Source organism: Arthrobacter tecti (genome assembly GCF_054511355.1).
On record NZ_JBTNCT010000021.1, the window covers coordinates 1 to 56,228 of the forward strand.

At 63.9% G+C, this 56,228-nt stretch carries 57 protein-coding genes and 1 tRNA gene (1 of these 58 running past the window's edge); 24 read left to right on the top strand and 34 right to left on the bottom strand.

Annotated features, from left to right (window positions below):
- Positions 1–189 precede the first annotated feature (189 nt).
- The 6 genes from ACX80C_RS16905 to ACX80C_RS16930 form a co-directional block, all read right to left on the bottom strand.
- Positions 190–1,035, bottom strand: coding sequence for a spermidine synthase (locus ACX80C_RS16905; RefSeq protein WP_459327630.1), 846 nt, complete (start codon positions 1,033–1,035; stop codon positions 190–192).
- Between the two features lie 11 nt (positions 1,036–1,046).
- Positions 1,047–1,559: a GNAT family N-acetyltransferase gene (locus ACX80C_RS16910; RefSeq protein ID WP_459327631.1), complete on the bottom strand. Its 513-nt coding sequence runs from the start codon at positions 1,557–1,559 to the stop codon at positions 1,047–1,049.
- Positions 1,560–1,650: 91 nt separating this feature from the next.
- Positions 1,651–2,139 (bottom strand): GNAT family N-acetyltransferase, encoded by a 489-nt coding sequence (locus ACX80C_RS16915; RefSeq protein WP_459327632.1) that lies wholly within the window; start codon positions 2,137–2,139, stop codon positions 1,651–1,653.
- A 10-nt stretch (positions 2,140–2,149) separates the two neighbouring features.
- Positions 2,150–2,797: an O-methyltransferase gene (locus tag ACX80C_RS16920; protein WP_459327633.1), complete on the bottom strand. Its 648-nt coding sequence runs from the start codon at positions 2,795–2,797 to the stop codon at positions 2,150–2,152.
- Positions 2,794–3,135 carry a thiamine-binding protein gene (locus ACX80C_RS16925; protein ID WP_459327634.1) on the bottom strand — a complete coding sequence of 114 codons (342 nt, stop codon included), beginning with the start codon at positions 3,133–3,135 and terminating at the stop codon, positions 2,794–2,796. The genes ACX80C_RS16920 and ACX80C_RS16925 overlap by 4 nt, the downstream gene beginning before the upstream one ends.
- Before the next feature lie 12 nt (positions 3,136–3,147).
- Complete coding sequence (locus ACX80C_RS16930) at positions 3,148–3,600, bottom strand: GNAT family N-acetyltransferase (protein ID WP_459327635.1); 453 nt, start codon at positions 3,598–3,600, stop codon at positions 3,148–3,150.
- Positions 3,601–3,975: 375 nt separating this feature from the next.
- On the opposite strand from ACX80C_RS16930, the gene ACX80C_RS16935 reads away from it, so the two are divergent.
- Positions 3,976–4,707: an adenylate/guanylate cyclase domain-containing protein gene (locus tag ACX80C_RS16935; protein WP_459327636.1), complete on the top strand. Its 732-nt coding sequence runs from the start codon at positions 3,976–3,978 to the stop codon at positions 4,705–4,707.
- Between the two features lie 21 nt (positions 4,708–4,728).
- Here ACX80C_RS16935 and ACX80C_RS16940 read toward each other — a convergent pair whose 3' ends face one another.
- Positions 4,729–5,340, bottom strand: coding sequence for a Pycsar system effector family protein (locus tag ACX80C_RS16940; protein WP_459327637.1), 612 nt, complete (start codon positions 5,338–5,340; stop codon positions 4,729–4,731).
- A gap of 565 nt (positions 5,341–5,905) precedes the next feature.
- On the opposite strand from ACX80C_RS16940, the gene ACX80C_RS16945 reads away from it, so the two are divergent.
- Positions 5,906–7,651, top strand: a complete 1,746-nt coding sequence (locus tag ACX80C_RS16945; protein WP_459327638.1) for a ThiF family adenylyltransferase — start codon at positions 5,906–5,908, stop codon at positions 7,649–7,651.
- Positions 7,636–8,139, top strand: coding sequence for a Mov34/MPN/PAD-1 family protein (locus ACX80C_RS16950; RefSeq protein ID WP_459327639.1), 504 nt, complete (start codon positions 7,636–7,638; stop codon positions 8,137–8,139). The genes ACX80C_RS16945 and ACX80C_RS16950 overlap by 16 nt, the downstream gene beginning before the upstream one ends.
- A gap of 925 nt (positions 8,140–9,064) precedes the next feature.
- Here ACX80C_RS16950 and ACX80C_RS16955 read toward each other — a convergent pair.
- A complete protein-coding gene (locus ACX80C_RS16955) occupies positions 9,065–9,643 on the bottom strand; it encodes a PIN domain-containing protein (RefSeq protein ID WP_459327640.1) in 579 nt (192 codons plus the stop codon).
- A gap of 13 nt (positions 9,644–9,656) precedes the next feature.
- Positions 9,657–10,181, bottom strand: coding sequence for a helix-turn-helix domain-containing protein (locus tag ACX80C_RS16960; RefSeq protein WP_459327641.1), 525 nt, complete (start codon positions 10,179–10,181; stop codon positions 9,657–9,659).
- Positions 10,182–10,662: 481 nt separating this feature from the next.
- Between ACX80C_RS16960 and pta the strand changes: the two genes are divergently transcribed.
- Both pta and ACX80C_RS16970 read left to right on the top strand, forming a co-directional pair.
- Positions 10,663–12,756, top strand: a complete 2,094-nt coding sequence (pta, locus tag ACX80C_RS16965) for a phosphate acetyltransferase (protein WP_459327642.1) — start codon at positions 10,663–10,665, stop codon at positions 12,754–12,756.
- Positions 12,753–13,877: an acetate/propionate family kinase gene (locus ACX80C_RS16970; protein WP_459327643.1), complete on the top strand. Its 1,125-nt coding sequence runs from the start codon at positions 12,753–12,755 to the stop codon at positions 13,875–13,877. The genes pta and ACX80C_RS16970 overlap by 4 nt, the downstream gene beginning before the upstream one ends.
- Positions 13,878–13,956: 79 nt before the next feature.
- Here the strand turns inward: ACX80C_RS16970 and aztD are convergent, their stop codons facing one another.
- From aztD to ACX80C_RS16985, 3 genes are read right to left on the bottom strand one after another with little or no spacing between them, the layout of a single operon-like run.
- On the bottom strand, positions 13,957–15,204 hold the full coding sequence (gene aztD / locus ACX80C_RS16975; RefSeq protein ID WP_459327644.1) for a zinc metallochaperone AztD: 1,248 nt from the start codon (positions 15,202–15,204) through the stop codon (positions 13,957–13,959).
- Positions 15,205–15,245: 41 nt separating this feature from the next.
- Positions 15,246–15,557: an AzlD domain-containing protein gene (locus ACX80C_RS16980; protein WP_459327645.1), complete on the bottom strand. Its 312-nt coding sequence runs from the start codon at positions 15,555–15,557 to the stop codon at positions 15,246–15,248.
- On the bottom strand, positions 15,558–16,274 hold the full coding sequence (locus ACX80C_RS16985; protein ID WP_459327646.1) for an AzlC family ABC transporter permease: 717 nt from the start codon (positions 16,272–16,274) through the stop codon (positions 15,558–15,560).
- A gap of 110 nt (positions 16,275–16,384) precedes the next feature.
- Between ACX80C_RS16985 and ACX80C_RS16990 the strand changes: the two genes are divergently transcribed.
- Positions 16,385–17,560 carry a zinc-dependent alcohol dehydrogenase gene (locus ACX80C_RS16990; protein WP_459327647.1) on the top strand — a complete coding sequence of 392 codons (1,176 nt, stop codon included), beginning with the start codon at positions 16,385–16,387 and terminating at the stop codon, positions 17,558–17,560.
- Between the two features lie 77 nt (positions 17,561–17,637).
- Here ACX80C_RS16990 and ACX80C_RS16995 read toward each other — a convergent pair whose 3' ends face one another.
- Positions 17,638–19,425, bottom strand: coding sequence for a glycoside hydrolase family 15 protein (locus ACX80C_RS16995; RefSeq protein ID WP_459327648.1), 1,788 nt, complete (start codon positions 19,423–19,425; stop codon positions 17,638–17,640).
- A 12-nt stretch (positions 19,426–19,437) separates the two neighbouring features.
- Positions 19,438–20,310, bottom strand: coding sequence for a glycerophosphodiester phosphodiesterase family protein (locus tag ACX80C_RS17000; protein ID WP_459327649.1), 873 nt, complete (start codon positions 20,308–20,310; stop codon positions 19,438–19,440).
- Between the two features lie 143 nt (positions 20,311–20,453).
- On the opposite strand from ACX80C_RS17000, the gene ACX80C_RS17005 reads away from it, so the two are divergent.
- Positions 20,454–21,659, top strand: coding sequence for a DUF445 domain-containing protein (locus ACX80C_RS17005; RefSeq protein WP_459327690.1), 1,206 nt, complete (start codon positions 20,454–20,456; stop codon positions 21,657–21,659).
- 76 nt (positions 21,660–21,735) lie between these two features.
- Here the strand turns inward: ACX80C_RS17005 and ACX80C_RS17010 are convergent, their stop codons facing one another.
- The 4 genes from ACX80C_RS17010 to ACX80C_RS17025 are packed head-to-tail and all read right to left on the bottom strand — an operon-like array spanning position 21,736 to position 24,740.
- Entirely contained in the window at positions 21,736–22,581 is an 846-nt protein-coding gene (locus ACX80C_RS17010; RefSeq protein WP_459327650.1) for a 5-oxoprolinase subunit C family protein, read from the bottom strand.
- Entirely contained in the window at positions 22,578–23,192 is a 615-nt protein-coding gene (locus tag ACX80C_RS17015) for a 5-oxoprolinase subunit B family protein (RefSeq protein WP_459327651.1), read from the bottom strand. Before ACX80C_RS17015 ends, ACX80C_RS17010 begins: the two co-directional genes overlap by 4 nt.
- Positions 23,189–23,938 (bottom strand): LamB/YcsF family protein, encoded by a 750-nt coding sequence (locus ACX80C_RS17020; RefSeq protein WP_459327691.1) that lies wholly within the window; start codon positions 23,936–23,938, stop codon positions 23,189–23,191. The genes ACX80C_RS17015 and ACX80C_RS17020 overlap by 4 nt, the downstream gene beginning before the upstream one ends.
- Positions 23,928–24,740: a hypothetical protein gene (locus ACX80C_RS17025; RefSeq protein ID WP_459327652.1), complete on the bottom strand. Its 813-nt coding sequence runs from the start codon at positions 24,738–24,740 to the stop codon at positions 23,928–23,930. Before ACX80C_RS17025 ends, ACX80C_RS17020 begins: the two co-directional genes overlap by 11 nt.
- 52 nt (positions 24,741–24,792) lie before the next feature.
- On the opposite strand from ACX80C_RS17025, the gene ACX80C_RS17030 reads away from it, so the two are divergent.
- Positions 24,793–25,164 carry a hypothetical protein gene (locus ACX80C_RS17030; RefSeq protein WP_459327653.1) on the top strand — a complete coding sequence of 124 codons (372 nt, stop codon included), beginning with the start codon at positions 24,793–24,795 and terminating at the stop codon, positions 25,162–25,164.
- Here ACX80C_RS17030 and ACX80C_RS17035 read toward each other — a convergent pair.
- Entirely contained in the window at positions 25,161–25,427 is a 267-nt protein-coding gene (locus tag ACX80C_RS17035; RefSeq protein WP_459327654.1) for a GlsB/YeaQ/YmgE family stress response membrane protein, read from the bottom strand. The genes ACX80C_RS17030 and ACX80C_RS17035 overlap by 4 nt on opposite strands.
- Positions 25,428–25,776: 349 nt before the next feature.
- On the opposite strand from ACX80C_RS17035, the gene ACX80C_RS17040 reads away from it, so the two are divergent.
- The 8 genes from ACX80C_RS17040 (at position 25,777) to ACX80C_RS17075 (ending at position 33,676) form a co-directional block, all read left to right on the top strand.
- The gene (locus ACX80C_RS17040; RefSeq protein ID WP_459327655.1) at positions 25,777–26,034 is read left to right on the top strand and encodes a DUF6458 family protein; all 258 of its coding nucleotides are present in this window, start codon (positions 25,777–25,779) and stop codon (positions 26,032–26,034) included.
- A 243-nt stretch (positions 26,035–26,277) separates the two neighbouring features.
- A complete protein-coding gene (locus ACX80C_RS17045; protein WP_459327656.1) occupies positions 26,278–26,997 on the top strand; it encodes a helix-turn-helix domain-containing protein in 720 nt (239 codons plus the stop codon).
- Positions 26,987–27,712, top strand: coding sequence for a hypothetical protein (locus ACX80C_RS17050; protein WP_459327657.1), 726 nt, complete (start codon positions 26,987–26,989; stop codon positions 27,710–27,712). Before ACX80C_RS17045 ends, ACX80C_RS17050 begins: the two co-directional genes overlap by 11 nt.
- A gap of 199 nt (positions 27,713–27,911) precedes the next feature.
- Positions 27,912–28,679 (top strand): DeoR/GlpR family DNA-binding transcription regulator, encoded by a 768-nt coding sequence (locus tag ACX80C_RS17055; RefSeq protein WP_459327658.1) that lies wholly within the window; start codon positions 27,912–27,914, stop codon positions 28,677–28,679.
- Complete coding sequence (locus tag ACX80C_RS17060) at positions 28,676–29,707, top strand: 1-phosphofructokinase family hexose kinase (protein WP_459327659.1); 1,032 nt, start codon at positions 28,676–28,678, stop codon at positions 29,705–29,707. Before ACX80C_RS17055 ends, ACX80C_RS17060 begins: the two co-directional genes overlap by 4 nt.
- Positions 29,695–31,788, top strand: coding sequence for a PTS fructose transporter subunit IIABC (locus ACX80C_RS17065; protein ID WP_459327660.1), 2,094 nt, complete (start codon positions 29,695–29,697; stop codon positions 31,786–31,788). Before ACX80C_RS17060 ends, ACX80C_RS17065 begins: the two co-directional genes overlap by 13 nt.
- Positions 31,694–33,379 (top strand): phosphoenolpyruvate--protein phosphotransferase, encoded by a 1,686-nt coding sequence (ptsP, locus tag ACX80C_RS17070; protein ID WP_459327661.1) that lies wholly within the window; start codon positions 31,694–31,696, stop codon positions 33,377–33,379. Before ACX80C_RS17065 ends, ptsP begins: the two co-directional genes overlap by 95 nt.
- Before the next feature lie 21 nt (positions 33,380–33,400).
- Complete coding sequence (locus ACX80C_RS17075) at positions 33,401–33,676, top strand: HPr family phosphocarrier protein (protein ID WP_459327662.1); 276 nt, start codon at positions 33,401–33,403, stop codon at positions 33,674–33,676.
- Positions 33,677–33,845: 169 nt separating this feature from the next.
- Here the strand turns inward: ACX80C_RS17075 and ACX80C_RS17080 are convergent, their stop codons facing one another.
- The 8 genes from ACX80C_RS17080 to ACX80C_RS17115 all read right to left on the bottom strand — a co-directional run bounded on the left by ACX80C_RS17080 (position 33,846) and on the right by ACX80C_RS17115 (position 42,451).
- Positions 33,846–34,586: a hypothetical protein gene (locus ACX80C_RS17080; RefSeq protein WP_459327663.1), complete on the bottom strand. Its 741-nt coding sequence runs from the start codon at positions 34,584–34,586 to the stop codon at positions 33,846–33,848.
- Positions 34,583–35,317, bottom strand: coding sequence for a helix-turn-helix domain-containing protein (locus ACX80C_RS17085; protein ID WP_459327664.1), 735 nt, complete (start codon positions 35,315–35,317; stop codon positions 34,583–34,585). Before ACX80C_RS17085 ends, ACX80C_RS17080 begins: the two co-directional genes overlap by 4 nt.
- A 136-nt stretch (positions 35,318–35,453) precedes the next feature.
- Entirely contained in the window at positions 35,454–35,663 is a 210-nt protein-coding gene (locus ACX80C_RS17090; protein ID WP_459327665.1) for a hypothetical protein, read from the bottom strand.
- A 314-nt stretch (positions 35,664–35,977) separates the two neighbouring features.
- A complete protein-coding gene (locus ACX80C_RS17095) occupies positions 35,978–37,795 on the bottom strand; it encodes an IucA/IucC family protein (protein WP_459327666.1) in 1,818 nt (605 codons plus the stop codon).
- Positions 37,792–38,343, bottom strand: coding sequence for a GNAT family N-acetyltransferase (locus tag ACX80C_RS17100; protein ID WP_459327667.1), 552 nt, complete (start codon positions 38,341–38,343; stop codon positions 37,792–37,794). The genes ACX80C_RS17095 and ACX80C_RS17100 overlap by 4 nt, the downstream gene beginning before the upstream one ends.
- Positions 38,340–39,668, bottom strand: a complete 1,329-nt coding sequence (locus tag ACX80C_RS17105) for a lysine N(6)-hydroxylase/L-ornithine N(5)-oxygenase family protein (protein ID WP_459327668.1) — start codon at positions 39,666–39,668, stop codon at positions 38,340–38,342. Before ACX80C_RS17105 ends, ACX80C_RS17100 begins: the two co-directional genes overlap by 4 nt.
- Entirely contained in the window at positions 39,665–41,173 is a 1,509-nt protein-coding gene (locus tag ACX80C_RS17110) for a pyridoxal phosphate-dependent decarboxylase family protein (protein ID WP_459327669.1), read from the bottom strand. Before ACX80C_RS17110 ends, ACX80C_RS17105 begins: the two co-directional genes overlap by 4 nt.
- A 249-nt stretch (positions 41,174–41,422) precedes the next feature.
- On the bottom strand, positions 41,423–42,451 hold the full coding sequence (locus ACX80C_RS17115) for an acyl-CoA desaturase (protein WP_459327670.1): 1,029 nt from the start codon (positions 42,449–42,451) through the stop codon (positions 41,423–41,425).
- Positions 42,452–42,681: 230 nt separating this feature from the next.
- On the opposite strand from ACX80C_RS17115, the gene ACX80C_RS17120 reads away from it, so the two are divergent.
- On the top strand, positions 42,682–43,278 hold the full coding sequence (locus ACX80C_RS17120) for a hypothetical protein (protein ID WP_459327671.1): 597 nt from the start codon (positions 42,682–42,684) through the stop codon (positions 43,276–43,278).
- Between the two features lie 2 nt (positions 43,279–43,280).
- On the opposite strand, the gene ACX80C_RS17125 is transcribed toward ACX80C_RS17120, so the two are convergent.
- The gene (locus ACX80C_RS17125) at positions 43,281–43,871 is read right to left on the bottom strand and encodes a hypothetical protein (protein WP_459327672.1); all 591 of its coding nucleotides are present in this window, start codon (positions 43,869–43,871) and stop codon (positions 43,281–43,283) included.
- Between the two features lie 221 nt (positions 43,872–44,092).
- On the opposite strand from ACX80C_RS17125, the gene ACX80C_RS17130 reads away from it, so the two are divergent.
- Complete coding sequence (locus ACX80C_RS17130) at positions 44,093–44,848, top strand: ZIP family metal transporter (RefSeq protein WP_459327673.1); 756 nt, start codon at positions 44,093–44,095, stop codon at positions 44,846–44,848.
- A gap of 44 nt (positions 44,849–44,892) precedes the next feature.
- Here the strand turns inward: ACX80C_RS17130 and ACX80C_RS17135 are convergent.
- Both ACX80C_RS17135 and ACX80C_RS17140 read right to left on the bottom strand, forming a co-directional pair.
- A tRNA-Lys gene (locus ACX80C_RS17135) sits at positions 44,893–44,965 on the bottom strand.
- 187 nt (positions 44,966–45,152) lie between these two features.
- Positions 45,153–46,907: an ABC transporter ATP-binding protein gene (locus ACX80C_RS17140; protein ID WP_459327674.1), complete on the bottom strand. Its 1,755-nt coding sequence runs from the start codon at positions 46,905–46,907 to the stop codon at positions 45,153–45,155.
- A gap of 236 nt (positions 46,908–47,143) precedes the next feature.
- Between ACX80C_RS17140 and ACX80C_RS17145 the strand changes: the two genes are divergently transcribed.
- The 4 genes from ACX80C_RS17145 to ACX80C_RS17160 all read left to right on the top strand — a co-directional run bounded on the left by ACX80C_RS17145 (position 47,144) and on the right by ACX80C_RS17160 (position 50,149).
- Positions 47,144–47,791, top strand: coding sequence for a hypothetical protein (locus tag ACX80C_RS17145; protein ID WP_459327675.1), 648 nt, complete (start codon positions 47,144–47,146; stop codon positions 47,789–47,791).
- Positions 47,792–47,933: 142 nt separating this feature from the next.
- Positions 47,934–48,146: a hypothetical protein gene (locus ACX80C_RS17150; protein ID WP_459327676.1), complete on the top strand. Its 213-nt coding sequence runs from the start codon at positions 47,934–47,936 to the stop codon at positions 48,144–48,146.
- Between the two features lie 374 nt (positions 48,147–48,520).
- Positions 48,521–49,138: a nuclease PIN gene (locus ACX80C_RS17155; protein WP_167995644.1), complete on the top strand. Its 618-nt coding sequence runs from the start codon at positions 48,521–48,523 to the stop codon at positions 49,136–49,138.
- Complete coding sequence (locus tag ACX80C_RS17160; RefSeq protein ID WP_459327677.1) at positions 49,139–50,149, top strand: inorganic phosphate transporter; 1,011 nt, start codon at positions 49,139–49,141, stop codon at positions 50,147–50,149.
- 26 nt (positions 50,150–50,175) lie between these two features.
- Here the strand turns inward: ACX80C_RS17160 and pstB are convergent, their stop codons facing one another.
- The 4 genes from pstB to pstS all read right to left on the bottom strand — a co-directional run bounded on the left by pstB (position 50,176) and on the right by pstS (position 54,306).
- A complete protein-coding gene (pstB, locus tag ACX80C_RS17165) occupies positions 50,176–50,955 on the bottom strand; it encodes a phosphate ABC transporter ATP-binding protein PstB (RefSeq protein WP_167995642.1) in 780 nt (259 codons plus the stop codon).
- Between the two features lie 28 nt (positions 50,956–50,983).
- The gene (gene pstA, locus ACX80C_RS17170) at positions 50,984–52,087 is read right to left on the bottom strand and encodes a phosphate ABC transporter permease PstA (RefSeq protein ID WP_459327678.1); all 1,104 of its coding nucleotides are present in this window, start codon (positions 52,085–52,087) and stop codon (positions 50,984–50,986) included.
- Positions 52,087–53,019 (bottom strand): phosphate ABC transporter permease subunit PstC, encoded by a 933-nt coding sequence (gene pstC / locus ACX80C_RS17175; RefSeq protein WP_167995640.1) that lies wholly within the window; start codon positions 53,017–53,019, stop codon positions 52,087–52,089. Before pstC ends, pstA begins: the two co-directional genes overlap by 1 nt.
- Before the next feature lie 171 nt (positions 53,020–53,190).
- Positions 53,191–54,306 carry a phosphate ABC transporter substrate-binding protein PstS gene (gene pstS / locus ACX80C_RS17180; protein WP_459327679.1) on the bottom strand — a complete coding sequence of 372 codons (1,116 nt, stop codon included), beginning with the start codon at positions 54,304–54,306 and terminating at the stop codon, positions 53,191–53,193.
- A gap of 221 nt (positions 54,307–54,527) precedes the next feature.
- Here pstS and ACX80C_RS17185 point away from each other — a divergent pair, with 221 nt between their 5' ends.
- On the top strand, positions 54,528–55,292 hold the full coding sequence (locus ACX80C_RS17185) for a hypothetical protein (protein WP_459327680.1): 765 nt from the start codon (positions 54,528–54,530) through the stop codon (positions 55,290–55,292).
- 18 nt (positions 55,293–55,310) lie between these two features.
- A protein-coding gene (locus ACX80C_RS17190) for an FUSC family protein (RefSeq protein WP_459327681.1) crosses the window boundary here: on the top strand, positions 55,311–56,228 show its 5' portion. The gene runs 210 nt beyond the window's last position; the window shows 918 of its 1,128 coding nt (coding positions 1–918); the start codon lies at positions 55,311–55,313; the stop codon falls past the right edge of the window.

Here is a 56,228-nt window from a genome sequence, read left to right on the forward strand (position 1 = left end):
TCAACGCCAGACCACGCAAAACACTCAACTGGAACACCCCAGCCGAGCAATTACGTGATCTACTCATAACCAGCTAACCACCGGGTGTTGCAACGACCCCCAGAATCCGCCCATGCAAAGAGAGCACCGCAGGCGAATCTCCGGAAGACACATAGTGCTTCTACGTAGGCCGCGATCCGCGGCCGGACCTCAGGTGGGCTGATCGTGCAGCACCGGCGCACCACTGATGAAGCGCGTGATCTGCTCTCCGTGCCACAGATGTGCGGGCACTCCGCCGCCGAGCAGTTCGCGGGCCAACCCGGGTTCCTCGCCGAGCGGGGCGTCGCTGCCGGCAATAATCACGTTGCCGTAGCGCCTTCCTTTAAGCATGGCGGGATCTGCGATTATCACGGTGTTCGTGAAGGCCGTGGCTATGGTGGCTGCCTCCCGCCGGGCCATCGCGAGATCCGGTGAGTCACCGCAGTTGACCACATAAACGCCCGCAGCATCCAGCACCCGCTTGGCGTGCTCAACGAACTCGAAAGTCGTGAGCGGCCGCGGCGTGCGACTGCCTGCGAAGACGTCGCGGATGACCAGGTCCCTGCTGTTGTCGCTGAGCGATTCCGTCACAGCGCGGGCCTCTCCCACGCGAATACGCAGGAGCGGGGCGCGTGGTAAGTCGAACCATTCCCGCACCAGGGTGGCCAGCTTGCCGTCGAGTTCCACCACCACCTGCCGTGCGTCGGGAAAGGTGGTGGCGAAGCTTCGGGCCAGCGAACATGCGCCCCCGCCCAGGTGGAGCACACGCAAACGCTGGGTGACCGGCCACTGGGAGGTTGTGAGCGAACTGATCCACCGCATGTACTCGAAGTCGAGCCGGGCGGGATCGGTGAGGTCAATATGGGAGCTCGGCACGCCGTTGACGTGCAGCACCCAGCCGTTGGGGTTGAAGCGGTCGGGCACCAGTTCGCAGGTGCCCGTATCGATGGTGTGGATACCCGGTGCCGGACCGCCTTCCGACTCCCCCGAGGGCTTTCGTTCCCTTTGACGTCCCACTGATTATTCGATCAATGACCCGGCGCCGACATGGCGGGCCGGACCATCCGGATTTCGTTCAACCCGTTCCACCGTTCGGATAGCTGCTCCATCGCGCCGTCTGGCTCGAAGCCCAGCTTCCGGTAGAACGCGATAGCGCGTTCGTTCCCGTCCAGCACCCACACGCACGCGGCGGCGTTGCCGATCACCGCATCGGCGAGCGCCTGTCCAAGCCCCGTTCCGTAGTGCTCTTCGAGCACGTAGATCATGAACAGTTCGACGTCGGTGGGCGGGTTGTCGCCCCGGGTGGCACCGCCGCCGGCGATACCGACTATTGTGCCGTCGTCGTCGACTGCCACGAACGGCACGACGCCGGTCGCGTCGAAGCCCATCCGCCAGGCTTCAGCCTGCGCTTCGATGCTGTCGTCAAGGCCGGCGAGAATCTCCTCGCTGAGCTTGCCGCGGTAGGCCTGCCGCCAGCCCTGGTTCTTCATGCGCAGGGCGGCTTCGATCTCGTGGATGCGGAGCGGTCGGATGGTCACCATGGCGTTCATGCTATCCCCCGGGTGGGGAACATTCGTGCAGCTCTGGCGACGAAGACGGCGCTCCAGCTCACCGGACCTGCACGAATCGTCCCTATTGAAGCCGGTGCATGCGGAACATCGGCTTCGAGTGCCAGACCGGCCCGCACAAGGCGGTGGTGCCGTCTGGTTCGAAACCGTTCCGACGGTAGAACTGTTCCGCCCGCGGATTGTCGTTCAGGATCCACAAGTACGCAGGTGAGGAGCCGATGGCAGTGTCCAGCAGCCGTTGCCCCAGCCCTGAGCCGTGCGTCGATGCGAGGGTATAGATGTGGTGCAGCTCGAAGTCGGGCCGGTCGGCATCGCGACCGGGGCCGGACTTCGCGATGCCGACGGGCTCACCAGAGGCGCCGAATGCCACCCAGCTGGTGACGCCGTCGTCGTCGGCCAGGGAAGCGCGGCGGTTGCGGATCATGACGGGCAGCTCGGCGTCGTAGTGATCGTGAAACTCCTGCGGCATGATGTGGGCGTACGTCTCGTGGAGGGCGGCGACGTGGGTGCGCACGTAAGCTTCGGCGTCGTCGACCGTTGCCTTGCGGATCACAAACTGCGTTCTAGTTGACGATGGCGATTGCAAACCCATCCCAGTCCTTGGTTCCTACGGTTTGTACGGCGGTGGCCTCCAGGCGCGGGTGGCTGCCGAGCAGTTCGAGCGCTTTGCGGGTGCCGCGGATGTCGTCATCGTCGCTGTACTCATCGAGGACGCCGCCGCCGCGCACCACGTTATCGAGCACGATCACCGATCCCGGACGTGCGAGTTTCACCGCCCACTCAAGGTAGTTCGGGTTGTTCGCCTTATCGGCGTCGATGAAGAACAGGTCGTACGGGCCGGTGAGCGTCGGCAGGGTCTCGAGGGCGGCTCCCACGTGCACGGTGACTTTGTGCCCGACGCCGGCTGCCTCCAAATTGCGCCGGGCAACCTCGGCGTGGGCCGGCTCGTATTCGCACGTGTCGATCGCGCCGTCGTCGGGAATGCCTCGGGCGAGCCAGATGGTGCTGAAACCGCCGAGCGTGCCGATCTCCAGTACGCGCTTCGCCTGGTGGATGCGGGCGAGCAGCATGAGGAACTTACCCTGGCCTGACGTGACCTCGATCGCCGGCATGCCAGCGTTGCGGGTGTTCTCGACGGCTGCCAGAAGGGCGGCGTCGGGCTTGATGACGGTCTCGTTGAGGTAGCCGTCCACCTCGGCCCAGCGGCTCACGAGTGGCCCTGGTACTCGTTCATCTCGTCGATGGCGCGTTCAAGCCGTTCCACTTTGCCGGTCAACTCGCCGGTGTGTCCGGGACGGATGTCGGCCTTCAGCACAAGCGAGACGCGGCTCCCGTACTTGGCGACGGCCTCGGTGGCACGCTTGACGACGTCCATCACCTCATCCCATTCACCCTCGATCTCGGTGAACATGGAGCTCGTTGAATTGGGCAAACCGGAAGCGCGTACGATCTTCACGGCTTCCGCGACGGCAGCGTGGACGGACCCGTCGGTGTGTTCTTCATTTTCGCCGAAACGGCCTGACGGTGCGACTGAGAAGGCTACAAGCATGGAGGTAGTCTCTCAGGTTTGCTCCGTGCGGTCACCCGTTTGCAGTTCGAGACTCATCCAGCGTTCAGGATCGGTGATCTGCTCGAACCCGAATTTCCGGTACAGCTCGTGGGCGTCTCCGGTCCGAAGCATGATGCGCTTCATGGTCGGTTGCGTCAGGTCCGCGCAGATTGCCTCGACTAGCGCGACGCCGACACCCTGGCCCCGCGCGCTGGCATCCACGAAGACGTCGCACAGCCAGGCGAAGGTCACGCCGTCGGTCACCACGCGGGCGTAGGCGACCTGCGCGCCGTCGTCGTTATAGACGCCGTAGTTGCGGGAACCATCGATCGCGGCGTCCTGTGTTTCACGCGGCCTGCCCAGCGCCCAGTACGCCTCCTGGGAGAGCCAGGCGTGGACTTGCTCGCGGTCGATGCGGTCGGTGTCTGCGGAGATCTGGAAGCCGGCGGGGAGTTTGATGCTCACGCCGCCATTCTCGCACTCGGAGATTTGGGTTCAACTGCGACCGACGATCGAGCCAACCAACCAGTCGATGGGCGAAGCAAGCGATGACCGTTTAGAGTGCCGTAACCGCCGAGCGCTCATCTTGCCGGCACCTGTCAACTGGCCTGGCTGGATCTGGTGCGCGATGTCTAGAGCCCTGCACACATCTGTTGCAGAGGCTGGAGAGGGACCCAAACGCAACGCGATATCAGGTTCGTCTGACGTGTTGCGAAAGGGTGTACTCGGCGCAACACATCTGTTGACACACCGGCCAAAGCTAGAGATAGGAGGCCCTGCAGTACGGTCGCCAGTCACATAACTGATGCGAATTCTCGTCAACCGTGGAAAGGTCATGTTATGGACGGAAATTATTCTTCTTACAACTACGTCTCAAGCGCCACCCGGATTCGGGAGATTCTAGATCAGCCGTCAGGATCCTTTGAGGAATCGAACTCACTGCCCGACCGGGACCGACTCACCTTCACCAACGGATTTTACAGCTACTGCTCGGCAATCTTCGTGGACATTAGAGATTCCTCGGGACTCACCGATAGGCATTCCCGCCCAGTCCTCGCGAAGCTGTACCGTTCGTTCATCTCAGAAATGGTCGCTGTACTCAACTCATCACCTCTTGTACGAGAAGTAAACATCGTCGGTGACTGCGTATGGGCCGTCTACAACACTCCTCAGAAACCAGATATCGATGCGGTTTTCACCATTGCTTGCTTCGCCAACACCCTCAAAAAATTGCTGAACTACGAGCTTTCGAGGAAGGGCTACGAGCAGATGAATTTTGGGATCGGAGCAGACTACGGCCGGGCGCTGATGATCAAGGCTGGCCATAAAGGAAGCGGCATCAATGAAGTGGTCTACATGGGAGACGTCGTTAACCGCGCCGCCCATCTCGCGCACACTGCGGGACGCGGCTGGAACCACCCAATTTGGTTAGGAGAGGTGTTCGCTCAAAACCTCAATGACGACAACGCTAAGTGGGTAACCTCTGGTTACACATCTGAATTGGGCAGCTACCGCTCCGGAAACGTCATTATTACGAGCATGAACGATTGGATCTCCGAGCAGTACGAGTAGGCGCCGTCGACGTGCCACGGGCTACATACCTAGCATCGACAACACAACCGTCGCGATGAGGCACCCGACTGCTATCAACTCGAGGATGATTGCCCGGTTCACACGCTTGAACTTGATCACTGCGACGTGCGAGTTCTCGTGAACTTGGGCAGCAATTTGCTCGGTCAAGCGATCTTGATCCTTCGTAAGGAGAGACAGTACTTGCTGATAGGTGGGTCCGTCGTCCTTGTAATGGGTGGCTACGTGACCAAAGAACAGTAAGTTCACCTGGTCAGACGACGCTTCGACCTTCAAATTGGAGGATGTCGCCCTCGACCTCCATAGCTTTTTCCGCTCTTTCCGTGTCCTAGTACGCGGAAATAACGCACCAGCTGCGAATCCGACTGCTACGACTAAGGCTGCGATGCCTGCGAGAACCACGATGTTGAGCACCAGAGACCACTCCCCTTGGTTCGTCCTCGCCACGTTGAAGAGTAGTGTCCCAGTGACACCCACGAAAGCCAACGCCACCCCTGTCTTTGCATCAGCGTGCCTGATCCACTCATTCGTCGTGGACAGCACCTTCCATGCATGTTCAGGCTGTGTTGGTTCCGGCATTGCTCTGCGTCTCCACACGTGGTCTCCATCTTTCATCCTGTACACCCGACCATATGAGGAACGGCCAGTTCGACATACTTACGTCCCCGTGTGAAAGTAAACACTGTTCGCCTCGCACTGGTGACACTCCGGCCGGCATCAGGTGCGGCCTCGCTGGGTTTCTACCTAGGGTCAGAACCCAATAGCAGAGCACAAACGAGCACCTGAGATTCGCGCTCGGGTTCGACACCCTGGGCCCGACCCCTTCCAGGGCGACCGCTCAGGCAGTGGCAAGGGGTCGTTTGTGACACTGCCATATTCCTCCTGACGTCGGCTCTCTGCTGAAAGGGCGAGAAACCTCCAAGCGTTCTCGCAGGTGGCGTGCGGCCGGATTGTCGGTACGACGTGGCACTCTCTTCTTGGGAGGAGGTCTCCCGACGAGAGAGAAAGGACGTGTCCGTATGGCCAAGCCCGAAGACAAGCCAAAGAATCCGAACAAGCCAGATCATCCGGTTCACCCGCCGCATCCGGAACATCCCGATAAGCCGGAAAAGCCGGATGTCCCACCGGGCCCACCGAACCCACCGAATCCGCCTGGAAATAGGCCCGTGGGTTAGTTTCGGTGATCGATTTCCTGCCATGGTGGGAGCAGCACCCCGGGAGGCTGGAGCATGAACGTTCCGCGCTGCAGCCTCTCGGTGTCACTGTTTCCGAAGATTCCGCCGCGAAGTCGGACGGAATTATCAAATGGACTGTCGCTGTACCCGACGCCTTCACGGGTCAGGGTGATGTCCAGCTGGTCGTTACGTTTCCTGAGTTTTACCCGTTCCTGCGCCCGGAGGTGACAGCCCCTGATCTTGATATGGCGCACCACCAGCACCCATTCGGGAAAAATCTGTGCCTGATCGGTCGCTCATCCGCTGCCTGGGACACTTGGAACGATCTCGCGTGGTTGATCCGGGAGCAACTGCACAAGGCGCTTGCACTGGGCGTTGCCGAGGAACGCGGCGGTGACGAGGAAGATCAGGGTGAGCCGTTCTCGGACTACTACACCTACATGGAAAATGCGATGGTGCTGATCGACAGTGCCTGGCAACCCCCTACAGTGACACCGAGTGGGGTTGCCACGCTGCGGATTACCGGGCCCATGCCTCTGCGCCCGGACATGAGCAGCCTTTTCGTCGTTGACTCCATCGCAGCCCCGGACAAACAAACACTGCTGGAAATACCGGGCGCTATTTCTCGGCACTACGCGAACAGCCCGGAATGGAAGGCCCAGTGGGTGCACCTGCCCGCGGCGGTCAAGGCATCAAGCGCAGCCGACATGTGGGAGGCAGTCGGAGCCGTCACCGGGCCTCCCCCACCTTCGTTGACCTGCAACGAAACCGACTTTGAGCTGCGGTTGATCTCCTTCCCGGAAGAACACTCTCAAACCACCACAGGGACAGGGTGGGTATTCCTGATCCATCAGTTTGGGAAGTGGGTACAGCCCGACAGGAAAGCATCCAAGTCCGGCAACCCGAAACGGCGCGTACCTTGGCGTGGGCCTTCGACCTACCATCTGATTCGAGCAGGACGGGTCGGTCTCGCTGACATGCGAGCACGGTTGGACCCAGCATCCTCCTTGGAGTCGAAGCGTGTGCTGTTAATCGGCGCGGGTGCGGTGGGCAGCGTCATCGCCGATCAGCTGTCCCGTGCAGGAATTCAGAAGCTGACGATCATCGACCCTGATGTGCTTGAACCAGGGAACCTCGTCCGCCACGCGAACAATCTGTCCTTCATCGGCACGGCCAAAAGCAGCGCTACTGCTGCTCTTGCAACTCAGGCCAACCCATACCTCGAGGTCCGTCCTCTCACTTTCTCGATGGGCAGCACAACAGCAGGTGCAGAGCAACGCACGATTGTGTCGCAGGAGTATGACCAGGCTGACCTGATCATCGACGCGACGGCGGAAGTTGGAGTTCAACGTTTATCCGCTTTCCTTGCCAGACAGGCAGGAAAGCCGTGGGTCGGCGCCTGGGCAACGAACGGAGCACGTGGAGGAGCAGTTATTCGGGTGCCGGCTACCGCGCCGTGGTGCTTTTCATGCTTTGAATGGGCGCGATCCGAGGAAAACACTGGTCTTCTGCCTCCGGCCAGTCCCGCACCCCTGACCCAACCGATTGGTTGCGCGGAACCCACATTCCTCGGCCCTGGATACGATCTCAACGAGGTGTCGGTCCATGCCGTCCGCACTGCTACGGCGGTACTGTCCGGCAAACCCACGCATGACGCAGCGATTCTGTCCTTGGCGCACCCCAGCGGAGCCGATCTGCCTCACTGGGACGTCATATCCCTGACTAAGCATCCACAGTGCGAGCACGATTGAGCACGCTCTGGCTGGGAAATGGCATCCTTGCAAGACTCCTGCACGAGGCAGCGGAGTTGGCGCCGATGGAGACAGGCGGAGTGCTCCTTGGGTGGCGTTCCCCTAGGCATATCTGTGTCACAAACATGGTCGGCCCCGGCCCGGCTGCTCGTCATGACAAAGCCTCCTTCGATCCGGATGCTGAATGGCAAGCGGCGCAGATAGCCCAGCTCTATGCCGAATCCGGCCGACGGTTGTCGTACCTGGGCGATTGGCACACCCACCCCGGCGCAACCCCGAATCCCAGTGCACGTGATCGCCAGACCCTCCGCACGATAGCCCGGCATCCCCCGGCGCGTTGCCCTCAACCTGTCATGGTGATACTTGGTCAGCCTCGCCCTGATCAGTGGGTAGCGGCAAGCCATTCAGTCGTCAGAGACCGTTTCCTGAGAACGCTCCGTGTCACTCGCTTACCGCTTCGTGTCGACGAGGAACTTGAGGGTTTTTAGTACCCAAAGAAGAGTGTGTCAGTCATATCGGAAGTAAGGTCGCGTTCTACTTTCGGAACGAAGAAGGAAAGATGTCTCCTTCCCGGAAGCAGTACATCCCGGAATAGGCCCTGTTGGACTGATTCCACAGGCACCAACCCAGCCCAGGACCCCACCCATGACCGGAGCTTCCGTGCACGGAATAACCGAGCCTCGGCTCAACCCTTTCTAGGAGACTGGCTGATGCTATCTGTTGCGGTGGCCTGCAAATCGAAGAAGTAGGAGACCTGCGGTTCCTACTAACACTGGGAGATATAACCGTGATGGACAGCACGAGCTACCAGCTTTGCCCGGTATCTGGGTACCTGACTCGGCTTTTTCGGCGGTACTAGCGGCGCAAGCTTCTTTGTATTCCTTGTACGCGGGACCGATGGTTAGGAGGACAGAACCGATGCCTATGAATCCAGTCAGTGGGCCTTCGAGGAGCGGCATCACGCAAGTGGGGTCAAACCCAAAGACCTGTCCGAGTACGGAACTGAGTGCGAGTAGCCCCCAGAAGGCGAGCATCATGCGAGCTGATGTTGTGCCCTTCACATACAACTCATCGCTGGGCGCGATACGCGAGAGACGAGCGGCCCAGAGCCAGCACGTCATAAGTGATGCAACAGCGCAGCCAAGTGCAATGGCAGCCAACGACTGCGAGTCACTATCAGGGCTACTCAGCACAGCAATCAGTAGGACGCCGGCCACGACCACCGGTACCACATACAAAAAACTCCACGTGCGGTCACTCGTCAGTGTCTTGATAATGCGCGCAACCGGTGCCATCAACGCCCTCCCCTCGTTCAGCATCGCCCAGCAACACACAATTCGAAACACTCATACGCCCTGGGCGCCGCAGGGGCAATAACCTGGGTGCCCGGAGTGTGCGCCGCCAGTTGGATGATCAAATGAGTTCTCGGATGAGCGCAGTTGCAGCATCCAGGCCGTAGAGTCTCTCGAGCGTTTCCAGAATGTCGGTAGACGATTGCTTTTCGTAGTGGTGGCCGGTCCTGGTGGCCATGCCTTGGACTGCCAGCAAGCCTAGGTCTGGACGCAGCGAGACCGTCTCGTAGGCGAAGTCTTTCGCGCTGACGATTTGAATGCCGCTGGGTATCTTATCTTCCGGAAAGTGACGGAAGTTTTCGGTGACGATACTTCCAGCTCCGCCTACTACTGCGGCAGCCAACACATGTTCATCGTCGGGGTCGGGCAGCCCGTAGGACCCATCCAACCCCTCCCAGTTCTGAACGATCGCATCTGGAAAGTTGCGCCGAAGCTGATCGCTGAGGTGAAGCGCCTTCCTCACCGCATCCTCTTCGGAGTCACCTCGCTTGATGCGCTTTCGCTCCTCATTCACCTCAACCTCCTCGATAATGGCCTCGCTGAAGATAAAGCGATATGCGCCTTCAAACGCGAGCGAGAGCAAGAAATCTCGTTGCGTGCTCGGCCAGAGGACGCAGCTATCGAGGAGGGCAGTGAACATGCTCCTTATAGTTTCACTTCTGTCGCGCCCTGCGCCTTCGCCCTGCTTCCGCCCGGGCTTTCTTCAGCTCTTCGACGGAGACCACTGGATCTTCATCGTCGACCTCGCCCAGCGAAGCTAGCACCGCGTACTGCTCTGCTTTGCGCCTCTCCTTAAAAGAGAGGACGTCCTCAAGCCTCACCCGCCTGTGCGTGGCGGGCTTTTCGAACGGGATCTCGCCAGCATCAAGAAGCTTCACAAACGTGGGACGCGTTATCCCAAGGAGTTCCGCAGCCTGCTGAGTGGTGAGCGTCATTGAACTCGGTGTAAGGGTGACAGCTAGCCCTTTGCGCATAGCCTCGACAGCCTTGACCAGCACGTCGTAAATCTCAGAAGGTATCTCTACTTGATCACCGGGCGCGGAGCCCGAGAGGAAGAACTGCGATCGCGGCGCCGCACCAGTTCGCTCGGTATGAGCTTCGATGAAGTCATAGATTTTCCCGGTCCCTGGTGCTTCAGGGGCGAAGAAGGTTTCCTTAACGGCGGGACTCGTGCTCATAGCAACAGACTCTCTGGTTCCTGTTTCTTAGTTTTCGTTTTTTTCGTTTTCCTTCTTATCGTAACCTCGCTAGACGTCACTGTCGACACGCTCTTCCTAACTAGACGACACCGTTAGGTGCTCATGATCGGCCCGCCAGGGTGCAGGAGTAAATCCAAACGAGATGGTTCTTCCATGCACTTGTTAGGTCCCCTGATGCGGAGTGCCGATAACGGCCCTTACGTCGGTCCAGCCAACGGCCTGCATAGGTCGATTTCGACGAGCATTCGGTCAAAATGGCACCGAGAGGTGCTGACCCGGTTGGCCCGCGCTCCTGCTGCAGCGACATCCGAACCCTCTGTGAACCAATATCTCTGAACTTCATCCGTCGCCCAACGCCTTGATCGTCGCATCATGGCGCTCACCCTCAGCGCGCCGTCCAAAGGCCGGTGTGGACTAACTAACAGTGACTACGCACCGGTGACTGTGCTTCGATTGGCCCATGACCACCCGAGGAATCTACGTCAGCGCCATGGCCCCCGGGTCCGGCAAGTCACTCATTTCCCTCGGGCTGGCGAGCATGCTTTCCAGTCATGCGGACCGGATCGGCTTCTTCCGTCCGATCTCGGAGGCGGAAGACTCTGACGAGGACCCCATGGTCCTTCTCATGCGCCGCACCTTCGGCCTCGATGAAAACACCGCCCGCAGCGGGATGACCCGCGCCGAGGCCAGGGCACTCCTCGTGGCCGGTGAGCGCGAGGAGATCGACGCTCGGTGCGTAGCCGCCTACAGCGAGATGGCGCAGTCCTGCGACGTGATCATCTTCGAGGGAACGGACCTCACCGGCCAGGACGCCGCCGTCGAATTCGACCTCAACGCGCGCCTCGCCAACAATCTCGGTGCGCTTGTGCTCGCTGTCGTCAGCGCGAAGGACATGACTGCCGCGGAGGCGGCTGACGCCGTCGACGTCGCACGCCGGGAGCTCGACGCCGCTGAGGTCTCGCTGCTTGCGATGATGGTGAACCGGGCCGACGACGACGCCGTTGCCGCCATCCGCGACCAGGTGCGGCCGGGGCGGTCTGGCAGACCGGTCTACGTCATTCCCGAGCTCAGCGAGATCTCGCAGCCGACTATTGCGGAGGTTGCCGGCGCTCTGGACGCCAGGCATATTGCAGGCGGTGCCACGCTTGAGCGGGACGTAAGTTCGGTCCGTGTTGCCGCGATGAACGTCGGTCATTTCCTTGAGCTCTTGACCGACGGCGCGCTGGTTATCGTTCCCGGCGACCGGGCGGACGTACTGGTGGCGACCGTGGCGTCGTCGTTCTCGCCGGAGTTCCCCGTGCCGTCCGGCATGATCCTCACCGGAGGACTGACCCCTGACCCAAATATCCTCGCGCTGTTGGCCCATGCGACCTTCCCGGTCTTCGCGGTCGACGACGACACCTACACCGCAGCCAAGCACGTCAGCGAAGTGCGCGGAGAGATCGCGACGGGTCTTCGGCGGAAGGCCGCCGCAGCACTCGGCGTGTGGTCCCGACAGGTGGACGCCTCCGAGCTTCTGGAACGGCTCGAGCTGCCGCGTCCGGTGAAGATGACGCCGCTGCGGTTCCTGCATGAGCTCATCGAGAGGGCGCGTGCCGATCGCAAACACATCGTGCTACCAGAGGGTCTGGATGTGCGGATCCTGAGGGCGGCAGAGATTCTTCGCCGCCGGGATGTGTGCGACCTGACCATCTTGGGGCCCGAGTCGCAGGTGCGGGAACTGGCTGCTGGGCAGGGAATCGACCTGACCGGGTTGACCCTCGTGGACCCGGCTACCTCGGACCTGCGTGAAGAGTTCGCTGCTGAATATGCGCGGCTCCGGGCACACAAGAAGGTGTCCCTCGACGACGCCCGCGAACGCATGCTCGAAGGAGCATACTTCGGCACCATGATGGTGCAGCTGGGATACGTCGACGGCATGGTTTCAGGCGCGGCGCACACCACGGCGAACACCATCCGTCCGGCACTTGAGTTCGTGAAGACAAAGGAGGGCGTGAAGATTGTGTCTTCCGTCTTCCTCATGCTGCTGCGCGACCGGGTGCTGGTGTACGGGAACTGTGCCGTCAATCCGGATCCTACCGATGAACAGCTCGCTGACATCGCGATTGCTTCGGCCGAAACGGCTGCTCAGTTCGGCGTTGAACCCAGGGTTGCCATGCTGTCCTACTCGACGGGTGAGTCCGGCTATGGTGGGGCGGTTGACGAGGTGCGGCGGGCTACGGAACTCGTCCGGTCCCAGCGCCCGAACCTGCCGGTGGAGGGACCCATTCAGTACGACGCCGCCGTCGACGCCTCGATCGCGGCATCGAAGCTTCCCGGTTCGTCCGTCGCCGGTCAGGCAACGGTCTTTATATTCCCGGATCTGAATACTGGTAATAACACGTACAAGGCGGTCCAGCAGTCGGCAGGTGCGGTCGCCGTCGGCCCGGTGCTGCAAGGGCTCCGCAAGCCAGTCAATGACCTGTCGCGCGGCTGCACCGTCGAGGACATCGTCAATACCGTGGCCATCACCGCCGTCCAGGCACAGCAACCTACAACGCAGGAGACATCATGATCGTCCTCGTCATCAACTCCGGCTCATCCTCGCTGAAGTACCAGTTGCGGGATACGTCGTCCGGCAAGCGCCTTGCCGAGGGCATCGTCGAGCGTATCGGTGACACCTCTCACGGCGGGCCGGCGGACCACCAGGAAGCGTTTGAGCGGGCAGCCAAGAGCGTCGATTGGGCTCTCGACGGCAAGACCATCGACGCCGTTGGCCATCGGGTGGTGCATGGCGGCGAGCGGTTCAGCGAACCGGTGCTGATCAACAACGAAATCATCCGGGCCATAGAACGCCTCAATCCCCTTGCGCCACTCCACAATCCCGCGAACGTGCAGGGCATCCGTGCAATCGCTGAGAAGTGGCCGGAAATGCCGCAGGTTGCGGTCTTCGATACCGCGTTTCACCGGTCGTTGCCGCAGCACGCCTGGCGCTACGCGATACCGGATGACCTGTACAAAAAGTACGGCATCCGCCGGTACGGGTTCCACGGCACGTCCTTCGAGTACGTGACTCAACGCACAGCCGCGCTGCTCGGCATGGAGGCGGCACAGTTCACCGGAGTCATTGCACACCTGGGAAACGGAGCCTCGGTAACGGCAGTCCAGAACGGCCGTAGCATCGACACGTCGATGGGTTTCACGCCGCTCGAAGGACTCGTGATGGGTACGCGTTCCGGCGACATTGACCCGTCGATCCTTCTGTTCCTGCTCCGCGAGGGCTACTCGGAACAGGAACTCGACCAGCTGCTCAACCGTGAGTCCGGTCTGTTGGGGCTCACCGGCCACAACGATATGCGCTCGGTCGAGGAAGCCGGCGATGCTACCGGAGAGACCGCACTGGAGATCGCCTCCTACCGCCTCGCGAAGTACATCGGCGGGTATCACGTTGCGGTCGGCGGGGCGCAGGGACTCGTCTTCACCGCCGGCATCGGCGAGAACTCCTGGCGGTTCCGCGAGCGCGTCGTGAAGCGACTGGGTGCCCTCGGCGTGTTCATCGACGACGCCGAGAACCAGAAGAAAAGCGGTTCACCCCGTGAGATCAGCAGTGAGGATTCCGCATTCCCCGTCCTGGTGGTGCCCACCGACGAAGAAGCGGCAATCGCGGAGGCGACTGCCGCCGTCGTCGGCCTCTGACTGCACCTGCATCGACTCCCCAATAGGTGACCGTTTCAGCCGCCAAAGAGTCACCTATTGGGGAGTGGATGGGAAGTGATTACCCGGTGACGCCCGTCAGCTCGTTCGGCACCTCGGGAAGGTCGGCGCTCCTGAGAACCTCGCCGCTCTCCAGATCAACGGCGTGGATCTGCTTCGACGCGGGCTCGGTCACGTAGGCGGTGTGCCCCTGCACGAAGACGGTAGGCCGCGGCTCCTGCCACTCCAGCGGCTCCTGCCACTCCAGCGGCTCCTCCCACTGTTCAACCACGGGCACGACGGCGGTTTCCTCCCCGGTCAGCGGGTCGAGGACATGCAGGGCGCCGTCGGTACCAAGCACGACCGCCTCGCCATGGGGGCCGCGGGCCAGGGACCGGAACGAGTAACTTGTGCCGAGGTCAACCAGCTGCAGGGACTTGGTGTCGGTATTGACCAGGGCGATGATTTCGGGGCGCTCAAGTTCGGCGTCCTTGTCCTTCTTGTAGTCGCCGAGCACCACCGGCGACTCCTCTGAACCGGCCTGGTTGCCGATCCGCCCGTACGAATCGGGGCTGTCCACCTTGGTGATTTCCCCGCCGTCGTAGATCAGGACACCGGTCTGGCAGCCGACGACGACGGCCTCCTCCGCCGCGACAGCTTCACCATGGATGCCGGTGCACTCTTCCGTCGCGACAACTTCCCGCGCTTCGTTGAGCACGGCGATCCCGTTGGCGCCGTCGGGATTCCCGGTTGAAGTGACGAGGGTGCCGTCGGAGAGTTCCACAGCCACGCCATGATGGGCCTCCGGGGCGGTCCAGTTCTCTGTTTCAGGCAGGCCCTCGGCGAGGTCGCCTGGATCGAAGATCTCCACCAGCCCGGACCCGTCGTGGAAGAGAATCGTCTGGCCGTCGTGGCGGACCACGTGGCCGGGCTTCTCAGACTCGAACGCGAGGTCCGTGAGCGCCGGTTCGGCAACGTAGTAGTGGTCATGGTCCCCGTGTCCCTCTGACCAGGTTCCCGCGTCGAAGACCTCGAAGGCATCGCCGGTTGAAACCAGGACGTGCCTTCCGTCACCGGCAGGATTGAGCCGGTTGAAGCCGTCGAGCTCCGCGCTACCTACCTGCTCAAGTGAGCCGGCGTCGAGAACCAGGATGCCGCCGTCGTACGTCAGGACAAGGCGCGGCGTCGCTTCGGTGGCTTCTTTCGTGCCGGAGGAAGCGGGAGTGGACGTGGGATCCGGTTCGGTGGCGGCGCCGGAACCGCAGGCAGTGAGCAGGAGGCTGGAAACGATGAGGGCAGAGGCACCCCGGGCACGGGAAGAGATTGTCATGCCGCCACGTTAGCATTAAACGGGAATCATTCTCATTAGCTTCAAGGTGCTCCAAGCAGTCTCGCCACAGCGGCCGCCGCGGCCCCTGTCAGGACGACAACGAGGAACGGCGCCCGCAGCCACAGCGCCACTCCGGCGGCAACCAGTGCGGCCAAGCGCGCATCGACCACCAACACCTGCCCGGTCGAGAAGGTGTTCACAGCGGTCAGCGAAGCCAGCAACCCGATGGTCAGCGTGCCGGCCACGCGCGTCATCCGCGGATTCTCCATCACCTTCACGGGTACCAGGTAGCCCGCGAGCTTCGTCACATAGGCGACCACGCACGCGATCAGGATCCACAGCCACAGGTTCACTTACTTGCCCTCCGATGAGTAGGGATCGACGTCGGGCTCCAGGCCTTCGCGGGCCGGGCCGTGACTGAACCACCCGACGACGCCGGCCACCGCGGCGGCTACCAGGATCGGCACCCCGGCGGGCACAAACGGCACCGCCAGCAGCGTCACCACTGCGCAAACGACGGCGATGGCCGCCGGCTCACGCGACTTCAGCCGCGGCCACAGAAGGCCGAGGAAAGCGGCAACCGCGGCGCCGTCGAGCCCCCACTGCGCCGGGTCGCCGATGGCGTTGCCCACGAGCGCACCCACCAGGGTGAACAGATTCCACAGCACGTAGATGCCGAGCCCGGCCACCCAGAAACCCCTGCGTTGCTCGAGCGGTTCGCTCTGGCCGGTTGCCGTCGCCGTGGATTCATCGATCGTGACCTGCGCCGCCGCGAAGCGCTTCCACCCGCGCGGCCGGACCATCGCGTTCATCTGCATTCCGTAAACCGCATTCCGGATCCCGAGGAGCCCGGAGGCTGACATCGCGGCAACGCCGCTCCCGCCACCGCCGACGACGCCGATAAACGCGAACTGCGATCCACCGCTGAACAGCAGCAGGCTCAGCGCCACGGTTTGCCAGATATCCAGTCCGGAGGCAACCGAGAGCGCGCCGAACGACACGCCGTAGAGACCCGTGGCAACCGCGATGGACAACCCAACCCGGACCGCCGGGGACTTCGAAAACTCCACCGGCCAAGCGTATGCCGAGAATCGAGGGCACTTCACTTCAACCGCGATCACGGCAATACTGAATATAGTCAGCATGCTTAGCAACCAACTCGATACAGGAGGAGCACACCATGAAGGCACTCACCTGGCAGGGCAAGCGGTCAGTCAGCGTCGAGGACGTTCCGGATCCGCGCATCCAGGAACTCACCGACGCCATTGTCCGCATAACGTCCACGGCAATCTGCGGCTCCGACCTCCACCTCTACGAGGTCCTCGGCCCGTTCATGAACAAGGGCGACGTCCTTGGGCACGAACCCATGGGCATCGTCGAGTCGGTCGGAAGCAGCGTGACCAACCTACAACCCGGTGACCGTGTAGTCATCCCCTTCAACATTTCCTGCGGTCACTGCTGGATGTGCAACAACGGCCTCCAGTCCCAGTGCGAAACCACGCAGGTCCACCAGCAGGGAACGGGCGCCAGCATCTTCGGCTACTCCGAGCTCTACGGCTCTGTCCCCGGCGGTCAGGCCGAGTACCTCCGCGTCCCGCACGCCGACTACGGCCCGGTGAAGGTCGGCAACGAGCTCCCCGATGAGCGCTACCTCTACCTCTCCGACATCCTTCCCACCGCCTGGCAGGCGGTGCAGTACGCAGCAGTGCCCGACGGCGGCACGCTGGCTGTGTTTGGGCTCGGCCCGGTTGGGCAGTTCTCAAGCAGGGTCGGGAAGTACCTGGGGCACAGGGTGATCGCCGTCGAACCCGTGCCGGAGCGTCGCGCGATGGCCGAGCGGCACGGGATCGAAACCGTGGACTTCACCAAGGACGTTGGGGACGTACTCCGGGAGATGACCGATGGCCGCGGGCCGGACGCCGTCGTCGACGCCGTCGGGATGGAAGCGCACAACTCACCGCTGGGCGCGTTCGCACAGAACGCCGTCGGGCTCCTGCCGGACGCAATCGCGAAGAAGGCCATCGAGACCGCAGGCGTGGACCGGCTGACGGTGCTGCATGCGTGCATCGACGCGGTTCGTCGAGGCGGCACCGTATCGCTCAGCGGTGTGTACGGCGGCACGGCGAGCCCCATGCCGCTGCTGAACATGTTCGACAAGCAGATCCAGACCCGGATGGGCCAGTGCAACGTCCGGCGCTGGACTGATGAGTTGCTTCCGATCGTGGAGGATCCGTCCGATCCGCTCGGCGTCATGGACCTCAAGACCCACGAGGTGCCGCTGGACGAGGCGCCCGAGGCCTACAAGACGTTCCAGAAGAAGCAGGACGGCTGCATCAAAGTGGTCCTGAAGCCGTAACCATATCCATCCACTCTTCAATAGGTGACCGTTTGGACGCTCTAACGGTCACCTATTGGAGAGTCGATGCAGTACAACTAGCTCGCGGCGTGGATCGCGTCCGCTGCCCTTACCAGCGCGAGATGTGAGAACGCCTGCGGGAAGTTACCCGCCATCCGTGCTTCGCCGGCGTCGTACTCTTCCGAGAGCAACCCGAGCCCATTGGCGTAGCCCACAAGCTGGTCCATGAGCTTTCGAGCTTCTTCGAGACGGCCGGTGTGTGCGTACTGCTCAACCAGCCAGAAGGAGCACGCGAGGAACGGGTGCTCCCCCGGCGCGAGACCGTCGAGACCCGACTCCGTCCGGTAACGCAGCAGCAGCCCGTGCTCGTCGAGCAGTTCCTGCTCCAGGCGGGCAACGGTGCCGAGCATCAGGGGATCGTTGTACGCCACGAAACCTACCTGCGGCAGTTGCAGCAATGAGGCATCCACCGGCGTACCGCCGTAGTGCTGCGTGAAGGAATTGATCTCGCGGTTGAAACCCTTCTCCAGGATCTCGTCGCGCAGTTCGTCACGGAGCTTCTCCCAGCGGTCCACCTCACCCTTCAGCCCGTACTCGCGCACAGCGCGGGCACCCCGGTCAAAGGCCGCCCACATCATCACGCGCGAGTGCGTGAAGTACGCCGGTTCGCCGCGCATCTCCCAGATCCCGTGGTCCTTGCGCGCCAGGTGCTTCTCCATGAAACTCAGCAGGGCGTGCTGCAGCGGCCAGGAGAACTTGCCCTCCTCCACACCGCGCTCGCGCAGTTTCTCCAGCGCGACCATAACTTCGCCGACGACGTCGGCCTGGTACTGACTGACGGCCCCGTTTCCGATGCGGACCGGGGCCGAGTCTGCGTAACCGGGCAGGTGACCGAGCACCTTCTCCGGGAGATCGCGCTCACCGGCAACGCTGTACATGATCTGGAGGTCTTCAGGATCCCCGGCGACGGCGCGCAGCAGCCAGTTTCGCCAATTCAGCGCCTCATCCTCATAACCATGGGTCATCATCGCCTCAAGAGTGAGCGCTGCATCCCGCAGCCAGCAGAAGCGGTAGTCCCAGTTGCGTTCGCCGCCGAAGGCTTCGGGCAGGGAGGTGGTTGGGGCTGCGACAATGCCGCCGGTGTCCTCATGCGTCAGGGCTCGCAGCACCAGGAGGGACCGCTTGACGATCTCGTCGTACTCGCCCTGTTTCTCGCAGCTCGATGCCCAGTCCTGCCAGTAGTCGATGGTGTCCTTCAGGGTCGTATCGAAGTCGAGCGGCTCGGGCTGCGGCCGGTGCGAGGGGTACCAGACCAGCTCAAGGTCGAACTTCTCGCCGGGCTCGACGGTGAATTCGCCGACGTGCTTGCGGTCCGCTGCCTTCGGCAGGTGGTCGCCACGGAGCAGCAGCGCGTCGGGTCCCGCCATCGCCAGGATGCCCGCACCGCCGTGTTCATGCGTCCGACGCACCCACGGCAGCACTTCCCCGTAGCCGAAGCGGACCACAAGTTCCTGGCGCATCGGCACTGAGCCGCTGATGCCCTCGATCCGGCGCGCCAAAGAAGCCCGGCGGTCGTGGATCGGCATGAAATCCGTGACGAGGACCTCGCCTGCTTCCGTACGCCACCGCGACTGCAGCACGAACGTGGACTCGATGTACTTCCACTCCACAAGGTCAGCGACTCCGGCCCCGTGCGCGGGAGCTACGACCCAGCGCCCGTGGTTTTCGTTCCCCAACAACGCCGCGAACACGGACGGGGAATCGAACCGCGGATAGCAGAGCCAGTCAACGCTCCCTCCGCGGGACACCAGGGCTCCCGTGTGGAGGTCTGAAATCAGTGCATAATCCTCAATCGGCATCGCCATGCATTAACTCAATCACACCCGATCGGAAGTCTGCTTCCCTTCCAACCGTCGAAGGACGTCTGCAGGCCGGTTGGTGGTGATTTCCTGGGCGCCCAGATCGTGGAGGTGGTCGACGTCGTCGTCGTTATCAACTGTCCACACACGCAGCCGGAGCCCCTCTTCGAGCCAGCGCTTCACCCGCTCGGGGTGGGCGCGAACGTAGTCAATACTGGGGCCGGCGAGGCCAACCGCGCCGTTCTCGATGATGTGCTCACCCTCGTGCAGCGCCCGCCGCAGCAGGTTCATCACCGCAGCCGCTGTGAGCGGGCCCAGCGTGTTGCGGACGTCCTCGGGGCGGACGTCCGCAACCAACTGGCAGACGACGTCGGCCGGCACGCGTTCCAGGAGATGACGCACCGAATCGGGGTTGAAGCTCATGAACGAGATGTGCAGATTGGCCAGGCGGGATGTCTCCGGGTCATAGCCCTCACTCATGAGGAACGCGATGAGGCGTTCCTCCAGCTTCAGGCCGAACGGGCTCGGGTGCTTCAGCTCAATAGCGAGTTCCAGCTCGCGGTCTTCTGCACGCATCAGGTCCAGCAGCTCCTCGAGGGTGAGCAATTGGTCGGCAATGCCGCCGAATTCGGGCGGTATGTTGGCGCCCTTCCAGGAGGCGAAGTCCAGTTCGCGCAGCTGCTGCAGGGTGTGGTCGGCAACGTCGCCGGTTCCGCTGGAGGTGCGGTCCAGCGTGGTGTCGTGGATGCAAACCAGTTCCAGGTCCTCGGTCAGATGCACATCGCACTCGATGCCGTCGGCGCCCTCCGCGAGTGCCTGTTGAAACGCCGCGCGCGTGTGCTCGGCGTACCGGTGGCTCGCTCCGCGATGCGCAAAAACCAGGTGCTTCATGCGTAATCTCCTCGCCTCAGTGCCTACGCTAGCAACGTGACTGTCCCGGCAACGGCTGGTTAGATGGGGAATCCATCATCAATGTGGAGGAACACGTGGCAATTGCGTTGACGGATACGGAGCGCGCGGCCGGATTGCGGCGCATGAAAACCGTCGCCACTTCTCTTCTGGCGGCGATGGCGGTTATTTTCCTGGTCGCCTTCGCGCTGCAGGACCAGTACCCGTGGCTGCAGTATGTTCGGGCCGCAGCGGAGGGCGGCATGGTGGGCGCCCTGGCGGACTGGTTCGCCGTCACGGCCCTGTTCAAGCATCCGATGGGTATCAAGATCCCGCACACCGCGATCATCCCGCGCAAGAAGGATCAGATCGGCACCTCGCTGGGCCAGTTTGTGGAGGAGAACTTCCTTTCCGAGGCTGTGGTGCAGCAGAAACTGACCTCCCTCGGCCTGGCGCAGCGCGCGGGCGCCTGGCTCGCGAAGCCGGAAGGTGCGGACCGCGTGGCCGTTGAGGGAGCGGCGCTGATCCGCGGCGCCTTCACCGTGCTCGACGACGCCGCTGTCCAGTCCGTCATCGAATCCATGGTGCGCAAACACCTCGTGGACCCTCCGTGGGGGCCGCCCGTCGGCCGCATGGCGGCACGGATTTTCGAGGAAGGGCATCACCACCGCCTCGTGGACCTGCTGGTGGACCGGGCCGCCGAGTGGGTGGATGCAAATTACGACGTCGTCTCCCGCCTGGTCTCGCAGCGTTCGCCCACCTGGGTACCCCAGTTCGTGGACGGGATGGTCGGAGACAAGGTCTACGTGGAACTCGCCAAGTTTGTGCGCGCGGTGCAGGCGGAGCCGGACCACGAAGTGCGCAAGTCCATCGACAAGTACCTCAAGGACCTCGCCCAGGACCTGCAGCACGATCCGGTGGTCATCGCCAAGGCCGAGGAGATCAAGACCAGCATCCTTGACGATCCCCGCGTCCACGACGTCGCCGTACGCACCTGGGACACCGTCAAGACCGCACTGCTGGAGGCGGTCAATGATCCCGAGAGCGAACTGACCCGCAACTTCAAGGCCGCCGTCCGCGATTTCGGTCGCCGACTGACCAGCGACGAGGAGCTTGCCGGTAAAATCAACCGCTGGATTTCCGACGGCGCCGGGTACCTGGTGCGGACGTACCGCAGCGACATTGCCGGCATTATCGCCGAGACAGTCGAGCGGTGGGACGCCGAGGAAACCTCACGCAAGATCGAGCTGCAGGTCGGCAAGGACCTTCAGTTCATCCGGATCAACGGCACCGTTGTCGGTTCACTGGCCGGACTGGTGATTTTCGCCGTCGCGCACGCAATCTTCGGGTGATCGCTGGGAAGATTCGTGCACATCCGACGACTTCCCGGCGCCTGAGGCCACCAGAGGTGCCCGAAAGTTCCTTAGGTCAGCGCCCGCCGTCAAGGAAACGCACCCGCTGTCCAGGCGCCGCCTGCGCGAGGACCGACAGATCCGCCGAATGCACCACCCCGATCACCGGGTACCCGCCCGTCACCGGATGATCCGCAAGGAACACCACCGGCAGGCCCGACGGCGGCACCTGAATGGCGCCAGCAACCATCCCTTCGGTGGGCAGCTCCCCGGTCCGGCTGCACTCCAGAGGCACCCCGTCGAGCCGCAGGCCCACGCGATTGCTTTCGGCAGTGACGGACCAAATCCCTGCAATGAGCCGCTGCCACGATTCCGCAGTGAACCAATCCTTCCGCGGGCCCTCGAGGATCCGCACAGCGTGCGGGCCGTTGGACGCTCGCCGCGACGGCGGGAAGCCCGCAGCACCCTGGGCGCTCCCTGCCCTCAGCACGTCCCCCCGCCGCAGGGGTGCCGGTCCGAGCCCCGACAGCGTGTCCATGGAAAGTGAACCGAGTTCACGCTCATCTTCGAATCCACCGCGAACGCACACGTAATAGCGCAGGCCGGCCTCTGCCCGACTCAGCCGCAGCACGTCACCGGCAGCCAGGTGCAGGACACCATGCCCACGCCGTCCGTTCACTTCGACGGCACCGGCAGCCCCCGTCACAACGACGACGGCGGGCGCCTCCGCCCGAAGCTCCGCCGGCCCCAGCAGTACCTCCAGCGCGGCCGCGCCAGCCGCATTGCCAACCATCAGGTTGCCGCGAGCATAGGCTTCGGTATCCAGTGCTCCGGAAGGACTTACCCCGAGCGCGGCCTGCCCGGGACGGCCGGCGTCCTGTAGCAAGGTCAGCGGACCAGGATCCAATACGGTGAAGGTCATAACACCCGGAACCTGACAGTGCATCCGGGCTCCAGGAGCGCCGGCGCTTGCGCCGACGGGTTCCACAGCTCAGCGTCCGTGCGGCCGATCAGCTGCCAACCGCCGGGCGATTGTCGTGGATAGACGCCGCTGAACTCCCCTGCCAGTCCCACCGATCCGGCCGGAACGGACGTACGTGGGCTTTCCCGCCGCGGGACTTTGAGCCGGGCGTGGTCCGTCACGAGGTACGCGAAGCCGGGTGCGAATCCGGTGAATGCAGCCGTCCACGTTGAAGCGGTGTGCAGCTCAACAACCTCTTCGGCGCTGATCCCGAGAGTGCTCGCGACCTCGGGCAGGTCCGGCCCCGAGTAGTCCACCTCAAGGATCACCTCCCGTCGCGGGAGCGGCGCGCCGTCGTCGTCGTCGTTCTGATCCTGCGCGCGCACCCACTCAAGGATGCTGTCCTGCGCAAGCCGGCGCGGTTCGTAGGTGATGAGCACCGTTCGGGCGGCGGGAACGACGTCGACGACGCCGGCTGGCCGCACCTCCAACGCGCGGTAGAGCCGCAGGACGGCGTCGATACTCTCGACCTCAAGGAGCAGCGCGCGGTCGCCGAACGGACGGACCCTCACACGAAGGACCGGATCTCGACTCCGGCGCCCAGCAGCTGCTCACGAACCGCGCCGGCCATTGCCACAGCGCCGGGGGTGTCGCCATGCACGCAGATCGAGGCCACGTCGAGCGGCACCCGTGTGCCGTCCCGGGCGATAACGACGCCGTCGCTCACCATGCGCAGGGCGCGTCCGGCAACTGTCTCGGGTTCGCCAAGTACCGCGTCCTGCTCTTTCCGGGGCGTGAGCGTTCCGTCCGGCTCATAGTTGCGGTCGGCGAAGGCTTCCCTGGCGGTGGGCTGACCCGCTGCCTCCGCACGCTGCAGGATCTGCGAATCCGGCAGGCCAAGAATGGGCAGACCCGGGTTGTAGGACCGGACCGCGGCCAGAACGGCCCCGGCCTGCGCACCGTCGTGGACTATCCGGTTGTAGAGCGCGCCATGCGGTTTCACGTAGGCGACGGCGCCGCCCACCGACCGGGCGATTCCGTCCAGCGCAGCAAGCTGGTAGAGCACGTCCGCCGCCAGATCCTCCGGGGCGATGTCGATGTACCGCCTGCCGAACCCGGCTAGGTCCCGGTAGGCAACGTGCGCCCCAATGGCGACACCGTACTGGACCGCGAGGCGGCAACTGGCGAGCATGGTCGCGGGGTCGCCGCCGTGGAAGCCGCACGCGATGTTGGCGCTGCTGACCAGGGGGAACATCGCGGCGTCGTCGCCCATGGTCCAGGCGCCGAAGCCTTCCCCGAGGTCCGCGTTAAGGTCGATCCGTGGCACCGGCTCCCTCACCGTACGGCTCAGTGCCTTCGGCAGGCTCAACGTACTTCAGCGTTTCGAGCTCGGTCAGGAGCTCACCGGGAATGACGTTGGGCGGCGGGCCGAATGCCTCGCGGGTCGCGTTGATGACCGTGCGGCCCATCATGTGGTTGCCTGCCCCGCCCACTGCGGCGCCTACGCCGAAGGGCAGTGCACGGCCCAGCAGCGCACCCCCCTGGCGCGCCAGCATGCGTCTGATGAACCGCTTCCGGATGCTCGCTCCGATGCTGCGGACCGCGGACGAGGACATCGAGCCGCCCACAACATTGCCCCAGTGCCTGGTAACACCGCCGGCAGACGAACCGATGGTCGCCTGGATCAGGGCCGAGCCCTCCTCCCCCATCAGGATTGCCATCACCATGGTGCGGGCGCGTTCCGGATCCTCCGTGGAGATGCCGTGCAACTCGGCTACCGACTGCGCATACAACGCCGTCGCCTCAAGGAACCCGATGGTCGCAGCCGCGGACAGTCCCAGTGACACGGCGGTTCCGATGGCCGGAACGACGGCGGTGCCGCCCACTGCGGCTCCTGCGGTGGTGATTGCCACGAGGTAGTCCCGCTCAAGCTTCGCGTTGAGTTCGGCGGCGGAGGCTGTTGGATGCTTCCTTCGAAGCCGGCGCAGGTTGGCCAGAACCAGCGGGCGCTGGATGTCGATCGCGCGCTCGACGGCGCGCTGGACGCCGGGCTTGGGGCGGCCCTCGCGGTCGAACACCGCTCCACCGGCAACTTTCGCAGCGGGGTTGAACCGTGCCATTGCATGATCCTTCCGTCGGTTATGTCTAAGCGTAGTGGGCGAGGGCCTCGGCGTGAGCGCCAGCGAGGGTTGGGAGCCCACCAAGCGCGTAGTGGGCGAGGGCCCCGGCGTGAGCGCCAGCGAGGGTTGGGAGCCCACCACGCGCGTAGTGGGCGAGGGCCCCGGCGTGAGCGCCAGCGAGGGTTGGGAGCCCACCAAGCGCGTAGTGGGCGAGGGCCCCGGCGTGAGCGCCAGCGAGGGTTGGGAGCCCACCACGCGCGTAGTGGGCGAGGGCCCCGGCGTGAGCGCCAGCGAGGGTTGGGAGCCCACCAAGCGCGTAGTGGGCGAGGGCCCCGGCGTGAGCGCCAGCGAGGGTTGGGAGCCCACACAAAGCGCCCCGTCGGATGGGGGACCGACGGGGCGCTTTAGCTATGAGGGGTGTTAGGCGTGCGAACGGTTCTTCGTGATTGCGCCGTAAATGAGAAGGACGATAATCGCGCCGCCGATTGCCAGCAGCCATGAAGAGATCGAGAAGAACTCGTTAACTCCGACGTTGAAGAGCAGGTTCCCGAGGAAGCCTCCCAAAAGCGCACCAATAACCCCGAGAATGAGGGTCATCACCCAGCCGCCGGCCTGCTTGCCCGGAAGAATCAGCTTTGCGATGGCACCTGCGATGAGACCGAGTAGAAGAAATGCCAGGAAATTCATGAAGTGCTCCTTATTCGAACTTCTATCCACGGAACTTGTCTGTCTATGGCTACGCTGCACCGGAGTGCAACTGCGAACCACCCTACTTCATCAGCTAGCTTACTATTACTTTACGTCATTACCAGTGGCTCTATTAAACCCCCGCTTGCAGGCTTTGCAACCCCCTGAAATGAAAAAATTGATCGAGTCGCAACCCGCCGGCGGAATCGCCCAACCGTCGAAATTCGCGGCACTTCCGCCACTACGCGGGGATAAAGCCAGTATGCTGATTACACAGCGCGTTATTTCGTAGCTCTACGGCAGAACAGGAAAGAATTCCTGGGCCGGCACACATCAAGGAGTAGTTGGCATGAGAATCGGTTCCTCCATCGTCCTCATTGCACTCGGTGCAATTCTTGCCTTTGCAGTGGCAGATAATCTGACGAACTTCATCGACCTGACCCTCGTGGGTTACATCCTCATGGGCGTCGGCGTTCTGGGACTCGTCGTCTCCTTGGTGATGAATGCCCCCCGCAGCCAGAAACGGGTATCCGAGTCCCGCTCCGTCCAGGATCCCAACACCGGTGAGCAGATCACCCGCAACGAAACCCGCGACGGCGGCATCTAGGGACCTCGCACCACTAAAGCCACCCGCACCTGATTGGGTGCGGGTGGCTTTTTGTTTGCCCGTAAGTGAGCCCAACCATTCCCCTCGCCGAACGATTTCGTGCAGGTCTGAGGCGATGCGATGCGTGTCGCGCCAAGACACGCCGCGGTTCAGCCCATCTCGAAGCTGAGACCTGCACGGAATCATGCGACCTCGGGGTATCGGTTCCGTATACAACTATTGCGAACTCGATATAGTTGTTTCATGGCGATGAGTGTGAAGGAAGCCGCCTCCTCCTTGGGCGTTACACCTGCCCGTGTCCGCGCACTGATCGACACGGGGAAGCTTCGCGCCGAAAAAGTTGGCAACCAGTGGGTGCTCGACGAGCTTGAAGTTCAACGCTACCGAAGAAACCCGCCTGGTGGACGGCCAGTGACACCGGGGACGGCCTGGGGCTTCCTGGCCTTCCTAGACGCAGCGCGCTTCGAGCAGCTGGAGGACGATTGGCAGAAAATTCAGCTCAAAGAGCTTCCATCGCTCAACTCCCAGGTACTCAGACGGTGGCGGAACTGGATGATGCACTTAATGGAGCCCGCTGTGTGCGAAGAGGCGCTGCTCAGCCTTCTCAGCAAAGTCGAGGCCCGAGCTGAGCGGTGCCTTTTTGTTGCGGACCGTGCTGACATCCAGGACCTGCGCGTCGACCCGCGACTCATGCTCTCCGGTGTATCCCACCCTGCATCCTCCCTGCTGTCCAATTCCGAGGTTGAGGCGTACATCGACGACGATGACGTCGAGCGGTTGAAGAGGGACTTCTTCCTTGTGCCAGCCAAGAACGAGCGAGCAGCAAATGTGATCCTCCATGTCGCCGAGGAGCTTCCGGAAAAGCTACCCCTGGCTGCAGTTGCGGCGGACTTGGCTGAACACAATGGCCCCCGCGAGCAGAACGAGGCGGCCCGAATCTTGAGGAGCATCGTTGGCCATTGAACTGCCGCCGTCAACCGAAGCGCAGGAAGCAGCTTGGGGTGCGCTCTTCAACATCCATGAACGATTGACATACGGCTGGACCCTCGTCGGTGGGCAGTCTGTCTACCTACATGCTGTCGAGCGGGAGTCGATTTCCGTACGTCCGACTGACGATGCCGACACCGTCCTCGACATCCGCGAACATCCGAACATGTTGGCAACCTTCACCGGACTTCTGGTGGAGCTTGGATTCAAGTCAGCCGGGTTTTCACCCGACGGCCACGAGCATCGATGGGTCCGGGAGGAAGCGAAGATTGATGTGCTGATCCCCCGCTTCCTGGGCGAGAGAGCCGAGAAGCGCGGAGGCGTCAACGGAGGAACGACCCTCGCCGCGCCGGCCGGCCAGACCGCGGTCAACAGGACCGAAACGGTAGAGGTTGTGTGTGGTGACCGGACCGGCTCTGTGAACCGGCCAACCCTGATGGGCTGCCTGATCGGCAAGGCCGCGGCCATTAAAATCATGGAGGATCCAGGGCGGAAGCGGCACTTCGACGACTTCCTGATCATGGCTTCGGTCGTCCGGGCAGCGGACGTTCGCGGGATCGAATATTCCCACGCCGAACGAGGGCACTTGTCCAACATGCTTGGTCACCTCGCCAACAAGCCGGAGCTGGCTGCGGAGTATCCGGAGAGCAATGACGGTGTCGCGCGTCTCAGGATTAGCCTCTATAGCTAATTACGCGGCGTACACGGGGATGGCGAAGCGTCCATCAACACACATGATGGCGCTACGGGAGCATTATGAGTACCCAAGCTCCGCCTGCTACACGGCAATCTGCGTTTTCTTCCGCTTTCGATTGACAAGCAAACTTAAACACAGATAGAGTCACTCAAACGGAAGTAGGTGTGACAGCCGTCACGAGTGAGGAGGCCCGGTGTTCGCCGAGGAACGCTACAACAGGATCGCTGCACTGGTCGCGTCCGAGGGACGGGTGTCCGTTGCACAACTCGCCGCACGGTTCGACATCACCAAGGAAACCGTCCGCCGCGACCTCGCCCTACTTGAGAAGGACGGCGTGCTGCGCCGGGTACACGGTGGTGCGGTTCCCGCGAACAGTGCGAGCACCAACGAACTCAGCCTCACCAGCCGCGAAGGCCGCAGCCAGGCCGAGAAGGCACGCATTGCCAAGGCAGCACTCGCCATGGTCCCGTCCGAAGGGTCGATCGTGCTCGACGGCGGTACCACCACAGGCGCACTGGCCGCCCTCCTGGCGCAGGAGCCTGCAGACCAACTGCTCATCATCACCCACTCCATCCCCGTTGCCCATGCGCTCATCGAGGCCCCGCTTCAGCTCGAGTTCATCGGCGGCCGGATGCGCGGTTTGACCAGCGCCTGCGTGGGAAGCGGAACGGTGGCCCAATACGGCAGCTTCCGGCCGGATGTTGCCTTTGTCGGCGCCAACGGCATCCACGCCGCGTTCGGACTGAGCACCCCCGACCCCGAGGAGGCCTCCGTCAAGGCGGCTATCGTGCGGGCCTCCCGCCGCGTCGTCGTACTGGCGGATTCCTCGAAACTGGACGCCGAGACGCTCATGAACTTCGCCTCCCTCAGCGAGATCGACGCGCTTGTCACCGACGCGCAGCCCGAGCCGGAACTGGAAGCCGCGCTCAAGGATGCCGACGTAGAGCTGGTGATCGCATGATCGTCACCCTGACCGCAAACCCCAGCCTGGACCGCACCATCGAACTCGCGGCTGGCCTCACCCGCGGTGCCGTACAGCGCGCTACCGCCAACCGGGAGGAGTCCGGCGGCAAGGGCGTGAACGTGTGCCGCGCGTTATCGGCCGGCGGGGCGGAAACGCTGGCTATCCTGCCCGGGAAGGACGACGATCCCGTCCTCACCGGGCTCCAATCCGCCGGTGTCCCCTACCGCAACCTCCCCATTCCGGCCAGGCTGCGCAGCAACGTCACCATCACCGAGCCGGACGGCACCACCACCAAGATCAACGAACCGGGCCCTGTGCTGGACCGACGGGAAGCCGAGGCCCTGATCGAGCTGGTGGTGGAGAAGTCCGACGGCGCGGCCTGGCTGGTTCTGGCGGGCTCACTACCACCCGGCCTCAACCAGGACTTCTACGCAACGGCGGTGCGCGCCGTGCGTTCCCGCTACGGCGAGCGCTCACCATTGATCGCACTGGATGCTTCCGAGGCCGCCCTGGTCGCCGCTATCAACGAGGGCGCAGCCCCGGACCTCCTTAAACCCAATGCCGAGGAGCTTTCCCAGCTGACCGGCCTGGGCGAAGGTAACAGGCTTGAGGACAACGAAGGCCTCGCCGTCGAAGCAGCGACCCGGCTGCTGGGACGCGGAGTCCGCACGGTGCTCGCCACCCTTGGCTCGAAGGGCGCCCTGCTGGTGACGGCGGACGGCGCCTGGCACGCACAGCACCCTCCAATTACGGCTCTTTCCACAGTCGGTGCGGGCGATTCCGCTCTTGCCGGCTACCTCCTGGCGCACACCAGCGGCGGGAGCGCACCCGATTGCCTCCGCCAGGCGGTGGCACACGGCTCCGCCGCGGCATCCTTACCTGGATCAACCGTGCCGGCACTTCACCAAACCACGCCGGACGCCGTCGTCGTCCGGCGTGGCAAACCACGCCGGACGCCGTCGTCGTCCGCGCTCTTGCTCCAGTCAACTGACTTCGTTTCTAAGGAAGAACAATGTCCGCTTTGATTACCCCTGATCTTGTGGTGCTCGATGAGTCCCTGGGCGAGGACCGCCCCGGTGTCATCCGCCGGCTCGCCGAACTTGTGGTTGCGCAGGGCCGCGCGAGCCAGGTGGAAGGCCTGTTCGCCGATGCCCTCGCCCGCGAGGAGAAGACTGCCACCGGGATCCCCGGCGGAATCGCCATTCCGCATTGCCGGTCCACCGCGGTCACTGAACCGACGCTCGTCATGGCCCGGCTGCAGCCGAAGGTCGATTTCGGCGCCAAGGACGGCCCGGCGGACCTCATCTTCTTCATCGCCGCACCCGAGGGCGCGGACCAGGCGCACTTGAAGCTGCTCTCCAAGCTCGCCCGCTCCCTCATCAAGAAGGACTTCACTGCCGCGCTTCGTTCTGCCAGCACGCGGCAGGAAGTCGTGGACCTGGTGGAGGGGGCGCTCGAAACCGCGCCGGCCAAGACGTCCGCGCAGCCGGCAGCCACGGACCCGGGCACGACGACGCCGCCCGCCGCCGCACGCACCAAACGCATTGTTGCGGTCACCGCCTGCCCCACCGGTATCGCCCACACCTACATGGCCGCGGATTCACTCGTTGCCGCTGCCAAGGAGCGCGGCGTGGACCTGCAGGTGGAGACGCAGGGCTCATCGGCCTCCACTCCCCTGGACCCGTCGGTGATCGCCGCGGCGGACGCCGTGATCTTCGCCGTCGACGTCGACGTCCGCGACAAGCACCGCTTCGCCGGCAAGCCCGTGATCAACGCGCCCGTGAAGCGCGGCATCGACGAGCCCGGCGTCATGGTCGAGGAAGCCCTCGCCGCCGCCGACAATCCCAACGCACGCCGGGTCCCGGACTCGAATTCCCCGGACACCCAGGACGACGACGGCGGCGAGCGCTTCGGCGGCCAGCTCAAGCGGGCGCTGCTCACCGGCGTGAGCTACATGATTCCGTTCGTGGCCGGCGGTGGCCTGCTCATTGCGCTCGGGTTCCTCCTCGGCGGCTACGACATCACGAACTTCGCCGATGACATGGTGGTCAACAACACCCTGTGGAACCTGCCGACAGAGTTCCCGGAGACTGCCAAGGGCGCTGTCGGCGCCTACCTCGGTGCGGTGCTGTTCAAAATCGGCAGCCTTTCAATGGGCTTCCTTGTCCCCGCATTGGCCGGTTACATCGCGTACGCCCTGGCTGACCGTCCCGGTATTGCGCCGGGCTTCGTGGCAGGTGCGGTCGCCGGCTTCATGGGCGCTGGGTTCCTCGGCGCGATCGTCGGCGGTCTCCTTGCCGGGTATGTAGCGATGAAGATCGGCAAGCTCGCCGTCCCACGCTGGCTGCGCGGCCTCATGCCCGTGGTGATCATCCCGCTCGGAGCTTCCATAGTGGCGTCAGGTCTCATGATCCTGGTGCTCGGCGGACCGATTGCCGCATTGACCGTCGCCCTGAACAACTGGCTCTCCGGGCTGACTGGCACCGGAGCCGTGTTGCTCGGCATCATCCTCGGCCTCATGATGGCGATCGACCTCGGCGGACCCATCAACAAAGTGGCCTACGCGTTCGCGGTCGCCGGACTCGGTGCCGGCACGGTGGATAACCAGGCTCCGTGGCAGATCATGGCCGCCGTCATGGCAGCGGGAATGGTTCCGCCGCTGGCGATGGCACTGGCAACCGTGATCGACCGCCGTCGTTTCTCCCTGGCTGAGCGGGAGAACGGCAAGGCCGCGTGGCTGCTCGGTTCAGCGTTCATTTCGGAGGGCGCCATCCCGTTCGCCGCCGCCGATCCGCTGCGCGTCATTCCCGCTGGCATGCTCGGTGCTGCGGTCACCGGAGCGCTCGTGATGGGTACCGGCGTCACTTCGCAGGCACCTCACGGCGGCATCTTTGTGTTCTTCGCTATCGGCAACGTGATTATGTTTGTTGTATCGATCCTCGTGGGCAGCCGGCAGAAGCAAAGGCCTCCGAGCCGGTTGCCGCCTAGTCCCTACCTGAGGAGTTGGAGCAATGAGCACATTCGTTGGAGTGGGAGTGAGCCCGGGCCGGGTGATCGGTCCGGTACGGCAGATGCCGCGCCCGGTTGCGGAGCCGCCGGCCGGTGAACGGTGGTCGGACACCACGGTCGATGACGAAACCGCACACCTGTTGGCAGCCGCCAAAGCCGTTCAGGCCGAACTGCGCGGACGCGCCGAATCGGCAACTGGTGACGCGAAGGCGGTACTCGATGCCACGGCAATGATGGCCGCTGACCCCATGCTGCTGAAGTCGGCCAACACGCTTGTGGTGGCCGGAACGTCCGCGGAGCGCGCGGTGTGGGAGGCGGGCGCCCAGGTGGCGGACATGCTTCGCGGGTTGGGCGGCTACATGGCCGAACGCACCCAGGACGTCCTCGACGTCCGCTCCCGCATCGTCGCTGAGTTACGCGGTCTGCCCGCGCCGGGCATCCCGGCGTCGGAGACTCCCTTCGTCCTTGCGGCGGAAGACCTGGCTCCGGCGGACACCGCAACGCTCAACCCGGACCTGGTCCTCGCGCTCGTCACAGGCACCGGCGGGCCGCAGTCCCACACCGCCATCCTCGCACGCGCGCTCGGCCTGCCCGCCGTCGTCGCCGCCCATGGGGTGGACGGGATCGACGACGGCACCGAAGTCTTCGTGGACGGCGCCGCCGGTTCGGTGCTCATCAATCCCGGCGACGTCGAACGCACCGCCGCTGCCATCTGGTCCGAGCAGTCACGCTCCCTGGGTTCCTACAGCGGTACCTGCACGACGACGGACGGCCACCGGGTGCCGCTCCTCGCCAATGTGGGCTCGGGTGCTGATGCCCGCAATGCGGCCGACGCCGGCGCTGAGGGCGTGGGCCTGCTCCGGACGGAGTTCTGCTTCCTTGACCGTGATACCGAACCGACCGTGGCCGAGCAGGCTGCCGCCTACCGTGAGGTGTTCGATGCCTTCCCGCACGGCAAGGTAGTAGTGCGGACGCTCGACGCCGGCGCTGACAAGCCCCTTCCTTTCCTCACCGACGCAACCGAGCCCAATCCGGCGCTGGGCGTGCGCGGCTACCGGACGGAACTCGCCACGCCCGGCGTGCTCGACCGGCAACTCAAGGCGATCGCAGAAGCAGCCGACGGCGCCGAAACCGAGGTGTGGGTCATGGCACCGATGATCGCAACAGCGGACGAGGCGCACCGGTTCGCTGATTCCTGCGCTGCCGCCGGGCTGAAGGTGCCGGGAGTGATGGTCGAGGTGCCGTCCGCGGCGCTCACCGCCGAGAGCATCCTGCGCAACGTGCAGTTCGCCTCGATCGGCACCAATGACCTGACCCAGTACGTGATGGCAGCGGACCGGCAACTCGGCCCCCTCGCGGCGCTGAACGATCCGTGGCAGCCTGCCGTACTCCAGCTCGTCAAGCAGACCGTCGCGGGAGCTGCGGCACACGGGAACGGCAATAAGTCCGTGGGCGTCTGTGGCGAGGCCGCCGCGGACCCGGCCCTCGCCGTCGTGCTCGTGGGTCTCGGCGTCGACACGCTGTCCATGAGCGCCCGCGCCCTGGCCGGTGTCGCAGCAGTGCTGGCCTCGGTCTCCCTGGACGAGGCCAGGAAGCTGGCCGAACAGGCACTCGGGGCTCCCAACGCCCTTGAGGCACGCACCGCAGTCCGTGCAGGCCTACCCATTCTCGAGACCCTCGGTCTCTAAACCACCAACCAAAGGAACATCATGATCGAGCGAACAGCAACCGTAGCCAGCCGCGTGGGCCTGCACGCCCGCCCCGCCGCCATCTTCGCAGAAGCGGCATGTGAGCTCCCCGTGGAGGTGACCATTGCCCGCGAGGACAGCCCGGCCGATGAGGCCCTGGACGCTTCAAGCATCCTCTCGCTGATGAGCCTGGGCGCCGAACACGGCGACGTAGTGGTTCTCAGGAGCGACGACGACGGCGCCGGGGAAGCGTTGGACACGCTCGTCCGGATCCTGGAAACCGACCACGACGCTTAGCCCCTTAACGGGAATAGGTGCGTCCACCCGTTCTAATGGACGCACCTACCGCTGTGTAACCCGCTAACCCCCCACGGTCACCGGGAGTTACATAATCATAATTTTGGCACAGCAGGATGAAAACGTGAACAGTATTTCGGGATATTCCGGCATAAATCATCCGAAAGGACTAAAGACGTCGCTGGTCACGGGCAAGGAAATTGCGGGAAGTTTCCTTCGCTGCACGCCGTCGTGAGGCCCAAATCATCGTGAGACCGGTGGTGACCAGCACGATGGAGCCGAATGACAACAGCACCCCCGCCCGGCCGAGGGAGAGCGGGAGGAGGTTCAGGATCGCGAAGATCAGGACCATGAAAAAGCCCGCGAAGATTAGGCCGGACGCCAACCGATGAACCGGGCGGGAGAGCCGGTTCCCCATTTCTGCAGCCGTCGGCACCAGCAGGCACGCCGCAACGTAGGCCGGATAGAGACGGCCCATGTTCTGATACCACACCACCGTGGCCTGGTCCGTGAAGCCTCGAAGACCCGTAGAGCTCTCAGGAAGATCACTCACCACGAACAGAACCACGGTGACGACGACGGCGAGCGCCAGGGCGGCTATCCCTGCCGGGCCTGCAATGAACTTTTGTGCCCGCCGTGAACGGAATGCGGCCGCACACCGCATACCCAGCAGGATCACGATCGAGTACAGGCTCAGCCGGATGATCAGGTTCGCGACGTTGACTCCGCCGAGCAGTTGGTCGACGAAGAGATAGATCGGGGCGATGCTCAGCGAGACCGCCACCGCAAACAGAACCAGGACAAGGAAGACGCCGCGGCCCCTGCCGCGGAGCGCATCCGGCAGCCGGATCGCCGCGAACACAACGCACAGGATCAGCGCGACCCACTGAATAGTTGCTCCGCCGCTCATCCGAGGTTCTCCCATAAGGTCTGGTCGTGTGAGCTGTCCTGTTCCTGACGGCGCAGCTGCTTGCCTAGTCCGTCCAGCCAGTCCCTGGCCAGCAGGATGAGCTCTGAATCCGGCAGATGACTGAGGGCGCTTTCCCGACCATCCGTGCGCCAGCCACCTTCCTCAGGCGTCAGCAGGCCCGTGACCACAAGTCCGCTGGTCAGCGACACCTCCGAGATTCGTGCCGCTTCGACACACAGCTGGGTGCTGAGCCTGCCTGCACTCAGCTGCGCCGAGAGATTCTGGGGCGCGACGCCGGTCCTTGCCGCCAGACTCTGGCGAAGATCCCCGGGATCCACGGCGTCGAACCAGGTCCGCACGGAGTATTTGTGCGGCATCGGCGCCAGTGTGAAGCTGAGCGGGTGGCCCACGCAGTCGGTTTCGTCGCTACGGCCCACTATGAGCCGAAGCAGATCCATCGGGGACACCTGGCTGAGGTACTCGGCAGGAGTGGGCGGTTGGGCGTGCTCGGCGAGGTCGCGGTAGTCATCGAACTCGCTCAGCGCCTGTACCGGGGAAATGCGGTACGCCCTTGCAATGCGGACCACGGTCTCCACGGAAACTTTGCCGCGCACCAACTGCTGCGCGAGCGTGGAGCGCTTGATCTCCGCCTGTCTGCAGAGTTCGGAAACCGATGCATCGGGGGCGATCCTGGCGCGCCACGATTGGAACGCCTTAGCCGTGACCGCCATGCTCACCTTTCGATTGGACTTTCGACCCCCGGAGTGAAGTATAGTTAAAAGCGCTGGCTCCCCATTCTGCGATTCCCCCATACGCAGAACGCGGAGCCAGCTTCACTTTAACTTCTTGAGCGCGGGCGTTTCGCCGTTACCAGCGCACCTTCTTCTCCCGTTTTCCCTGCTTGTTGCTTGCATTGACGTTCTTTCGGCGGCCGGTGCTGTGAGCACTGTCCAGGTCTCCGAACGCGGGGTTCTTCTTGGCAAGCGCCATCCGGGCGCGCGGGTCATCCGCCAGCTTCTTCGCTGCGTCGTCGGCAACGTGGACGGTCATGGGCTCTTGTTTGTCTTGCTGGGTCATGGCTCTCCTTAGCGGTTGTGACCGGTGGGCCACTTACTTCCAACGTGACAGGTGACAACTCCGGTTGTTCACCCAGTCAGTTCCGGAAGGTCCTGCGAAACCAGCAATACCAGGTAAACGGCTTCGAAGAGCCGACAAGGCGCAAAGGTCAAGAGCAGGAGAAGTGGAAACAAGCAGGGAGGCAGCAGCCTCAACACGGTCTTTTCGATGGTTTTATCTTGTTGCGGCGGGCGTGCGAAACGCCTCGAAACGCGCAATCACTCGAAAATTATTGTTCCCATGCCTTCCAACCTACACGACCACCCGAGTTTTTGTCACCGGTGAACGGCGGCGAGTGGATTCGCGAGCTTACCGGCAAACTGGAGCCCTCCGGACTGGTCCGTGAGGTCCAGCATATGCTTGTTGTTACGTAGCTGGAGGCGGTTCAGACATGAGAGGTCGAACTCCTCGGCGAAGAGGTCGTACTTCTCGAACTGCTCCGCCAGTTCAGGATGAGCGCTCTGATAGTCCGTGATGGCACCGGCCATGACGGCCCAGAATTCATCCTCGGCCAGCACGCCGTCGTCGGCCATGGTGCTTCCGAGGAATCGAAGGAAGCAGTCCATGACGTCCGTGAAGATCGCGAGCACCCGTTCCTTCTCCGGAACCTCTGCGCGGACGCGGGCAATGTGCTCCGGTACGTCCATGACGCTGCCCATCACCACGATCTCCTCACCGAGATCCTTCATGATCGACCGCACAGGTACGCCGTCCCGCAGCACCAGGATGAGGTTCTCGCCGTGCGGCATGAACGCGAGTTCGTAGGCAAAGAGGCAGTGCGCCACGGGGATCAGGTAGGCGTCGGCGTAGCTGCGCAGCCACTGCGCGCCGGTCAGCCCTGACCGCTGTACCAGTTCAGAAACCAACGAGGCACCGTCCACGTCGCGGTGCAGGAGCGCCGCCATGGTCATGAGTTGTTCACCGTCTTCGAGCTGCGGAAGCGGACTCTCCCGCCACAGCGCAGCGAGCATCTTCCGGTACGGCGACCCCGGAGCGGTCGCGGCGTGGAGGTGCTGTGGTCGGTACCCGATCGCGGCCGTCTCCCGCAGCAGCGTGAAACCCCGTTCGCGCAGCACTGTGTCCGGGTTCAGCGCCGCGGCAAGCCACTCGTTGATGGCAGGAGTCACTGCCATATATTCGGCGGACAGACCCCGCATGAATCCCATGTTCAGGATGGACAGGGAGGTCTTCACGTAGGAACGGTCCGGGGAGTCGCGGTTGAAGAAGGTGCGGATGGATTGCTGGGCCTGATACTGCTCGACGCCGGTGCCCAGGTACACGATGTTTCGGCCGGCAATCTCGCCCGCGAAGGTGACGCGGATCTTGTTCTCCCACTGCCAGGGGTGTACCGGCATGAGGAAGTAGTCCTCGGGTGGGCATCCTCGAACCTCCAGCTCCGCCTCGAACATCCCGAGGCGGTCACCCAGCTCGGCGAGCAGGTGATCGCGGTAATCCAGGCCAGAAAGGGCTGTGAATGCTGCCCGGCTGCGGTGCACGGCGATCCACTCAAGGTGGATCGGCCGGCCGCACTCGGGCGCGTAGGCGAGGTAGTCTTCCGCGCCGAAGCCGAGTCGGCCGTTGTTCGCCACGAAGCACGGGTGGCCCTCGGTCATGGAGCTCTCAACGGCCTGGAAGTCCGCTGCTTTATCCGCACCCTCGGTGATCCCTACGGCCAGCTCGGCCGAGGTGTAGCGCTGGAACTGACGCTTGTAGCTGGACCCGGCAAGGGTGCTGCTGATCTCCTCGAGGTACACCGGCAGGAGCTCATCCGGAATGCCGAGCCGGTCCTTCGTATCGAGGATGAACTGTTGTGCGTTGATTTCGGTACGATCCCCATCTACGTGCCGGGTAAGGCTCGCGGGGTCGACGCTCCAGTGGTAGAGCGCGCGGCGACGTGCGCTGAAGCGGTAGATGGCGGCGTCGTCGTCGGACTTAAGGAGGTAGGCATCGCCGCCGGCGTTCTCCGGAGCCAGGATGCGCTCGTGGGCGAACTCCGCGATGGCCTTGCAGGTGAGGTGGCGGTTGGCGTCCGCCCACACGGCGGGCGTGAGGAACTCTTCGGTGGCCGGATCAAGGGCGGGGGCAAGTGTCATGGGGAAACTTCCTGGAAGGTCGAGAGGAACTGGCTGCGGGTGCAGAAGCTGAGCAGCGCCCGTTTGCCGGGCAGTTCGATGGTCGAAGAGGGCTCAAAGCCCACGCGCGCGTTCAGTGCATGGACCTTGGTGTTGCGGACATCGGGTTCGACGACGACGCGCTGCACATCCGGATCGGAGAAGAGGTGCTCGAGGATGAACGTGATGACCGCCGTCGTGAAGCCGGGAACCGGCACCTCAGTGCGCGGGACGAGGAGGTGCATGCCTACGTCCCCCGACTGGACTGGGTACGTGGCCCCTACGGGGTCGTGGCCGGGGAGATAACGCTCCGTCAGGAACCCCGCGGTACGCGCGCCTTCGCCGTCGTCGTCGTTATAGCCAAGGTAGGCGTGGTGGGTCTGTGACTCGTGGATGGCGGTGTATTCGCGCATCACGTCGGCGAGTGAGGCTTCCTGCATGTCCCAGAACCGGGCGTGCGGATCGGTGACCCAGCTGTGGAGGAGAACTGCGTCGCGCGAGGGATCCACCGGGGCGAGGGTGAAGTTCACAGGGCGGCTCCGACCGGCGCCTGCGGCACGTCTGATCCGCGCACCGGCGCACCGAAGTGCTGGAACGCGATGCGCTCCTCGATCGGGTAGTACTCCCAGCCGAGCATTTCGCGGATGATCACCGAGTTTCGGTAGGCTCCCATTCCGAGATCCGGCGCGCTGAAGCCGTGTGTGTGAAGCTCGGCGTTCTGGACGAAGATTTCGCCCGGCGTAACGCTGTATTTGCGGCTCACGTCGAACTGCCCGTCCGGCAAGCGCGCGATGCGATCACCGACGCCTGCGAGGAACGCCGGTTCCGAGTAGCTGTAGCCGCTGGCGAGAACCAGACCGGCGGTGTCGAGCGTGAACGCGTGGCCTTGTTCCACGTGCGTCAGTGCGAGCTCATAGCCGTTCTTCCCCGGCGTGACCTTCTCGAGGGCAACATTGGTGTAGAGCGATGTCCGCGGCTGGCTCTCGACGCTGCGCAGGTACAGCAGGTCGTAGATCTCGTTGATGAGGTCCGCGTTGATGCCCTTGTAGAGCTGCTTCTGCGCCCTGCCCAGGGTCTCGCGCTGACCTGCCGGGAGTGCGTGGAAGTAATCGACATATTCGGGCGAGGTCAGCTCGAGCGTGAGTTTGGTGTACTCGAGCGGGAAGAACCGCGGCGAGCGCGTCACCCAGTCCAGCCGGTAGCCGTGCGCTTCCATGTCCTGCAGCAGGTCGTAGTAGATCTCCGCTGCGCTCTGGCCGCTGCCCACCACCGTAATGGATTCGAGCGACTGCAGTTGCGCTTTCCGCTCCAGGTAGCGGCCCGAGTGCACGACGCCGGAGCCCGGCTGCTCCTCGAGCGCCGCGCAGTGCGCGGGAACAGTAGGGGACGTTCCGGTCCCGAGGACCAGGCGCCGGGTGAGGTACTGCACCTGCGCCCCACCCTCGGTGACGGTGAGGCGGTAGAGCCGCGCGCCGTCGTCGTAATCGACCGACACCACGTCGCTGCCGAAGCGGACATTGGGCAACTGCTCGGCCACCCAGGCGCAGTAGCGGCTGTACTCGGTGCGCAGCGGGTAGAAGTTCTCGCGGATGTAGAACGGATAGAGCCGGCCGGTGGACTTGAGGTAGTTGAGGAAGGAGTAGGGCGAGGTGGGGTCGGCCATGGTCACGAGGTCTGCCATGAACGGCACCTGGAGGTGCGCCGTTTCGAGCATCATGCCCGGGTGCCACTCGAACCGGTCTGCGCGGTCGAGGAAGAGTCCGTCGAGCTCGGCGATGGGGGCGGTCAGCGCGGCAAGTCCCAGGTTGAATGGGCCGACGCCCACGCCGATGAAGTCGTGAATTCGCGTGTTCATGCCCGGCTGCCCTCCAAATTAGCGGCCGTCCGCCGGATGAGGTCGAGGATCGCTCGCAGATCGCGGGCGCTGGTGTCCGGGTTGAGGAGGGTGAACTTGAGGAACTGGTCGCCGTCCACCACGGTGCCGGCGACAACCGCCTCCCCCGAGGCGAAGATTGCCTTCCGGATGGCGTCCTGGGTGACGGTGAGTTTTGTTTTTGGCGTATATCGGAACACGAGGGTGCTGAGCTGTGGCGGTGCGGCGAGCTCGAAGTCCTCCGTTGCGTCGATCTCCGCGCCGAATTGGGTGGCCAGTGCGATGACCTCATCGAGCATGGTGCCGATCCCGTCAGCGCCCATGATGCGCAGCGTCAGCCACAGCTTGAGGGCGTCGAAGCGGCGAGTGGTCTGCAGGCTCTTGTTGACCTGGTTCGGCAGCACTTCGCCGCGCGGGTTGAGGTAGTCCGCGTAATGCGTGACGTGGCCGAGCATCCGGGCGTCCTTCACGAGCACCGCACTGGAGCTGACGGGCTGGAAGAAGGTCTTGTGGTAGTCGACGGTCACCGAATCCGCGTGCTCGATACCGGCGAGCCGGTTCCGGTGCCGGAGCGAGGTGATGAGACCACCGCCGTACGCGGCGTCGACATGCATCCAGGTACGGTATCTGCCGCACAGCTCCGCGATTTCGCTCAGCGGGTCGATGCTGCCGAAGTCGGTGGTGCCGGCCGTTGCGACCACGGCCATCGGCGTTAGACCATCGCGGACGGCCGCTTCGAGAGCCGCCGCCAGGGCGCCAGGGCGCATGCGCCGGTCGGCATCGGCGGGAACGACGACGACGGCCTCTTCCCCCAATCCCAGCAGCCGGGCCGACTTCTGCACGCTGAAGTGCGCGGCGTCCGAGGCGAAGATGCGGAGGGTTGAGTGCGGCGCTGTGGCCGCCGCCGTCGTCGGTGTGTTTGATGTTGCGCCGGCGTGGCTGCGGGCCATCAGGAGGGCCTGCAGGTTGGACTGGCTGCCGCCGCTCGTGAAGACGCCGTCGGCATCGGGGCCGAGCCCGAGGCGGTCCGCTGTCCAGGTGATGAGCGCGCGCTCGATGAGCGTTGCGCCCGCGCTCTGGTCCCACGTGTCAAGGGACGAGTTGACCGCGGTGAGGATGGTTTCGCCAAGCAGGGCCGGGATCACCACTGGGCAGTTGAGGTGGGCGGCGTAGCGCGGGTGGTGGAAGTAGACGGCGTCGCGCAGGTACACCTCCTGAAGTTCGGTGAGGGCGTCGCGGGTGCTGTGCAGTGGGCTGTCGAGGTCCACGTGGTCGATTGCCACGGAGACGTCGGCCGGCGTGCGTCCGGTGAACGGCGCATTTGTGGAGGCGAAGGTCTGAACCACGGCTTCGATTCCGCTGGCGAGTTCAGCTGCATAGCGGTCGGTATTGCGCTGGTTCATCAGGAGGGGCGCGGCGTCGAGGAGCCGCTCAAGGTGGTCGAATTCGCCCAGCGGCTGGGCGGGATCGAGCAGGGATCTGTTCATGGTTCCTCACAGGTCGGAGTTAGCTAAGGCTATCCTTACCAAAACACTTGTGAAAACCAAAAAGAGACGCCCCGCGGGTATTCGCGGGGCGTCATCACTTGAACGTTTTATCTGACTCTTGGGCCGCGGCGCTCTTTGGAACGGCTGTCGTCACAGGATCGCCAACATACCGCAGGAGCGCCGGTCGAGGTCAGGATCGCCGGGAAGTCCCTACGATCCTGCGCAAAACCGGCGCCTTTGCGCCAACAATCAGGCTTCGCGGGCCTTGGTCGCCAGCTTCTCGAACCGCTCAGCAACCGGCCAGCGCACCTTGGTGGCCCAACCAAACTTCTCGAAGATCCAGATTGTCCGGGCGGAGATGTCGATCTGCCCCTTGTCCACGCCATGGCGGGCGCACGTTGGGTCGGCGTGGTGCGAGTTGTGCCAGGATTCGCCGAAGGAAGCGATCGCGAGCGGCCAGAAGTTACCGGCCTTGTCGCGGGAATGGTAAGGGCGCTCACCCACCATGTGGCAGATCGAATTGACCGACCAGGTGACATGGTGCAGCACCGCAACGCGCACCAGGCCGGCCCAGAAGAACGCCGTCAGCGCTCCCCACCAGCTCTGGCTCACAAGTCCGCCGATCAGCGCGGGCAGGAAGAGTGTCACCAGGACCCAGACACCGAAGAGGCGGTCAATGCGCAGGATCATGGTGTCCTTGAGCAGGTCCGGGGCAAAGCGCACCTTGTTGGTCTCATCCCGCTCGAACAGCCAACCCATGTGCGCATGCCAGAAACCCTTCAGGAGCGCCCAGGGCGAGTCGCCGAAGGCCCACGGCGAATGGGGATCGCCGTCGGTGTCTGAAAATGCGTGGTGCCGACGATGGTCGGCTACCCAGGTGATCACCGATCCCTGTACGGAGAGAGACCCGGCGATCGCCAGCGCGGCCCGAAGCGGCTTGTTGGCACGGAAGGATCCATGCGTGAAGTACCGGTGGTAGCCGATGGTCACGCCGAGTCCGCTGATTACGTAGAAGACTAGGAAGAGGACGATGTCGGTCCAGGCCAGACCCCAACCCCACGCCAGCGGGACGGCGGCGATCAGCGCTGCGATCGGAAGAAGCACGCCTACGTAGACGGCAATCTGGGTCTTCAGCGGCCGCGGGCCGTCGAGGATGGGCCTCGGGCTGGTCTGGTCCGGGTGCTCGCGGGCGTAGGTCTGCAAGTCCACCCCCGAGTCGGTTTTGGACGGTCGGAAACCGGACTTCGTGGTGGTGCGTCGATTGTCGATGCTGGTCATAATGGAACCTGCCTATTGTGCTCCTGCGCGAGCCTTGAGTAAGAGTGAAACGCAGATATATGCCGCGCTGTTTATATGTTGCTGAGAGAATCTTTATGGTTACGCGGGCGTAACTTACGCCAGCGTAGGTTACAACGAGCCGAGCGGCAACTATTCTCCCTGCCTCCGTCTTTGCTGACGCGCAGGCACAAAGCTAGTAGATTCAATAAACGGCGTTGAGGGAGGAAGACATGGGCGATAACACCCCGCACATCGACAACCGGTACAGCCCCATCTACCAACGGGGTGGAACCGGGCAGCGCCCTAACGGGTCAACACCCGGGCCAGCCTCCGGGCCGGCGGGCGGGCAGATGCCCGCCGCCTCGCAGCAGCGGCCGCCGTCGTTCGCGCAGGCGCCGGCCCCATCGGATGCGCCCAAAGTCCACACCCCGCCGGGAGCGCAGGCCCCGTCCGGCACGCCCGCTCCATCGGGAGATCAAGCGAACATCGTGGAGGTGCTGCCCGAAGGGGCGCCGCGGCCGGTCGATCGGTCACGCGGCACCGGCCCTGCCATCCTGAGGATCAATCCGTTTGTCGTAGTGCTTTGGCTCGTGGGCGCCGGCGTCATGGCTATTGGCTTGTGGGTACTGTTCGCCCCCATGCAGATGGACGAATCTTCACTCACCGAACCGTTCCCGCAATGGATCTTCATTGTCGGTCAGTCAGCCGGCGGAATACTGATGAGCGGGGCCATCATCCTCACTGCAGCGGGCGTGCTGAGCGCATTGTTCTGGGAACGCCGGCGCCGTCGGATGTCGCCGGCATCGGCGTGGAGCGCGGAAAAGTAGCGCTACTTCCTGGTTCGGGCGCCTGCCGCCCGTTCGGCTTTTTCGAAGGCCGTTTCGAGCTCCCGGACGGCGGTCTCGTAGCCGGGGGCGCCGGCGTCGTCGTCGTTCTCGGGTGATTGCTCGCGGAGTGCCGCAGCATTTCGCATGCTCCGCACCAGCTGCGCCGTTTCCGGCCGCTTGAGGTTGGTCATGTCGGGGTAGTCGATTGCCACCGCGGGATCCAGCTCGTAACTGACCCAGCGCTGCAGCACGGACTCGTGCCGGGCTCGCAGGGCAGCCCGCGCGTGCTCAACTTGCGTTCGACGACGACGCGCAATCCGCTCCTGCTCACCGCGCCACAGCCAACCGCCGGCCAGTCCGACGCCGAGCATCCCCGCGAGCCCGATCACGGGAGCCGCCGGAGGAACCAGGGCGATCCCCGCAATGATGGCTCCAAGCGAGGCGAAGCCACCCGTGAATCCGTACCAGAATGCGCCCTCGCGATCATCGTGTGTCAGGCAGCGGGAGACGGCCAGCGCGGTGAGAATGGTCAGGACATAGACAACGACGACGGCGAGCGCCGCCTGCAAGGGTAGCGCCAACAGGCCCGGCATCGGTCTTCCTTCCGGCAACAAGAGCCGATAGTGGAAAGTGTCTGCCCTTCCAGTACAGACTTCCGGCGGGTCAGAGTCAATGGGCGTTGCCGGACCGCAACGCGTTTGTGCGAGGCTTGGTCCCGTACCCAGTCATCGACTCTCCAATAGGTGACCGTTTCAGTGCTGAAACGGTCACCTATTGAGGAGTGGATTCAAGAGTCTTTGTCAGGAGGTTTGGCATGCCGGTGTGGGTCCAGGCGTTCCTGTGGGGCGTGCTTGCCGGCGGAGCGCTGCTGGTCGGGTCGGGCATTGCGTGGCGGTGGCGGGTACCTGCACGAATTGTCGCGGCAGTGATGGCGTTCGGCGCCGGAGTTCTGATTTCCGCGCTGGCGTTCGAGCTGGTCGCCGAGGCTTCGGAGACGGGCGGCATCTGGGCGACGGCGGGCGGATTCCTGGCCGGTGCAGTGGTTTACGTTGCGGCGAACGCGCTCCTGGCCCGCCGCGGTGCAGCACATCGGAAGCGGTCCGGAGATCAGCAGCCTTCGGAAGACCAAAGCGGTGGGAGCGGCAACGCGATTGCGCTGGGGGCACTGCTGGACGGCGTGCCGGAGTCGGTGGTGCTGGGGGTTGGGCTCATTACAGCGGGATCGGTGAATCCGGCCGTGCTCATGGCAATCTTCATCTCCAACGTGCCGGAGGGCTTGTCCAGTACAGCGGGCATGCGGAACTCAGGGCGCAGTTCGCGGTACGTGTTCGGGCTCTGGGGCGGGATCGCACTCCTGTGCGGAATTGCATCGCTGGCGGGTTATGCGCTGCTGGACGGAGCGTCCGGCGGGACGATCGCGTTCATCACGGCAATCGCGGCAGGCGCAATTCTTGCGATGGTGGCGGACACCATGATCCCGGAGGCCTTCGAGAAGCAGCAGTTGTGGACGGGCTTGATCGCCTCGATCGGGTTCCTGACCTCATTCATGCTGAACGGGCTGACCGGTTAACGCAGCATCCCCGCCGGTGCGCGACGGGGATTCGTGTGCGTGAGTGGGCCCTGTGGGGCTCGAACCCACGACCCACGGATTAAAAGTCCGATGCTCTACCAACTGAGCTAAAGGCCCCACGCCATCCGGGCAGCCCGAATGACCTATCCACTTTATCGCACCCGGTCGCCGCATCAACAACCGGCCCTTCCAGCCCCGCCTTCCGCGAAAGTCGGTCGAATTCGTCAAACGCGACCGATCATCGGGCGGGATTGTCGATTTCGACCGAAATTGCGCGGTGAATGAGTTGACCGGGTTAACGGCACTAACCCGACACCGTCTCCACGATCCGCAGCGCCTCCACCAGCTGGCGGTACAGTTCATCGGTCGCGAGCAGCTCCTCATGCGTCCCGCGGGCGCGGATCCGCCCGGCCTCCATCACGAGGATCGCGTCGGCGTCGATCACCGTCGACAACCGGTGCGCGATCGTCAGCACGGCACCGGTGGCAGCCCGGGACCGGATGCAATCGTGAATGGCGGCTTCGGTCAACCCGTCAACCTGCGCTGTCGCCTCATCGAGCAACAGGACGTCCGGCGTCCGGAGCACCGCCCGAGCAAGCGCGATCCGCTGCCTCTGCCCACCCGAGACCGACGTACTCGACAGCGGCGTATCCAAACCCTCCGGCAGCGACAAAACCTTCTCATCGAGCCGCACCTCGCGCAACGTGTCCCAGATTTCCTCTTCGGACGCATCCGGGTGGGTGAACAGCAGGTTGTCGCGGATGCTGCCCGGCACAATCGGCGTCTCCTGCTCCACATACGCGAGCCTTTTCCGAACCTCCTGGTGCGTGTAGCTCGAGTACGGCCTCCCGTCGAGCAGAATTTCCCCCTCCTGCGGCTCGATGAACCGCAGCAGCAGGGAGAACAGGGTGGTCTTCCCGGCACCCGACGGCCCGACGACGGCGGTGTGCCCCCGGCGCGGAATCCGCACCGACACTCCATCGACGGCGGGCGGTGCGTCCGGCCCATAGGCCGCGTGGACGTCGCGGAACTCGATCACGGCGTCGGTGGCATCGCCGCCCAAGGTGGCGCCGCCGTCGTCGTCGTTGTCGACTTCCAGCTCCAGGCTCTGGATCTGGCGGATCCGGGCGGCAGCGGCGAGGCCGGACTGCAGGGCTGTGACGTTCTGGGTGAGTTCGGTGATCGGCCCCATGATCTGGAACGCGTAGAGCAGGAAGGCGATGAGGCTGGAGACCTCGAGCACGCCGAGGCCCACCCGCCACGCGCCGACACCCAGCACCACGATGATCGCCAGTTGGATCCCGCCCCACGCGATGGTCCAAGCGAAGGCCTGCGTCTTGATGGCCCGGACGCTATGTGCGGCGGACTCGCGGGCGTCAGCGACGATGCGTTCGGTTTGACGCTCCTCGGCGCGGCTCGCCTTAACGGTACGAATGGCCCGTAGTGCACCCTCCAGCACACCGCCGAGGTTGCCGATCGACTCCTGCGCCTGCTCCTCAGCCTTCGCGATCCGCGGCATCAATAGCGCAAACAGGATGCCGACCACCACAATGGACGCCAGCGTTGTCCCAAGCAGCACCAGATCCAGCACGCCCATGAGCACAAGGGTTCCGATCAGCGCAATGGTCCCGTTGACCAGGCTGACCGCGCTCGACGACGCCGCCTCCCTCAGCAGTACGGTGTCGGAGGTGACGCGGGTGACGAGTTCACCGGTGGGCCGCCCGGTCAGCTCCGCGACCTTCGCCCGGAAGAAGCGCTTCACCATCGACTCGCGGGCTTCGAGCACCACCGTTTCCGCGAGCGTACCCAGCAGGATCCACTGCCACAGGCCCACTGCTGAGCCGACCACAAGCAGCCCAACCAGCACCAGGATCGGCTCCACCAGCGACTCGGACGCTGCAACCGAATCGAGCACCCACTTGGTGACCATCGGCGTCGCGAGCATTGTCGCCGTCGTCGCAAGCGCCAGAACCAGGCCCAGCACCAAGGTTTTGCTGTGCGGGCGTATGAAGGACCAGAGGATGGCCAGGCGGGGGTAACGCGGAGTTTCCGGGCTCATGTACACATCATGGCGCTGGGCGCGGCTTTGCACATCAGCCGGAAGAATGACCCCGGCGCCCGCTCATCCGGGTCGCGTTGCCAAATTTCGGTCGAGCTTGTCTTTTACGTCCGATAATCGGGCGGCGTTGTCGATATCGACCGAATTTGTGAGACGACGTCCCGACGACGACGACGACGGCGACGCCCGCCCGCCCGGCGCTAGCCCGCGGTTGGGTGCAGGAGTATTCTCGACACATGGACGGCGAGTACATCAACAACAGCCCCAGGCACCACAAGCCCAAGCCGTTCGCGCCTGTGGACTTCGAGATCTTTCCCGGCGGCGCTGACCCGTCCCGCGTCTCCGAAGCCGCCCACCTCTCTGCGCACGCCCTTGTCCATCACGGCCGCGAGGCCGACGATCCCGAGATCACCGAACGCCTGGTGAAACTCGCCGACCAGCAGGGGCTCGAAGCGGTGGCCGAACTGTGGGCCGAGAGCCCGGCCCGGTCCCTGCCCGGCGCGCTGTGGCGGCTGTATGCGCTGCGCGCCGCGACCCAGCAGAATCCCGAACGCATCGCCGCCTACTTCAAAGCCGGCAAGGAAGTTGCCCAGGTCTCCAAGGTGATTGCGGGAGTCGCCGAGCCGCCCGGCGCCGACGAGGTGCAGAGCATGGCGGACACCATCCTTTCCGGCGCGTTCGAGGGCGAGTTCGACGTCGCGCTCGAACGGTTCGCGGCGTTCTGCCGCGTGGTCGCGCTGGGCCAGACCAACCACGCCGACGACGCCGAACCCTCCAACGGCGCCCACGCCAGCAAGCTCACGCGCAGCTCACATCAACTGGTGAAGACCGCCGAGGACCTTGAGCACGCGGCTGCTTCCTGGCGCCGCGGCGAACTCGACTGACCCCTCGCTCACAAGGCCGGCAAGACCGTTGACTCTGCGCAGGCGAAGCGGCACCGAGTCAACGCTCCTGCGCCTCCACAGCGGATTCGTTGGCTAGGTGCGCTGAAGCGACGCTGCCCCATGACCGGGATAGGGTCGATGGATGAAGGAACTGAAGCTCACCGGACTGTGGATGCTGTCCATAGGCCTGCTTCTTGCCCTCGCCATGGCCGGCCTGATGCTTATCTCGCGCACCACGGATCCCAACGGCGCCCCGATCCTTCCCTCGCTCCTACTTACGGTGGGTGGCGGCGCGGCCGTCATCGGTCTGGTGCTAGTGATCATCGGCCTGTTGATCCGCCGGATGCGTGCCTGAGCAAATTCGTGATGAACCGCCGGGAACGTCGGCTCTGTGCAGCTGAAGCGGCATCCAGTCAACGATCCTGCGGCAGCACAGCGGATTCGTTGGTCAAGCGCATGACGTGCCCGAAACGGCTAGAACCGTAACCAACTGCCCGTCGTCGTCGCCCGGTTGACATGCAGGCGGACGAGTAGAAGACTGAAACTGGTGTCGAACCGTGGAACCCCCGGGCTTCAACATTTAGCCGCTTCGAGCGGCCTTCCGCCGAGAGGCGCTCCCGGTTCGGCGCCATTTTCGCGTCCTTTGAGGACTGACAACTGAAGACTGTCACAACGGAGTGGACAGGTATTCTTAGGCAGCAACCGTCCGTGCAACCCTAGGTGTCCTTTGTGAAGCTTCGCCTCTTCCCCCAGGAGAATGCAGGACTCGAACTGCTCTCCAGCATGGCCCAGCAACTGGTGCTCGGCGTACGCAGCATGTCCGGCATCCTCGGCGCATCCACCCAGGATTACGACCAGCTCGCCGAGGAACTCCACCAGTACGAGGCCACCTCCACCGACCTGCACTTCGCCCTCCTGACCTCCATGCGGACCAGCTTCATCAACCCGCTGCCGCGCGAGGACCTCTACGCGATGTCCCGCCTGCTCAGCGAAGCCATGGAGAAGCTCGACGGCGCGGCCGAGCTCATTGCCCTGTACAAACTAAGCAAGCTCAGCCGGCGGGCAACGGAACAGCTTGAGGTCATCACCCGGCAGGCTGAACTGACCGCCGAGGCGATGCGCCAGCTGACCTCCCTCGACGACCTTGAGGACTATTGGATCGAAATCCTCCGCCTCGCCAAGCGCGCTGAACGCACTCACCGCATCTGGTGCTCCGAACTGCTCCACGACCACAAACCACTTGTCTACGCAAGGCATCGTGACGTCGCGAACCAGCTCGTCGACGTCACGAAGGACATTCGCAAGGTCGCAACCCACGTCGGCGCGATTCTCGTCAAGGAATCGTAGGTGGAGGTCTTCCTCCTCGGCGTCGTTGTGCTTCTGGCGGGCGGCTTCGCGTTCATCAACGGCTTTCACGACGTCTCCAACTCCATCGCCACCTCCGTCCGCACCCGCGCTCTGACGCCCACTTTGGCAGTGATGCTTGCGGCGGGGTTCAACCTCATCGGCGCCCTGATGAGTACAAGCCTGGCCACGCTCTTCACCGGCGAGAGCATCAGCCTGCCCGCCGGCCAGAGCGGTCTCGGCATTCTGCTCGCGGCGCTGCTGTCCGCCTGCGCTTGGGGGGTCTTCACCTGGTACCGGGGGAAGCCGTCGTCGTCCACCCACGCGCTCATCGGCGGCCTGATCGGGGCTGGCGGGGCGGCCGCCTTCCTGGGCCGAGGGTCCATTGGCGGCTCGGACCGCGTGTTCCTCCTCGAGATCGCGCTTCCGCTGCTTCTCTCCCCGCTGGTGGCCTACCTGCTGGCCTACATCATGGTGTTCCCGGCCACCTGGCTGCTGCGCCACAATTCGCCACGGAAGGTGAATACCGGCAACCGGATGGCGCAGGCGGTGCTCACGGGCACATTCGCTCTTGGGCATGGCCTGCAGGATGGGCAACGCACCATGGCAGTGGTTGTGCTCGCGCTGATAGGCGCCGGACTTTACGACGGCGGCGGCGTCCCGGTCTGGGTGCAGGTCTTCGCCGCTGTGCTGCTTGCCGCAGGGTCACTGTGCGGCGGGTGGCGCATCACCCACACGCTCTCCAACCGACTGGTCCGCATCGACCCTCTGCGCGGCATGACGGCCCAGGGCGTCAGTTCGGTGATGCTGTTTGTCGGCGCACTCTCCCTGCACATGCCGCTCTCCAGCACGCACACCATGACCTCGGCAATTGTCGGCGCGGGCGCCAACCAACGCTTCGCCACCGTCCGTGGCCGCGTATTGCGGTCCGTCCTCCTGGTGTGGATTACGACGGCGCCGGCCACCGCACTGCTCTCGGCGATCCTCTACCTCGCGATGAGTCCGCTGCTCTAGCGTGCGGACTATCCGAAGCCTGCGGACTACCCGAAGCGGCCGGAAACGTAATCCTCAGTGGCCTTCTGCGTGGGCATGTTGAAGATGTTCGTCGTTTCGCCGTACTCGATGAGCTTGCCGGGCTTACCGGTGCCCGCGATGTTGAAGAACGCCGTCTTGTCCGAGACACGCGCCGCCTGCTGCATGTTGTGCGTGACGATGACAACCGTGTACTCGCTCTTGAGCTCATTGATGAGGTCTTCGATGGCGAGGGTGGAGATGGGGTCCAGTGCGGAGCACGGCTCGTCCATCAGGATCACCTCGGGGGACACGGCGATGGCGCGCGCAATGCAGAGACGCTGCTGCTGCCCGCCGGAGAGTCCCGAGCCGGGACGGCCCAGGCGGTCCTTGACCTCGTTCCACAGGTTGGCGCCGCGCAGGGACTTCTCCACGAGGGCGTCGGCGTCCGACTTGGAGATCCGCTTGTTGTTGAGCTTCACGCCGGCCAGCACGTTGTCGCGGATGGACATGGTGGGGAACGGGTTGGGGCGCTGGAACACCATGCCGATCTGGCTGCGCACGGTCACCGGGTCCACGGCGGAGTCGTACAAATTGTCGCCGTCGAGCAGCACTTCACCCTCAACCCGTGCACCCGGAATAACCTCGTGCATGCGGTTCAGGGTGCGGAGGAAGGTGGACTTGCCACAACCTGAGGGGCCGATGAAAGCGGTGACTGAGCGTGCCTCAATGCTGATGTTGACGTCTTCCACGGCGAGGAACTTGCTGTAGTAGACGTTGAGGTCTTTGACGTCTATGCGCTTGGACAATGGGAATCCTTCTGGTTGTGCCGGCGGGTCAGCGGCTGGTCTTGGGAGCGAAGAGGCGGGCGATCAGGCGTGCCAACAGGTTCAGGAGCATGACCATGATGATCAGCACCAGCGCGGCAGCCCATGCACGCTGCGTGCTCGGGTCAATGGCGGTCGGGGAGGTCGGGGTCAGGATCTGGTAGTAGATGAACGTGGGCAACGTGCTCATCCAATCGCCGAAGACGTTCCAGTTGATGGAACTCGCGAAGCCGGCAGTCACCAGGATGGGCGCTGTCTCACCGATTACCCGCGCGATTGCGAGGGTGACGCCGGATGCGATCCCGGAGATCGCCGTCGGAATCACCACGCGTGTGATGGTGCGCCATTTCCTCACGCCAAGGGCGTATGCGGCCTCGCGAAGCTCGTTGGGGACGATCTTGAGCATCTCCTCGGTGGAGCGCACAACAACCGGGATCATGAGCACCGAAAGCGCGACCGCGGCAACAAAGCCCGTGCGCGTGCCCGGACCGAAGATCTGCCCGAAGAGCGCTGCGGCGAACAACCCGGCGACGATTGAGGGGATACCGGTCATCACGTCGACGAAGAACGTGATGGCTCGCGCCAGATGGCCACCGGTGGAGTACTCCACGAGGTACACGGCCGTCAGAAGCCCGATCGGCACCGAGATGAGCGTTGCCCACAGCGTGATCTGGAGGGTGCCCACAATGGCGTGGTACGCACCTCCCAGGACCGGGGTTCCTTCGGCGACCGTCTGGTTGTCCACCGCACCGGTCACGCCGTTCATGGACGTGAACAGGAAGTTGTACGTCAGCCCCGGCACGCCGCGTTCCAGCACCGTCCAGATGACGGAGAGCAGGGGCAGCAGGGCAACGAGGAAGGCGCCGTAGATAAGGAACAGCGCGAGCCGGTTCTTCGCCTTCCGCCCGCCTTCGGCAACGGCGGTCACCACCGTTCCCGCGACAATGAAGATAAGTGCGCTGAAGAGCGCCCACGGAACAATACTGAAACCGACGACGGCGGCGAGCGCGGCACCGAGCACCAGGGACGCGGCGAGCACCACCCACATGGCGTAGGAGGGCAGCTTGCCCTTGGTGAGCTGCGAGCGGCGCGGGGTCAAGGTTGCATTCGCCATTAGTTAGCCCCCGAGAATTCTTTGTGACGGCTGATGATCCAGCGCGCAATGACGTTGACGGCCAGCGTGATGACGAAGAGCACCAGACCTGCTGCAATGAGTTCGGCCAGGCGGAGGCCGTACGCCTCGGGGAAGTTGAGGGCGATCTCGGCTGCAATGGTCTGGTTGCCGGACTGGATGAGGCTGGCGGTTAGCCCGCCGCCGGAAAGCACCAGGGCAACGGCCATGGTCTCGCCGAGTGCGCGGCCGAGGCCCAGCATGGCGGCGCTGATGATTCCGGGGCGTGCGAAGGGCAATACGGCCATGGTGATCATTTCCCACCGGGTGGCGCCCATGGCGAGCGCGGCTTCCTCATGCAGGCTTGGCGTCTGGAGGAAGATCTCGCGGCTCAGCGACGTGATGATGGGCAGGACCATGACGGCGAGCACAATGCCGGCGGTCAGCATGGTGCGGCCGGTCTGGCTGGCTGGGCCTTCGAAGATCGGGATCCAGCCGGCGTTGCGGGCAAGCCAGTCGTACGCGATGGCCAACTGCGGCGCCAGCACTGCGTAGCCCCAGGCGCCGTAGACCACGGACGGGATGGCGGCGAGCAGGTCGATCACGTAGCCGAACCCCTGGGCGAACCGCCGTGGCGCGTAGTGCGAGATGAACAGTGCCACGCCGATCCCCAGCGGCGTCGCGATCAGCAGGGCGATGGCGGCCGCGATGATCGTTCCGATGACGATCGGGAAGATGTAGGTGAAGAAGCCTTCTCCACCCGTGATCTCCGATGGGTCCGCGCCGAATACCGGGAGGGCCTCAATGATCAGGAAGACGGCGACGCTGAAGAGGGCTGCCAGGATCAGGCAGCCGGCGGCGAGGGAAGCGCCGGAGAAAATCTTGTCTCCGGACTGACCTGCACCACCTGCTCGTTTCAGTGCATTCGTGGACACGTGGGGACCTTTCGGCGCTGCGCGGGGTTATCAGACGGGAGTGACGAAATCGACGAAACTGTTCCCGCTCTTACAAGGTACCTGCAACCCGGTAAGGTCGCAGACAGAATACTGCAGACAGCCAGCAACCCCGCCAGGTCATTTCTGACCTGGCGGGGCGTTGACAAATGGTCAGGAAGCAACCTGGATGGAATCGATGGCTTCCTGGGCCTGCTCGCGCAGGGTTTCGGAGATCGGCGCGTTTCCGGCCGAGCCCTCTGCAGTGCTCTGGCCTTCCTCGCTGACCGCGTAGGAAGCGAAGGCCTTGACCAGGTCAACGGTCTCCTGGTCCTCGTAGGCGCTGCAGTAGATGTGGTAGGACACGAGAACGATCGGGTAAGCGCCCGACTCAGTGGTGTCACGCTGCAGGTTCAGGGACATATCGACGTCGCTGCGTCCTTCGACCGGCTCGGCAACCTCGACGGCGCGCGAGGCGGCTTCAGCGCTCAGCGGCACGTATTCCTCTCCCACCTTTACGAGCGCCTGGCCCAGGTCGCCGACGGCGGAAGCGTCGGTGTAGGTGATGGCACCCTCGGTTGAGGAGGTGGTGGAGACAACGCCGTTGGTGCCCTGGGCGTTCTCAGCCACGATCTCTGCGGGCCAGTCGCCGGACACCTCGTAGGTCCAGACATCAGGTGCTGCCGCGGCCAGGTATTCGACGAAGTTCTCGGTGGTTCCGGAATCGTCAGCGCGGTGGACAACGGTGATCGGCAGGTCCGGGAGTTCCACGCCCTCGTTCTGGGAGGCGATGGCCTCATCGTTCCAGTTCTCTACCTGGCCGGCGAAGATGGATGCGATGGTGGTGGCGTCGAGGTTGATCTCCTCGATGCCCGGCACGTTGAACGCCACGGCGATCGGCGAGACGTACGCAGGGATGTTGATGGCGCCGTCGGGCCCGCAGATCTCCTTGGAAGCCTCGTACTCCTCGTCATCCAGGTAGGCGTCCGAACCGGCGAACTGCACACCCTCGGCAAGGAACGCTTCGCGGCCAGCACCCGATCCGTCCGGCGAGTACTGGAGGGTTGCCTCTGGGTTGAGTTCCTCGAAGCCGGTCTTCCACGCGGTCATGGCTGCATTCTGGGAGGATGCGCCAGCGCCGGTCAGCGTTCCGGAAACCGTGCTTTCGGGGGCTGTACTTTCGCCGCCGTCAGCTCCCGCGTCAACGGCGTTGTCCGAACCGCACGCGGTGAGGGCCAGGGCGGCCACCGAGATTACTGCCGCAGCGCGGCCAAAGCGAAGAGCCTTCACTTGAATATTGCCCCTTCCAGGGTTTTGAACATCCGGTACGCAAAACACGTTAGGCACCGCAGGTAACGAGACTGACGGGTCAAAGTGAACGAAAGGTGAACGGTAGGCGGATTCTTGGCTCACCACGCCCAGGAACCCTTGAGAATTCGACAAAATGCACTATGCGGATGCTTCGCCTGTTCGAGGGCAGGGTTCTCATCTTGGCCCACTACGCTGAACGGATGACCTCCGACAGCAGCATCGACAAACAACCCACGGAGGATGAGTCCCCGCTTCAATCAGCCCCTGCGCGGGCGGGACGGCCCGTCCGCTGGCGTCGGCTCCTGCTGGGTCTCGGCGTCGTGCATGCTTTGGTGGTGGGCTTCAGCCTGATCGTCCCGCTGCTGACCGGAGAGGCTCGCGGGCAGACACTTTTCAGCGTCTACTTCGACGTGAACTATGAAGGCAACTTCCCCACCTGGTGGGCAGTGGTGCAGCTGACCGCCGCTACGGTTACCCTGCTGTTCGCCGCGCTACTTTCCCGTTACCAGAAGGTTCGTGGGTCTGCTGCCTGGTGGATACTCGCCGCGATGGTGTTCCTCCTCTGCCTCGATGAGGGAACCTGGCTGCATGAGCGGCTGGACGGTCTTGCGATGCAGTTTGTGGACGTCGATGACTTCACATTCGTCTGGTTGATCTTCGGCGTGCCGGTGGCTCTCGTGACCCTGGTGATGGCCGTCCTGAGCGCCCGCTACCTGCCTGAGCAGTCCACCCGGCTTATTATCCTGGGCGTAGCCACGCTGGTTTTCGCCGGTGTCGGGCTTGAGTTCGTCGCCGGGGAACTGATCCGCCTTGAAGTGCCCACGGCGGTGCTTGCGCTGGTCTACCACTTCGAGGAGTTCCTGGAACTGGTGGCCGGCGCACTGCTGCTGGTTGCCCCGCTGGCCGCGCTGCGGGTCCGTTCAACCGGACAGTCGACTCACTTCGCCCTGCTGGTCCGTTCCTAAGCGGTAGTGTCTTAGCGTATGACCCGGCGTTCACGGCTGGACCGTGCCCGCTCCTTTGTGCGCAACCGTTCCCGCGTTGGCCTGCGGAGGAGCCAATCCTCCGTGCTTCCGGCCGTGCAGATCACTGTGTGCGCCGTGGGAGCCTATGCGTTCGCCGAGCAGGTGCTGGGCCATGAGGGGCCGCTGTTCGCTGCGACGTCGTCATTGATCGCACTCGGCTTCTCCAGGGACCCGCGCCTGCGGCGTGTCCTTGAGGTGGGCATCGGCTGCACGCTCGGCATCGCGGTGGGCGATGTCCTGCTGGCGACGCTCGGCACAGGACTCTGGCAGGCCGCCGTCGTACTCTTCATTTCCGTATTGCTGGCGAGATTCCTCGACAGCGGAACTATCTTCACCACGCAACTCGCGCTGCAGTCGCTGCTGGTGGTGCTCCTGCCCGCACCGGAGGGCGGTCCGTTCACCCGGAGTGTGGACGCCGTGATCGGCGGCGGATTCGCGCTTTTGATCACCGTGCTCGCGCCCCGGGACCCGCGCCGTGAGCCCAAGGGGGACGTCCGCAAGCTGCTCGGCGAACTGTCCGGCGTACTGCGGGAGAACTCCCGGGCCCTGACCGACAGCGATTCCACCCAGGCCTGGCACGCGCTCATCCGCGCGCGGAACTGCCAACCCATCATGGACGGACTCTCCGGATCCATGCGGGCAGCCGCGGAGGTTGCGCGCCTATCCCCGGCGTACCGGCGACATCGCGACGAACTCGGCGAACTGCGCGGCTCAATCCAGTTCATCGACCTCGCTGTGCGCAACAGCCGCGTCTTCTCACGGCGGCTGACTTCCGTGATCAACCACGCTGCCCTCTCCGACGACGCGGTGCGCTCCCTCGCTGAAATGATCGAGGACACCGCCGACGCCGTAGATGTCCTTGCGCTCGCGCTCTCC

Excerpts from the sequence above, each read along its gene's own strand:
- ACX80C_RS16910 (WP_459327631.1), bottom strand. The coding sequence starts at position 1,559 with ATGGTGACCATCCGACCGCTCCGCATCCACGAGATCGAAGCCGCCCTG.
- ACX80C_RS16925 (WP_459327634.1), bottom strand. The coding sequence starts at position 3,135 with ATGCTTGTAGCCTTCTCAGTCGCACCGTCAGGCCGTTTCGGCGAAAAT.
- ACX80C_RS16935 (WP_459327636.1), top strand. The coding sequence starts at position 3,976 with ATGGACGGAAATTATTCTTCTTACAACTACGTCTCAAGCGCCACCCGG.
- ACX80C_RS16940 (WP_459327637.1), bottom strand. The coding sequence starts at position 5,340 with ATGAAAGATGGAGACCACGTGTGGAGACGCAGAGCAATGCCGGAACCA.
- ACX80C_RS16955 (WP_459327640.1), bottom strand. The coding sequence starts at position 9,643 with ATGTTCACTGCCCTCCTCGATAGCTGCGTCCTCTGGCCGAGCACGCAA.
- ACX80C_RS16960 (WP_459327641.1), bottom strand. The coding sequence starts at position 10,181 with ATGAGCACGAGTCCCGCCGTTAAGGAAACCTTCTTCGCCCCTGAAGCA.
- pta (WP_459327642.1), top strand. The coding sequence starts at position 10,663 with ATGACCACCCGAGGAATCTACGTCAGCGCCATGGCCCCCGGGTCCGGC.
- ACX80C_RS16970 (WP_459327643.1), top strand. The coding sequence starts at position 12,753 with ATGATCGTCCTCGTCATCAACTCCGGCTCATCCTCGCTGAAGTACCAG.
- aztD (WP_459327644.1), bottom strand. The coding sequence starts at position 15,204 with ATGACAATCTCTTCCCGTGCCCGGGGTGCCTCTGCCCTCATCGTTTCC.
- ACX80C_RS16990 (WP_459327647.1), top strand. The coding sequence starts at position 16,385 with ATGAAGGCACTCACCTGGCAGGGCAAGCGGTCAGTCAGCGTCGAGGAC.
- ACX80C_RS16995 (WP_459327648.1), bottom strand. The coding sequence starts at position 19,425 with ATGGCGATGCCGATTGAGGATTATGCACTGATTTCAGACCTCCACACG.
- ACX80C_RS17000 (WP_459327649.1), bottom strand. The coding sequence starts at position 20,310 with ATGAAGCACCTGGTTTTTGCGCATCGCGGAGCGAGCCACCGGTACGCC.
- ACX80C_RS17005 (WP_459327690.1), top strand. The coding sequence starts at position 20,454 with ATGAAAACCGTCGCCACTTCTCTTCTGGCGGCGATGGCGGTTATTTTC.
- ACX80C_RS17010 (WP_459327650.1), bottom strand. The coding sequence starts at position 22,581 with ATGACCTTCACCGTATTGGATCCTGGTCCGCTGACCTTGCTACAGGAC.
- ACX80C_RS17025 (WP_459327652.1), bottom strand. The coding sequence starts at position 24,740 with ATGGCACGGTTCAACCCCGCTGCGAAAGTTGCCGGTGGAGCGGTGTTC.
- ACX80C_RS17035 (WP_459327654.1), bottom strand. The coding sequence starts at position 25,427 with ATGAATTTCCTGGCATTTCTTCTACTCGGTCTCATCGCAGGTGCCATC.
- ACX80C_RS17040 (WP_459327655.1), top strand. The coding sequence starts at position 25,777 with ATGAGAATCGGTTCCTCCATCGTCCTCATTGCACTCGGTGCAATTCTT.
- ACX80C_RS17045 (WP_459327656.1), top strand. The coding sequence starts at position 26,278 with ATGGCGATGAGTGTGAAGGAAGCCGCCTCCTCCTTGGGCGTTACACCT.
- ACX80C_RS17060 (WP_459327659.1), top strand. The coding sequence starts at position 28,676 with ATGATCGTCACCCTGACCGCAAACCCCAGCCTGGACCGCACCATCGAA.
- ACX80C_RS17065 (WP_459327660.1), top strand. The coding sequence starts at position 29,695 with ATGTCCGCTTTGATTACCCCTGATCTTGTGGTGCTCGATGAGTCCCTG.
- ptsP (WP_459327661.1), top strand. The coding sequence starts at position 31,694 with ATGAGCACATTCGTTGGAGTGGGAGTGAGCCCGGGCCGGGTGATCGGT.
- ACX80C_RS17075 (WP_459327662.1), top strand. The coding sequence starts at position 33,401 with ATGATCGAGCGAACAGCAACCGTAGCCAGCCGCGTGGGCCTGCACGCC.
- ACX80C_RS17080 (WP_459327663.1), bottom strand. The coding sequence starts at position 34,586 with ATGAGCGGCGGAGCAACTATTCAGTGGGTCGCGCTGATCCTGTGCGTT.
- ACX80C_RS17085 (WP_459327664.1), bottom strand. The coding sequence starts at position 35,317 with ATGGCGGTCACGGCTAAGGCGTTCCAATCGTGGCGCGCCAGGATCGCC.
- ACX80C_RS17090 (WP_459327665.1), bottom strand. The coding sequence starts at position 35,663 with ATGACCCAGCAAGACAAACAAGAGCCCATGACCGTCCACGTTGCCGAC.
- ACX80C_RS17095 (WP_459327666.1), bottom strand. The coding sequence starts at position 37,795 with ATGACACTTGCCCCCGCCCTTGATCCGGCCACCGAAGAGTTCCTCACG.
- ACX80C_RS17105 (WP_459327668.1), bottom strand. The coding sequence starts at position 39,668 with ATGAACACGCGAATTCACGACTTCATCGGCGTGGGCGTCGGCCCATTC.
- ACX80C_RS17110 (WP_459327669.1), bottom strand. The coding sequence starts at position 41,173 with ATGAACAGATCCCTGCTCGATCCCGCCCAGCCGCTGGGCGAATTCGAC.
- ACX80C_RS17115 (WP_459327670.1), bottom strand. The coding sequence starts at position 42,451 with ATGACCAGCATCGACAATCGACGCACCACCACGAAGTCCGGTTTCCGA.
- ACX80C_RS17120 (WP_459327671.1), top strand. The coding sequence starts at position 42,682 with ATGGGCGATAACACCCCGCACATCGACAACCGGTACAGCCCCATCTAC.
- ACX80C_RS17125 (WP_459327672.1), bottom strand. The coding sequence starts at position 43,871 with ATGCCGGGCCTGTTGGCGCTACCCTTGCAGGCGGCGCTCGCCGTCGTC.
- ACX80C_RS17130 (WP_459327673.1), top strand. The coding sequence starts at position 44,093 with ATGCCGGTGTGGGTCCAGGCGTTCCTGTGGGGCGTGCTTGCCGGCGGA.
- ACX80C_RS17140 (WP_459327674.1), bottom strand. The coding sequence starts at position 46,907 with ATGAGCCCGGAAACTCCGCGTTACCCCCGCCTGGCCATCCTCTGGTCC.
- ACX80C_RS17145 (WP_459327675.1), top strand. The coding sequence starts at position 47,144 with ATGGACGGCGAGTACATCAACAACAGCCCCAGGCACCACAAGCCCAAG.
- ACX80C_RS17150 (WP_459327676.1), top strand. The coding sequence starts at position 47,934 with ATGAAGGAACTGAAGCTCACCGGACTGTGGATGCTGTCCATAGGCCTG.
- pstA (WP_459327678.1), bottom strand. The coding sequence starts at position 52,087 with ATGGCGAATGCAACCTTGACCCCGCGCCGCTCGCAGCTCACCAAGGGC.
- ACX80C_RS17185 (WP_459327680.1), top strand. The coding sequence starts at position 54,528 with ATGACCTCCGACAGCAGCATCGACAAACAACCCACGGAGGATGAGTCC.